Source organism: Streptomyces cupreus, from assembly GCF_014257025.1.
Taxonomy (GTDB): domain Bacteria; phylum Actinomycetota; class Actinomycetes; order Streptomycetales; family Streptomycetaceae; genus Streptomyces; species Streptomyces cupreus.
Genome location: NZ_JACMSF010000062.1, coordinates 1 through 47900 on the forward strand (window position 1 = coordinate 1; position 47900 = coordinate 47900).

General features: G+C 71.2%; 42 protein-coding genes and 1 pseudogene. 17 read left to right on the forward strand and 26 right to left on the reverse strand.

Annotated elements, in window-relative coordinates:
* Together H4N64_RS36405 and H4N64_RS36410 are read right to left on the reverse strand one after the other, a co-directional pair.
* The coding region (locus H4N64_RS36405) for a WD40 repeat domain-containing protein (RefSeq protein WP_472910311.1) at positions 1 to 650 on the reverse strand (650 nt) is incomplete at its 3' end.
* Entirely contained in the window at positions 647 to 2689 is a 2043-nt protein-coding gene (locus H4N64_RS36410; RefSeq protein WP_186286877.1) for an AAA family ATPase, read from the reverse strand. The genes H4N64_RS36405 and H4N64_RS36410, both read right to left, overlap by 4 nt.
* Positions 2690 to 2923: 234 nt before the next feature.
* On the opposite strand from H4N64_RS36410, the gene H4N64_RS46245 reads away from it, so the two are divergent.
* Positions 2924 to 4912 carry a dynamin family protein gene (locus H4N64_RS46245; RefSeq protein ID WP_186286878.1) on the forward strand — a complete coding sequence of 663 codons (1989 nt, stop codon included), beginning with the start codon at positions 2924 to 2926 and terminating at the stop codon, positions 4910 to 4912.
* Between the two features lie 213 nt (positions 4913 to 5125).
* Positions 5126 to 6166, forward strand: a complete 1041-nt coding sequence (locus H4N64_RS36420) for a substrate-binding domain-containing protein (RefSeq protein ID WP_186286879.1) — start codon at positions 5126 to 5128, stop codon at positions 6164 to 6166.
* Positions 6167 to 6191: 25 nt separating this feature from the next.
* Here the strand turns inward: H4N64_RS36420 and H4N64_RS36425 are convergent, their stop codons facing one another.
* Complete coding sequence (locus tag H4N64_RS36425; protein WP_186286880.1) at positions 6192 to 6584, reverse strand: MarR family winged helix-turn-helix transcriptional regulator; 393 nt, start codon at positions 6582 to 6584, stop codon at positions 6192 to 6194.
* Between the two features lie 452 nt (positions 6585 to 7036).
* Here H4N64_RS36425 and urtA point away from each other — a divergent pair, with 452 nt between their 5' ends.
* The 7 genes from urtA to H4N64_RS45890 all read left to right on the forward strand — a co-directional run bounded on the left by urtA (position 7037) and on the right by H4N64_RS45890 (position 12708).
* Entirely contained in the window at positions 7037 to 8290 is a 1254-nt protein-coding gene (urtA, locus tag H4N64_RS36430; protein ID WP_186286881.1) for an urea ABC transporter substrate-binding protein, read from the forward strand.
* 93 nt (positions 8291 to 8383) lie between these two features.
* Positions 8384 to 9268 (forward strand): urea ABC transporter permease subunit UrtB, encoded by an 885-nt coding sequence (gene urtB, locus H4N64_RS36435; RefSeq protein ID WP_186286882.1) that lies wholly within the window; start codon positions 8384 to 8386, stop codon positions 9266 to 9268.
* Positions 9265 to 10386 (forward strand): urea ABC transporter permease subunit UrtC, encoded by a 1122-nt coding sequence (gene urtC, locus H4N64_RS36440; protein ID WP_186286883.1) that lies wholly within the window; start codon positions 9265 to 9267, stop codon positions 10384 to 10386. Before urtB ends, urtC begins: the two co-directional genes overlap by 4 nt.
* Positions 10383 to 11159, forward strand: a complete 777-nt coding sequence (gene urtD / locus H4N64_RS36445; RefSeq protein ID WP_186286884.1) for an urea ABC transporter ATP-binding protein UrtD — start codon at positions 10383 to 10385, stop codon at positions 11157 to 11159. Before urtC ends, urtD begins: the two co-directional genes overlap by 4 nt.
* Positions 11160 to 11163: 4 nt before the next feature.
* Positions 11164 to 11856 carry an urea ABC transporter ATP-binding subunit UrtE gene (gene urtE, locus H4N64_RS36450; protein ID WP_186286885.1) on the forward strand — a complete coding sequence of 231 codons (693 nt, stop codon included), beginning with the start codon at positions 11164 to 11166 and terminating at the stop codon, positions 11854 to 11856.
* A 248-nt stretch (positions 11857 to 12104) separates the two neighbouring features.
* On the forward strand, positions 12105 to 12308 hold the full coding sequence (locus H4N64_RS36455) for a hypothetical protein (protein WP_186286886.1): 204 nt from the start codon (positions 12105 to 12107) through the stop codon (positions 12306 to 12308).
* Between the two features lie 109 nt (positions 12309 to 12417).
* Positions 12418 to 12708 carry a hypothetical protein gene (locus tag H4N64_RS45890; protein ID WP_260860191.1) on the forward strand — a complete coding sequence of 97 codons (291 nt, stop codon included), beginning with the start codon at positions 12418 to 12420 and terminating at the stop codon, positions 12706 to 12708.
* Here the strand turns inward: H4N64_RS45890 and H4N64_RS36465 are convergent.
* The 6 genes from H4N64_RS36465 to H4N64_RS36490 all read right to left on the reverse strand — a co-directional run bounded on the left by H4N64_RS36465 (position 12685) and on the right by H4N64_RS36490 (position 21191).
* A complete protein-coding gene (locus H4N64_RS36465; RefSeq protein ID WP_186286887.1) occupies positions 12685 to 14349 on the reverse strand; it encodes a thiamine pyrophosphate-dependent enzyme in 1665 nt (554 codons plus the stop codon). The genes H4N64_RS45890 and H4N64_RS36465 overlap by 24 nt on opposite strands.
* Complete coding sequence (locus H4N64_RS36470) at positions 14340 to 15623, reverse strand: cation:proton antiporter (protein WP_186286888.1); 1284 nt, start codon at positions 15621 to 15623, stop codon at positions 14340 to 14342. The genes H4N64_RS36465 and H4N64_RS36470 overlap by 10 nt, the downstream gene beginning before the upstream one ends.
* A 13-nt stretch (positions 15624 to 15636) precedes the next feature.
* Positions 15637 to 17037 (reverse strand): cytochrome P450, encoded by a 1401-nt coding sequence (locus tag H4N64_RS36475; protein WP_186286889.1) that lies wholly within the window; start codon positions 17035 to 17037, stop codon positions 15637 to 15639.
* Positions 17034 to 18134 (reverse strand): alpha-hydroxy acid oxidase, encoded by a 1101-nt coding sequence (locus H4N64_RS36480; protein WP_222109820.1) that lies wholly within the window; start codon positions 18132 to 18134, stop codon positions 17034 to 17036. Before H4N64_RS36480 ends, H4N64_RS36475 begins: the two co-directional genes overlap by 4 nt.
* Before the next feature lie 8 nt (positions 18135 to 18142).
* Complete coding sequence (locus H4N64_RS36485) at positions 18143 to 19753, reverse strand: NAD(P)-binding domain-containing protein (protein WP_186286890.1); 1611 nt, start codon at positions 19751 to 19753, stop codon at positions 18143 to 18145.
* Positions 19754 to 20036: 283 nt separating this feature from the next.
* A complete protein-coding gene (locus H4N64_RS36490; protein WP_186286912.1) occupies positions 20037 to 21191 on the reverse strand; it encodes an RsbRD N-terminal domain-containing protein in 1155 nt (384 codons plus the stop codon).
* 164 nt (positions 21192 to 21355) lie between these two features.
* Between H4N64_RS36490 and H4N64_RS36495 the strand changes: the two genes are divergently transcribed.
* On the forward strand, positions 21356 to 22843 hold the full coding sequence (locus tag H4N64_RS36495) for a long-chain-fatty-acid--CoA ligase (protein ID WP_186286891.1): 1488 nt from the start codon (positions 21356 to 21358) through the stop codon (positions 22841 to 22843).
* Positions 22844 to 22874: 31 nt separating this feature from the next.
* Here H4N64_RS36495 and H4N64_RS36500 read toward each other — a convergent pair whose 3' ends face one another.
* Positions 22875 to 24575 carry a sigma-70 family RNA polymerase sigma factor gene (locus H4N64_RS36500; RefSeq protein ID WP_186286892.1) on the reverse strand — a complete coding sequence of 567 codons (1701 nt, stop codon included), beginning with the start codon at positions 24573 to 24575 and terminating at the stop codon, positions 22875 to 22877.
* A 139-nt stretch (positions 24576 to 24714) separates the two neighbouring features.
* Here H4N64_RS36500 and H4N64_RS36505 point away from each other — a divergent pair, with 139 nt between their 5' ends.
* Both H4N64_RS36505 and H4N64_RS36510 read left to right on the forward strand, forming a co-directional pair.
* Positions 24715 to 27057 (forward strand): molybdopterin cofactor-binding domain-containing protein, encoded by a 2343-nt coding sequence (locus H4N64_RS36505; RefSeq protein WP_186286893.1) that lies wholly within the window; start codon positions 24715 to 24717, stop codon positions 27055 to 27057.
* Between the two features lie 14 nt (positions 27058 to 27071).
* The gene (locus H4N64_RS36510; RefSeq protein WP_186286894.1) at positions 27072 to 27548 is read left to right on the forward strand and encodes a 2Fe-2S iron-sulfur cluster-binding protein; all 477 of its coding nucleotides are present in this window, start codon (positions 27072 to 27074) and stop codon (positions 27546 to 27548) included.
* Positions 27549 to 27590: 42 nt separating this feature from the next.
* Here the strand turns inward: H4N64_RS36510 and H4N64_RS36515 are convergent, their stop codons facing one another.
* The 8 genes from H4N64_RS36515 to H4N64_RS36550 form a co-directional block, all read right to left on the reverse strand.
* Entirely contained in the window at positions 27591 to 28067 is a 477-nt protein-coding gene (locus H4N64_RS36515) for a hemerythrin domain-containing protein (RefSeq protein WP_186286895.1), read from the reverse strand.
* A gap of 19 nt (positions 28068 to 28086) precedes the next feature.
* On the reverse strand, positions 28087 to 29262 hold the full coding sequence (locus H4N64_RS36520; protein WP_186286913.1) for an MFS transporter: 1176 nt from the start codon (positions 29260 to 29262) through the stop codon (positions 28087 to 28089).
* A 219-nt stretch (positions 29263 to 29481) separates the two neighbouring features.
* A complete protein-coding gene (locus H4N64_RS36525) occupies positions 29482 to 30504 on the reverse strand; it encodes an Acg family FMN-binding oxidoreductase (RefSeq protein ID WP_186286896.1) in 1023 nt (340 codons plus the stop codon).
* Between the two features lie 109 nt (positions 30505 to 30613).
* On the reverse strand, positions 30614 to 30940 hold the full coding sequence (locus tag H4N64_RS36530; RefSeq protein ID WP_418896324.1) for a hypothetical protein: 327 nt from the start codon (positions 30938 to 30940) through the stop codon (positions 30614 to 30616).
* A gap of 96 nt (positions 30941 to 31036) precedes the next feature.
* Positions 31037 to 31804: a respiratory nitrate reductase subunit gamma gene (narI, locus tag H4N64_RS36535; protein WP_186286897.1), complete on the reverse strand. Its 768-nt coding sequence runs from the start codon at positions 31802 to 31804 to the stop codon at positions 31037 to 31039.
* Entirely contained in the window at positions 31801 to 32586 is a 786-nt protein-coding gene (narJ, locus tag H4N64_RS36540) for a nitrate reductase molybdenum cofactor assembly chaperone (RefSeq protein ID WP_186286898.1), read from the reverse strand. Before narJ ends, narI begins: the two co-directional genes overlap by 4 nt.
* The gene (narH, locus tag H4N64_RS36545) at positions 32583 to 34106 is read right to left on the reverse strand and encodes a nitrate reductase subunit beta (protein ID WP_186286899.1); all 1524 of its coding nucleotides are present in this window, start codon (positions 34104 to 34106) and stop codon (positions 32583 to 32585) included. The genes narJ and narH overlap by 4 nt, the downstream gene beginning before the upstream one ends.
* Positions 34106 to 37804, reverse strand: coding sequence for a nitrate reductase subunit alpha (locus H4N64_RS36550; protein WP_186286900.1), 3699 nt, complete (start codon positions 37802 to 37804; stop codon positions 34106 to 34108). Before H4N64_RS36550 ends, narH begins: the two co-directional genes overlap by 1 nt.
* A 252-nt stretch (positions 37805 to 38056) precedes the next feature.
* Here H4N64_RS36550 and H4N64_RS36555 point away from each other — a divergent pair, with 252 nt between their 5' ends.
* The 5 genes from H4N64_RS36555 to H4N64_RS36575 all read left to right on the forward strand — a co-directional run bounded on the left by H4N64_RS36555 (position 38057) and on the right by H4N64_RS36575 (position 41839).
* Positions 38057 to 39259: a globin domain-containing protein gene (locus H4N64_RS36555; RefSeq protein ID WP_186286901.1), complete on the forward strand. Its 1203-nt coding sequence runs from the start codon at positions 38057 to 38059 to the stop codon at positions 39257 to 39259.
* 156 nt (positions 39260 to 39415) lie between these two features.
* On the forward strand, positions 39416 to 40141 hold the full coding sequence (locus H4N64_RS36560; protein ID WP_336246904.1) for a CBS domain-containing protein: 726 nt from the start codon (positions 39416 to 39418) through the stop codon (positions 40139 to 40141).
* A gap of 105 nt (positions 40142 to 40246) precedes the next feature.
* The gene (locus H4N64_RS36565) at positions 40247 to 40849 is read left to right on the forward strand and encodes an Rv1733c family protein (RefSeq protein WP_186286902.1); all 603 of its coding nucleotides are present in this window, start codon (positions 40247 to 40249) and stop codon (positions 40847 to 40849) included.
* Between the two features lie 169 nt (positions 40850 to 41018).
* Positions 41019 to 41516 carry a hypothetical protein gene (locus tag H4N64_RS36570; RefSeq protein WP_336246905.1) on the forward strand — a complete coding sequence of 166 codons (498 nt, stop codon included), beginning with the start codon at positions 41019 to 41021 and terminating at the stop codon, positions 41514 to 41516.
* On the forward strand, positions 41513 to 41839 hold the full coding sequence (locus tag H4N64_RS36575; protein ID WP_186286903.1) for a pyridoxamine 5'-phosphate oxidase family protein: 327 nt from the start codon (positions 41513 to 41515) through the stop codon (positions 41837 to 41839). The genes H4N64_RS36570 and H4N64_RS36575 overlap by 4 nt, the downstream gene beginning before the upstream one ends.
* 108 nt (positions 41840 to 41947) lie before the next feature.
* Here the strand turns inward: H4N64_RS36575 and H4N64_RS36580 are convergent, their stop codons facing one another.
* From H4N64_RS36580 to H4N64_RS36615, 8 genes and pseudogenes are all read right to left on the reverse strand, one after another.
* Entirely contained in the window at positions 41948 to 42304 is a 357-nt protein-coding gene (locus H4N64_RS36580) for a zinc ribbon domain-containing protein YjdM (protein ID WP_186286904.1), read from the reverse strand.
* Positions 42305 to 42362: 58 nt separating this feature from the next.
* A complete protein-coding gene (locus H4N64_RS36585; RefSeq protein WP_186286905.1) occupies positions 42363 to 42758 on the reverse strand; it encodes an STAS domain-containing protein in 396 nt (131 codons plus the stop codon).
* Positions 42755 to 43246: an ATP-binding protein gene (locus H4N64_RS36590; RefSeq protein ID WP_186286906.1), complete on the reverse strand. Its 492-nt coding sequence runs from the start codon at positions 43244 to 43246 to the stop codon at positions 42755 to 42757. The genes H4N64_RS36585 and H4N64_RS36590 overlap by 4 nt, the downstream gene beginning before the upstream one ends.
* Positions 43243 to 43656, reverse strand: a complete 414-nt coding sequence (locus H4N64_RS36595) for a pyridoxamine 5'-phosphate oxidase family protein (RefSeq protein WP_186286907.1) — start codon at positions 43654 to 43656, stop codon at positions 43243 to 43245. Before H4N64_RS36595 ends, H4N64_RS36590 begins: the two co-directional genes overlap by 4 nt.
* Positions 43653 to 45377 carry a SulP family inorganic anion transporter gene (locus H4N64_RS36600; RefSeq protein ID WP_186286908.1) on the reverse strand — a complete coding sequence of 575 codons (1725 nt, stop codon included), beginning with the start codon at positions 45375 to 45377 and terminating at the stop codon, positions 43653 to 43655. The genes H4N64_RS36595 and H4N64_RS36600 overlap by 4 nt, the downstream gene beginning before the upstream one ends.
* The gene (locus tag H4N64_RS36605) at positions 45374 to 45715 is read right to left on the reverse strand and encodes a metalloregulator ArsR/SmtB family transcription factor (RefSeq protein WP_186286909.1); all 342 of its coding nucleotides are present in this window, start codon (positions 45713 to 45715) and stop codon (positions 45374 to 45376) included. The genes H4N64_RS36600 and H4N64_RS36605 overlap by 4 nt, the downstream gene beginning before the upstream one ends.
* Positions 45716 to 46311: 596 nt before the next feature.
* Positions 46312 to 46495, reverse strand: a pseudogene (locus tag H4N64_RS36610) (aa3-type cytochrome oxidase subunit I); the annotation flags it as partial.
* Between the two features lie 91 nt (positions 46496 to 46586).
* Positions 46587 to 47900: sensor histidine kinase (locus tag H4N64_RS36615; protein WP_186286910.1), on the reverse strand; the 1314-nt coding region annotated here is incomplete at its 5' end.

Below are 47900 nucleotides of genomic sequence, written 5' to 3' on the forward strand. Positions count from 1 at the left end.
CTCGTCGTGATCGCCACCGGCGCACCATGAACCTCCGCCGTGACCACCGACGTCACCGTCCCCTCATGCCCTGCCAGGGAGAAGGCGGCCAGACCGGTGACCAGGTCCCACACCCGGAGCACGCCGCCCGCATCGCCGGTGACGGCGACGACCCTGCCGTCGAGGCGGGCCAGGGCGAGGGCGCCCCACCCATGGGCGTAACCGGACAGCACAGCGGTGTTCGACGCGGACACCGCCGAGCCGGTGGCCCAGCGCGGCGACCACAGGGTGCCGAGTGCCAGCTCACGAGCGAGGGGCACGGCTTGGAAACGTGCCGCGTCGATCATGAGGATCTGGCGGCGCAGCTCGGGGCCAAGAGGCTGGTGCACGGCGTAGGAAGCGCGATAGACCGCGCTCGCGAGTCGCGCCCGCTCGGTGCGTGCCTCGCCGAGGACGGGCAGCATCGACTCGGGTGCCGCGTGGACCAGGAACTCGGTGTCCTCCAGCAGGTCGCTCACCCGGCCCGCTCGGGACGCGTGCTGGGCGGCGTGGCGCAGCACGTACGGGTCCGCCACATGCCAGGCCCTGGGGCCCTCGCCCGTCGACGGCACGGAGGCCAGGAGCCGCTCATAGACGAGATCCGCATGGGGCCATACGACAGCCCGGCTCATGATGCACCGTCCGCGGACCCGATCGGCTCGGTGCGCAGCCGCTCCGCCAGGCCCTCGTGGAAGAGGCGGAACAGCGTCGTGCCGTCCACGTCGACGTCACTTCGCAGGTAGAAGCGGGCAGCGTCCAGTGCCTGGCGTACCTGGTCGAGCGGGAGCGGCGAGGCCGGCGTCCCGGGTTCGGCGAAGGCGGTGGCCACATGGGCCAGGACCCGTTCGGGCATTCCCTGGCTCTCGGCATGGGCGAGAGCCCTCAGCACCGACCGCACGTGGTGCCGGTCGGGCAGGCCGGCGAGATCCAGGTCGAGCAGCGCGGGCAGATCGCGCGGGACCGCGAGGCCGATCGTGCGCGCGACCGCCGGGTCCACCTCCACCCGCCCGCCCAGCAGGGCCCGTACGTAGAGACCGGACACCAGGAACTCCCCCCATTCCAAGGGCCCTTGTGCCTTCTCCGCATCAGGGTCGTTGACCCCGGTCAGGCGGGCGGCGATGCCCTCGGCGAGGGCCGCTACCGCTTCGGCGGCCACGAGATCGCGGTAGCCGGTCTCCATGGCCAGCAGGTCGCCGACGTACTGTCGCAGGTCCTCGTACAGCTCCTCCGGTGGCGTGTCGTCGAGGCTGACGAACTGTCCGGCGTCCTTCGCCATGCTGGTCAAGGTCGTGAACTCGGGCCGCTGCCGGGTGCCGACGAGCAGGCGGAGAGGTGTGTCGCCGGAGAGGGCCACCCGGGCGAGCGGCTGGAGGAGCGCCTGCGCCACGTCCGCCGGGCGCTCCGCCTCGTCGACCGCGTCGATCACGAAGGTGCACGGAGGGTTTCCCCTGCGGCCGACCAGCCGACTGAGGCCGTCCGCGTCCCAGCCACTGGGCCGGTCCGGCTCGGCGGCTCCCAACTGCCGGGCCAGGGAACCGGCGATCTGCGTCAGGTCGCGCCGCCGCCCGTGCACGACCGCCAGCCGCGCGTTCCGTGCCGGAGCCGTGTCGAGCCGCCGCCACAGCTGGTCCGTCACGTCGCGCAGGTCCGGGTGGGCTGCGCTCATGAGCACGCCGAGCAGCGCCGACTTGCCCGAGCCAGGCTTGCCGGTCAGCAGGCCGAAACCGGAACCGTGTCCGTTCAACCACCTCGTCAGTGCATGGACCTGGCTCTTGCGGCCCCGGAAATAGCCGCGCTCCAGCCCTCGCCCGAGCAGCTGGGCACCCGCGGCGCGCAACATGAAGTGATCCGGGTCGAAGGCCTCGTCGAGCAGGGAGCTGATCCCGGCCTCCAGACCGGGCAGTGTGCTCCTGCGGGCCCGGTGCCGCGGGTTGGGAAAGAACGGCAGATCCTCGACAAGGTCGGTGAAGGGCACCCGGCTCACGTCGATCTGCTGGGAGAAGCCCTCGGCGATGCTGAGGTCGGTCACCGCGCGGGAGATCTCCCGGGCGATCGTGGGCAGCGGAATGTGGGCGTAGGACGAGCTGACGCGCAACTCACCGTCGAGGTACCGGTTGAGGACGGAGTACGCCGCTTTGCTCAGGCGGTAGTCGAAGGCCTCGTCCTGCGGTCCGCACGCCGCGATCACCCAAGCTCGGCGCCGTGCCGTCGGCATCCTCTGGTGCCAGGGAAGCGTCGCCGCGATACCGGCGTGGCAGAGGTCGAGGAGGAACAGCGTCAGGGGGCGGCTTCGCTCAGGATGGGATTCGATGAGGCTGATCCACGCCGAGACCGGATCGTCCAGGTTCTCGCCGTCCGCGCCGACGACGTGCAGGCCGCGTTCCCCTGCCTCGGCCAGCCTGCCGTGCCCCACCACGTGGACGACGAGGACGGACGTGTCCGCGCTCGTCACCGCCTGGCGGATGTGCCTCCCGGGATCGGTCGCCAAGTCCCTCGGGCTGCGCAGCCGATAGCCGAAATCCTGGAGGACCTTGGCGATCCGCGCGGCGTGCGAAGGCGCCTCCACGAGTGGGTCGAGCGCATCCAGCGGCGCTAAGCCCTCCTCGTCCTTGGTATCGACAGCCAGACCCAGAGTCAGCACTTCTCTCGCACCGACAGTGTGGTTGTTCACGTCGTTCACTTCGTCCCCCACCCCGATGGCCACACACGATAGTGAGACACCACCACGGCAGGGCGCATAAGCGAGAAAACGACCTCAGGTCGTTCGAGGAGGCGTCAGGATGAGTACCGGGGGCGGCAGATCGGCGGACAGCCGTACGACGCCGGACACTGTGGGAGGCTGAGTACACCGGCTGCGCGCGGGCCGGGCAGACGGAGGCAGTCGGGCGTTACGGGGTGGGGAGACATGTCCGAGGAGACGCTGGCCCATCGGCTGCGCACCAGGTCCGAGGAGGCCCGCAGGCGGTTCCTCGAACCCGTCAACGAGCTGGCCGGGCTGGCCACCGCACTCGATCTGCCGCACACCGCGGAGAACCTGGCGCGGACCGCGAGCGACCTTCATGAGGACACCTTCAACCTGGCGGTCGTCGGACGCTTCAACAACGGCAAGTCCACCCTGCTCAACGCCCTGCTCGGCGAGCGGACCCATCCGGTGGGCACGACGGAGGACCAAGGCCCCCTGGTGACGGGCTACTACCCGTCCACCGCGGTCATCACGACCGTCTCGTACAACCCCGAACCGACTGTCGAGGCCATCGACGTCGATGGGCGCCGGGAGCCCTGGGACTGGGAGCGCTACTGGAACGAGTCGACCCTCCTGAACAGAAGGGCGGGCCGGGACGGCGACAGCGCCGGCATCCGGGAGTTCCAGATCGGCTTCCCGGCCACGCTGTGCGAGGCAGGTGTGGTCCTGCTCGACACTCCAGGGCTCGACGAGGACGATCTCCGGACCAGCGTGACGCGCGGCGCAAGCGAGTCCTGCGACGCGGTGATCGCCGTCTACCGCTCGGAAGCCCTGATGGGAGCCGCTGAACTGGCGCAGATCGAGGCGCTGGCCGACAGCGGTCTGCATGTCTTCACGGTGATCAACGACATCGACGGCAGAGCGGGCGAGGAACTGTCCGAGTTCGTGTGGAACCGTTACGTGCACGGACGTCTGGGCGGCCCGCCCTACACCGGTCAGGATCTCGCCGCGCACGACATCTTCATCGTGGACGTGGAACGCGCGCGAAGGGGGCGCCTCTCCGGCGACCAGGCGGAGATCGCGGCTTCAGGACTGGCGGCCCTGGAGGCCCGGCTCGCGGACTTCCTCGTGAACGAGCGGCAGGCCCTTCATCTCGACGCGTACGTCCGCGAAGCACTTCTGAGCATCGGCGGGCTGGAAGAGCAACTGCGCGGGCGGGTGCACGCCATGACGTCAGCCGACGGACGTCCGGCGAAGGGCGGGGCCGACCCGGCATCCGAACTGCGTCAGATCCGCCACCGTGTGACCAGCCTCGAAGACATCTTCCACAGCTACGCACAGCGAACCGTCGCCGCCCTCACCGTCAGTCTTCACGCGGAGATCGAAGGACTCAGGAAGGAACTTCCCGCCCTCATCGGCTCCCTCGACCTCGACCTGGGACGCCTGACCGGCGTGCTTCAGGCCAAGCGCGCGAGCGAAACACTGAACAACGCCATAAGCTCACTCGTCGTACAGCGACTCAACGCGTGGTCCGACGGGATGGCGCAACGCCTCCTCGCGCCCCTGCTCACGGAGCTGTCCCAGCGGCTGAGCGAAGAAGTCAGCACGCTGGGCCACGAATTGACGGCCGTCCGACTGCGCCTCGGCTGGGACGAACTGACGGCCGAACGGATCTCTCCGGTGGAGCACCGGACGCTCGCGGCCGTGGCCGGCTTCTCGCTGGGCGAGCTGGGAGCCGGACTGGCCCATGGTGTCGGTGGCTGGCGTGGCGCGGCCGGAGGAACCGTGGCCTCGTCCCTGCTGGTCGGCGTGCTGGGCGTGGCTCCCCTGGTTCTTCCCGCGGTAGCCGTCGCCGCGGCCGTGGCCGGAGCCGGCGCCGCCGGCAGTCACCGGCTGGCGGATCGGATCAAGCGGTCCACCCTGGACGAGGCGGACGCATGGCTGGCGGCTCTGCCGACCCGGGCGCTACCACGTCTGACCGCCCATGTGCACGCCGAGTTCGACGCGATCCGTGGCGAGTTGCTCGGTTCCGTCAACGCGCTGATCGACGAGGAGGAACAGCTGTTCAGCCGCTCGACAGCCGACAGCGCGCCCGAGCGGGCACAGCGGGAGGCCGCCCTCGCCCACCTGCATGACGCGCTGGCCCGGGTCACCGACGGACGGGCAAGGCTGAAGCAGGTGGCATCCCCGGGGCCGTCGGAGGACACCTGAACGGCGGCGACCAGCCGCTGAGCCGAGCTACGGAGGTGCCCTCGGGCCGCGGGCCACCCGAGCATTGTCAAGCCCTCCGCCCCGGTCTAGGCTCCGTCGACGCGGGAGATCCTCAGCAAGGGCGCCGGGGCCGAACTCCACGTCCGCCGCGGAATCCCCCGGAGGTGCCTTGTGCACGCGACGGCAGCACAGCTGTCCTCGGACCGACGGGACATGCTCCTCGTCGCACTCGTGATCCCCCTGCACGGACCGGCCGGGATCTTCGGCCTGTCCTGTGAGTTGTCGGCGCGGCTGGCCACGGAGGAACTCAACGCGGCGGGCGGCGTCCTGGACCGCGAGGTGCGGCTCGTCGTCGTGGACGGCGGCGGCGAACCCCGGCAGGTCGCGGACGAGGTGGCCGGTCTGGTCGCGCTGGGCGCGGTGGACGCGGTCGTCGGCTGGCACAACTCCGCGGTACGCCAGGCCCTGGCACCGCGGATCGCGCACCGGGTGCCGTACATCTACACCGCTCAGTACGAGGGTGGCGAGGAGACGCCCGGCGTCTTCCTCACCGGAGAGACGGACGTCCAGCAACTCGCCCCGGCGATGCGGTTGTTGGCCGGGGCCACGGGGGCGCGCCGCTGGTGCACCGTGGGCAGTGACTACGTCTGGCCGCGGGTCACCGCGCGCACCGCCCGCCGCTTCGCCGGAGAGTGCCGCGGCCGTGTGGTGGACGAGGTGTTCGTGCCGCTGGACACCGAGGAGTTCGGCCCGGTGCTGCGCCGGGTCGAGGCCAGCGGCGCGGACGCGGTGCTGATGCTGCTGCTCGGGGACGACGCGGTGCGCTTCAACCGGGCGTTCACCGCGGCGGGGCTGCACCAGCGCTGCATACGACTGAGCACCCACATGGACGAGAACCTGCTGCTGGCGACCGGTGCGGAGGCGTCCGAGGGCCTGTGGGCGGCGGCGGGCTACTTCGATTCCCTGATGACCTCGGAGAGCCTGTCCTTCGGTCATCGCTACGCCCGGCGCTTCGGTGCCGAGGCCCCGGTCGCGGGAAGCCTCGGCGAGTCCTGCTTCGAGGGCATCCTGCTGCTCGGCGCGCTCGCCGAGGGCCGCGGGTCGCTCGCTGTGTCGGCGCCGCCGGGGCCGGACGAGACCATCTCCTACGAGGGTCCGCGGGGCGCGCTGCGGCTGCGCGGCAACCATCTCGAACAGCGGCTGTACCTCGCCCGGGCGGACGCCCTGGACTTCGAGATCACCGCTCAGCTCTGAGAGATCACCGTCCAGCTCATGGAGTTCATCGCTCAGCTGTGACCTGCTCCGGGGATCGCTCCAGCACGAACTCCAGCCGCGCCAGCCCCTCCACCAGCTCCCGCACTCCGGGCAGCTCGCCCAGCACCTGCTCCTGCGCCTGCCGGGCCAGCACCGACACGGCACGGTGCCGGGTCCGGCCGCGGGCGGAGAGGTAGACCAGGACGCGCCGGCCGTCCCCGGGGTCCTTGCGGCGGTAGACCAGCGTCGCCGACACCATCCGGTCGACCAGCTTGGTGAGGCTCGGCGCGGGCATCAGGGCGTAGTCGGCGACGTCGGACATGGTGTGTCCGCGGCCGTCCGCGAGCAGCGCCAGCACCCGCCACTCCTCGACGGAGCAGCTCTCGGCCTCCAGCGCGGCGGCCAGCCGACGGGTCATCAACCGCTCCGCGCTGCTAAGCAGTCGGGGGAGATCGCGGGGCGACTCCGACAACACTTCAACCCTCCTCGGCGGGCCCAGGGAGAACCGGCGCACAGCGCCGACCCTACCTCGCCTCGGTGAGTGCTTTCCAGAGAAAGGATCTGGTCCCGGGGCGCCCGCGGTGCTCCTGGCTGGTGTCACCCCAGCGTCTCCGGTAACGGCCTCACCTGCAGCCCGAACGCTGTTACTTCCAACAGAAATTATTCATCAACGGCGCCGAAACGCCGGGGTAACAGCATCGGCGCAGTCTGTGACCGCACTTCAGTCCACCAGCTCGGCCGCTACCGCACCGTACGGCTGGGAATGCGCGCGCCCACGCAGCCGCCCTTCACGCCCTGAGTGCCCGTACATCCCGTCCCCGATTTCTTCCCCCTTCTTCCCAACGCCCCTTCGGGGCAAGGAGGTAGTGCATGTCCGGGCTCAGCATCAGCCGTCGCGGTCTTCTGGCGGGCGTCTCCGCCCTCGGTGCGTCCGCCGCCCTCAGCGCGTGCGGCGCCAAGACCGGCGACGACACGTCTTCCGGCACCGCGGCCAAGGCCGACACCTCCGGCAGCACCGTCAAGGTCGGTCTGCTCAACTCGCTGTCGGGCACCATGGCCATCAGCGAGGTGACCGTCCACAACGCGCTGCTCCTCGCCGTCAAGGAGATCAACGCCGTCGGCGGAGTGCTCGGCAAGCAGCTCAAGCCGATCAGCCAGGACGGCGCCTCCGACTGGCCGACCTTCGCGGAGAAGGCCGAGGGCCTGATCACGGACGACAAGGTCGTCGCCACCTTCGGCTGCTGGACCTCCGCGAGCCGCAAGGCCGTCAAGCCGGTCTTCGAGCGGCACAAGTCGCTGCTGTTCTACCCCGTGCAGTACGAGGGCCTGGAGCAGTCGCCGTACATCTTCTACACCGGCGCGACCACCAACCAGCAGATCGTGCCGGCGCTGGACTACCTGAAGAAGCAGGGTCTGACGCGGCTCTACCTGGTCGGCAGCGACTACGTCTTCCCGCGCACCGCCAACAAGATCATCAAGGCGTACGCCGACGCCAACGGGATGAAGGTGGTCGGGGAGGACTACGCGCCCCTGGGCTCCACGGAGTTCAGCACCATCGTCAACAAGGTCAAGGACTCCGGCGCCGACGCGGTGTTCAACACCCTCAACGGCGACAGCAACGTGGCCTTCTTCAAGGAGTACAAGTCCTCCGGCCTGACCGCGAAGAGCATGCCGGTGCTGTCGGTGTCGATCGCCGAGGAGGAGGTCAAGAGCATCGGCACCCAGTACCTGGAGGGCCAGTTGACCGCCTGGAACTACTACCAGACCACCCCGGGCGCGGCCAACACCGAGTTCGTGAAGGCCTATCAGGCCGCGTACGGCAAGGACAAGCCGACCAGCGACCCGATGGAAGCCGCGTACATCTCGGTCTACCTCTGGAAGGAGATGGTCGAGAAGGCGGGCTCGTTCGACGTCGCCAAGGTCAAGGCGGCCACCGACGGCATCGAGTTCGACGCCCCCGAGGGCAAGGTCACCGTGGACGGCGCCACCCAGCACGTGTACAAGACGGCCCGCATCGGCAAGGTCGGCGCGGACGGTCTCATCGAGGAGGTCTGGAACTCGGGCAAGCCGATCAAGCCGGACCCGTACCTGAAGGGCTACGCCTGGGCCTCCGGACTCTCCTGACCCCCGGCCCCGCCGCGGTGCCCGGCCTCCTCACCGAGGCCGGGCCGCGTCCACGGAAAGCCCGCACGCCCGTCCCCGACCCGGAGCCGCTTCATGACGGTCATCCTCAACCAGAGCTTCACCGGCATCAGCATCGGTGCCGTCCTCCTGCTCATCGCCCTCGGGCTGACCCTGACGTTCGGTCAGATGGGCGTGATCAACATGGCGCACGGCGAGTTCATCATGGCCGGCGCCTACACGACGTACGTCCTGCAGCAGTCCATCAGCGGTGCCGGCGTCTCCCTGCTCGTCGCGCTGCCGCTGGCGTTCCTCGTCGCCGGAAGCCTCGGCGCGCTGCTGGAGTGGCTGCTGATCCGGCGCCTGTACACCCGGCCGCTGGACACCCTGCTGGTGACCTGGGGCGTCTCCCTGATGCTCCAGCAACTCGCACGGGACATCTTCGGCGCGCCCAACGTGCAGACCCGCGCGCCGGATCTGCTCACCGGCAACATCTCGGTGGGCGGCATCACGCTGGCCAACAGCAGACTGTTCATCCTCGGGCTCGCCCTGCTGTGCGTCCTCGGTCTCACGCTCGTGCTGCGGCTGACGCCGCTGGGCCGCCGGATCCGGGCCGTCGTACAGAACCGTGACCTCGCCGAGGTGTCCGGCATCGCCTCCGAACAGGTCGACCGGACGACCTTCTTCATCGGCTCGGGCCTGGCGGGCGTGGCCGGAGTCGCGCTCACCCTGGTCGGCCCGATCGGCCCGACGACGGGCACCAACTACATCGTCGACGCCTTCCTCGTGGTGGTCGTCGGCGGCATCGGGCAGCTGAAGGGCAGTGTGATCACCGCGTTCGTGCTCGGGGTGCTCCAGGCGGTGCTGGAGTACTCGACCACGATCAGCGTCGCGAAGGTCGTCGTGCTCGTGGCGATCGTCGCCTTCCTCCAGTGGCGGCCCCAGGGCCTGTACACACTGCGCACCCGGAGCCTGGCATGACGACAACCGTGACCCCCACCGCCCCCGCCCCCGCGCAGCCCTCGGCTCCCTCGGTGCTGACGCGCCTCCGGGTGCCCGGCGGCTTCCTGCTCGGCGCCGTCCTGCTGCTCGGTGTGGCGCCGCTCGTCCTCCCCGACTTCCGGCTCTCGTTGCTGGCCAAGTACCTGTGCTACGCGATCGTGGCCGTCGGCGTCAGCCTGGCGTGGGGCCGCGGCGGGCTGATGGTGCTCGGGCAGGGCGTCTTCTTCGGCCTCGGCGGCTACGCCATGGCCATGCACCTCAAACTCGCGGACGCCGCGGCGACCGGCCAGACGCTCCCCGACTTCATGCAGCTGTACGGGACTTCGGACACACTGCCCTGGTGGTGGAAGCCGTTCGGGAACCCGCTGTTCGCCATCGCCATGACGGTGCTGCTGCCGATGGCGGTCGCCGCGGTGCTCGGCTTCTTCGTCTTCCGCCGCCGGGTCAAGGGCGCCTACTTCGCGATCCTGAGCCAGGCGCTGGCCGCGGCCCTGGCCATCTGGCTGGTCGGCCAGCAGGCCACGACGGGCGGCACCAACGGCCTCACCGACATCCAGGGCTTCTTCGGCTACGACCTCAATGACCCGGTCAACCAGCGGACGGTGTACGTCATCATCGCCGCGGCCCTGCTGCTGGTGATGGCCCTGGCCCGGCAGCTGTTCGTCAGCCGCTTCGGCGAACTCCTCGTCGCCGTACGGGATTCCGAGGAGCGGGTGCGCTTCCTCGGCTACAACCCGGCCAACGTCAAGCTGGTGGCGTACGTCGTGGCCGCCGGCATGGCGGGCCTCGCCGGGGCCCTCTTCGTCCCGGCCGTGGGGATCATCTCCCCCGCGCTGATCGGCATCGTCCCGTCCATCGGCTTCGTCATCGGCGCGGCGGTCGGCGGCCGGGCCTCGCTGGTGGGCGCGGTGCTCGGCGCGATCGCCGTGGCCTGGGCGCAGAGCACGCTCTCCGACGCCTTCCCCGCCGCGTGGACGTATCTCCAGGGCCTGTTGTTCGTGCTGGCGGTCGGCTTCCTTCCGGGCGGCCTCGCCTCCCTGGCGACCGTCGTGCGCAACCGCCGTACCCGCCCGACCGGATCAGGAGAGACAGCATGAATGGCGAGGGACTGACCGTCCGCGATCTGCGGGTGACGTTCGACGGCTTCACCGCCGTCGACGGCGTCGACCTGGACATCCACCCCGGCGACCTGCGCTTCCTCATCGGCCCGAACGGCGCCGGGAAGACCACGCTGGTCGACGCCGTCACCGGTCTGGTGAAGGCCACCGGCTCGGCCCGCTTCGCCGGCCAGGAGCTGCTGGGCAGGCCGGTGCAGAAAATCGCCCGCACGGGCATCGGCCGTACGTTCCAGACGGCCACGGTCTTCGAGGAGTTGACGGTCCTTCAGAACCTGGACATCGCGGCCGGCGCGGGCCGTGGCGTGTGGACGATGCTGCGGCGCCGCAAGGACGTGCCGGAGCCGGTGGAGAAGGCGCTGGAGACGATCGGCCTGTCCGCGCTGCGCGACCGCCCGGCCGGGGTCCTCGCGCACGGTCAGAAGCAGTGGCTGGAGATCGGCATGCTGCTCGTGCAGGACGTACGGCTGCTGCTGCTCGACGAGCCGGTGGCCGGGATGAGCCATGACGAACGCCAGGCGACCGGTGAGCTGTTGCAGCGCATCAGCGAGGAGCGGACCGTCGTGGTCATCGAGCACGACATGGACTTCATGCGGTCCTTCGCCCGCAGCGTCAGCGTCCTGCACTCCGGGCGGATGCTCAGCGAGGGCACGGTCGCCGAGGTCCAGGCCGACGCCAGGGTCCAGGAGGTCTACCTCGGGCGCGCCACCGAACCGGCGCCCTCGGCACCCGTAGCGTCGACTCAGGAGGCCTGACGCCATGTTGGAGATCAAGAACGTGCGGGCCGGATACGACCGCAGCCCCGTCCTGCACGACACCACCGTCACCGTCCCGAACAACGGGGTCGCCGCCGTCCTGGGTCACAACGGCGCCGGCAAGAGCACCCTGTTGCGGGTGGCGATGGGCCTGCTGAAGCCGCAGCGCGGCAGCGTACTGCTGGACGGCGAGGACATCACCCGCCTCGCCCCGCACCAGCGGGTCGCCCGCGGTATGGCGTACGTCCCGCAGGGCCAGCAGTCCTTCCCGCACCTGACCACCGCCGAGAACCTCCAACTGGTGGCCGACGGCCGCAGCGGCGGCAAGGCGGCCATCGCCGAGGTTCTGGACCTCTTCCCGGTCCTGCGGGAACTGTCCGCCCGCCGCGCGGGCCTGCTCTCCGGCGGCCAGCGCCAGCAACTGGCCATCGCCCGGGCTCTGATCACATCCCCGAGGCTGCTCCTGCTCGACGAGCCGACGGAGGGCATCCAGCCCTCCGTCGTCGCCGAGATCGAGGAGACCGTCCTCACCCTGACCCGCCGCGGCGGCCTCTCCGTCCTCCTCGTCGAACAACACGTCGGCTTCGCCATGCGCGCCGCCCAGCGCTACTACATCCTGGAGGCGGGCCGGGTCACTTCCTACGGCGAGGGGGGCGCGGACGCCGAAGGGGCGGTACGGGAGGCGCTGAGCGTGTGACCTTCCCGTGGCGTCACCGCGCCGCCTCCGCCCACGCCACCCCATCCTCCGAAGCCACAAGACCCCCGGGCCGCACCGGCGTCTCCGCCTCCAACGGGCCGCCGAACAGCCCCCGTTCCTGAAGGACGGCGGGCTTCCCCGGTCCCGGCCGCCGCGCGCGAAGGTGCGGGTTCTGGAGCGCGGCAGCGTCATGGTGCCGGCCCCCACTGCACACCGACCGGCGGGCCATGGACGGTGACGGTGGAGCCGTGCGGTTCAGCCGGCCCGAGCACGTCGGCTTCCGCCTCGTGCGCGGGCCTGTCCCGTATGTCGTCGAGTCGTTCGTCCTGACCGAACTGCCGGCGGGTGCCGGCCTGGCGTACGAAGGGACCATGAGCACCGATCTGTGGCGTGTCGGGGCCTGGTGGGGTAAGCAGGTGGCCGCCCAGACGTGCTCGGCTACGGCCTGCTGATCGCGCAGAAGCAGCGCGAGAGGTAGACCTCCGCGCGGTCCGGTGCCATTGACGGGCCTACTCGTCGGTACGTAAGCGCCCTCACATACCCGGCCGTTCACCGCTCCTGGTGTCGGAGCCGAGAGCCGCCCACTACGGCTGGTACGAGATCCGCGTCCAGCACGACCCGGCGACCCGGGACCCGGTCATCGACGCGGCCGGAACGATCCAGCGCACCCTCGCCGACACCCTGGACGCCATCGGCCCCGGCCCCATCGCCGCCCTGCTCACCGCGCTGCTGATCGGGGGCGTGACCCTGCGCCGCCGACGTCCGGGCACCCGGACGTCACGCTCAACGCCCAGCCACTGCACCTCCCCACCGGCGCGGTGTCCGGGCTCAGTCCCGGACCGAGCCGGGTGAGCCGCCGAGCAGCAGCGGCCACACGCTGGGCATCTCGGTGACCGGTACCTCGATCAGGGAGGGTCCCGGTTCGGCGAGGGACTCCTTCAGGGCTCCGGCGAGCCGTGCCGGGGTCTCCGCCCGCCCGGCGGGGACCCCGAAGGACTCGGCAAGGCGCACGAAGTCGGGGCTGGTCAGGTCGCTGCCGATGAAGCGGCCCTCGAACTCGTCCGCCTGGATGCGCCGTACGTTTCCGTAGGCGTTGTCGTTGAAGACGACCGCCGTGACCGCGATGCCGTACCTCCGGGCCGTCGCCAGCTCCTGCATGTTCCAGCAGAACCCGCCGTCGCCGTTGACGGAGACGACCGCCCGGTCCGGGTTGCCCACCTTCACCCCCAGGGCGGAGGGATAGCCGTAGCCCAGCGTGCCCTGGTAGCCGGGGGTGAGGAAGGTGCCCGGGTGGCGGACGGGGTAGCCGACGGCGGCCAGATAGCCGACCTGGGTCAGCTCGTTGACCAGGAAACCGTCGTCCGGAATGGCCTCGCGGAGCGCGCGGACGTACGACCACTGCGGTTCGACGCTCTCGATCCGCCGCGCGCACCAGGCGCGCGCGGCGGTCAGCTCGTCGGCGGACCACTCGGGCTCCGGCCCCGCGCGGCCCGCGGTCAGTACGGCCCGCAGCTCCTCCAGTGCCCTGCGGGCGTCGGCGCAGAGGGTGAGGTCGGCGCGGCGGGGCGGCCCCAGGTCGGCCGAGTCCGCGTTGACCAGGACGACTTTCGCTCCGGGGGCGGTCGGTACGGCCGCGCCGCGTGGGGTGACGAAGCGGCTGCCCACGACCAGCACCGCGTCCGCCGAGGGCAGCAGCCGTTGGGCTGCGAGGCTGGGGAAGGCGAGCCGGTGGTGGGCCGGGACGGCGCCGCCCGAGTTACGGCTCATGACGACCGGGGCGGACAGCTCCTCGGCCAGGGCGGTCAGGGCGGCGCCAGCCCGCGCGGTAAGCACGCCCCCGCCGGCGTAGAGCAGGGGTCGGCGCGCGGCGCGCAGCACGGCGGCGATCTCGTCCAGTACAGCGGGGGTCAACTCGGCCGGTCCGAGGTCGGCGGGTGTCCGCTCGGCCGGTTCGAGGGCCGTCTCCGCCCGTGCCGTCAGGATGTCCGCCGGGATCGTCAGCGCCACCGGCCTCGGGCGGCCGGACCGGGACCGCCGTACCGCCTGGTGCACCAGGCCGGGTATCCCCGCCGGGTCCGCGGCCCGGGCCGACCACTTGGTGACGGAGGTCAGGACGCCGTCCTGGTCGGGGAGTTCGTGCAGCATGCCCAGGCCCCGGCCGGCCAGCGGCGAGGGGATGTCGGCCGCCACGCACAGCATCGGTGACGAGCAGGCGTATCCGGTGGCCACGGCGGGCAGGGCGTTGAGCACACCGGGGCCCGGGACCACCAGGCAGACGCCGGGCCGCCCGCTGGTCCGTGCGTACGCCTCCGCCATATGGGCCGCGCCCTGCTCGTGGCGGGCGGCGATGTACTCGATGGGTCCTCCGGAGGCCCGGGCGCGGGCCAGGGCGTCCAGGACGTGGTCGAGTTGCACACCGGGCACCCCGAAGACGTGGCGGACGCCCTCCCGTTCCAACTGTCCGACCAGCGCCTGTGCTCCGCTCAGCTCCATGTGACCACCTTCTTCTCGTCCTCACTCGGGCGCGCTTCCTCGGCCGGGCGATCCCTGGCGTCCCGGCGGTCCAGCCAGCTCAGCACCGGCACTGTCATGACCGTGGTGACCAGGGCGACGAGGACCAGAGCCGCGAACAGCTCGTCGCTGACGATGCCTGCCGCGAGACCGATGTTGAGCGCGATCAGCTGCATCAGCCCGCGCGCGTTCATCAAAGCGCCGACCCGGACAGCGACCGGACCGGGTTCCCCGCGCAGCCGGGCGGCGGCCCAGCAGCCGCCGAACTTGCCGAGCACCGCCAGCACGACGGCCGCCGCCCCGAACGCCATCACGGACGGGTCGGAGAACACGTCGAAGCGGGTGTTCAGGCCGGAGTAGGTGAAGAACATCGGCACGAACACCACCTGGGTCACGGACTGGGTGGTGCGCACCAGCCGGTCCGACGTCTCGCCGCGCGGCATCGCCATCCCGACGCAGAACGCCCCGAAGACGGCGTACAGGTCGATGATGTCCGTGAACCAGGCGGCGCAGAACAGCACGGTGACGGTGAGCAGGAGCCGGGTGTCGTCGCCGAAGCCGGGCCGGTTCACGATCCACGCCAGCAGACGGCGCCCCGCCCAGAACAGGACGGCGAGGAACAGCAGGGAGCCGCCGACCGCCGTCAGGATGGGCTCCACCTCGCCGGAGGCCACGCTCAGCACCCCGGCGAGCAGGATCCAGGCGACGGCGTCGTCGGTGGCTCCGGAGGCGAGGGAGAGCGAGCCGAACCGGCTGCCGGCCAGGCCCCGTTCGGTGATGATTCGGGCCAGCATCGGGAACGCGGTGATCGCCAGGGCGACGCCGACGAACGCCGCTGTCACCCAGACCGAGACCCCGTCGACGAAGATGCCGACGTGACCGTGGGCCACAAAGGTCAGGCCCACGCCCAGCATCAGAGGGATCGCCACTCCGGCGGAGGAGACCGCGACGGCGGTGCTGGCCAGCCCGCGGCCGGCGTGCGCCCGGAACTCGTATCCGGCGGCGAACATCAGGGTCACCAGGCCGATCTGCCCGGCCACATACAGCACCGGCTTCAGCTCCGACGGGAAGACCTCGGCGGAGAGGCCCGGGGCGACCAGCCCGAATAGCGAGGGGCCGAGCAGCACGCCGGCGATCATCTCGCCGACAACCGGTGGCTGGCCGAAGCGGCCCGCCACCAGGGCGACCAGACGGCACGTCAGCAGGATCACGACGGCGGCCAGGAAGAAGGCGGGAGCGAGTTCCACGGGAGTCATGGTGTCGTTCCTGTCAACGGCCGGCGGGGACGGAGGTGGCGGAGCCGCCGGGCGAGGCGGCGAAGTAGTTCCGGCACAGTCCCAGGCGCCGGGCGTCCCACACCATGTAGCTGCCCAAGGCGAGTTGGACGAGGCTGCGCGGGATCGCCGCCCAGCGGTCGGCCAGCCGCATCACCGCGAGCCGCGACCGGCGGCGGACAGGACCCCATGCCGCTCCGGCGCGCGGGACGAGCAGACAAGGTCCGCGGCTGGGCAGCGAACGGGTGTGCTCCGCCGAGGACTCCAGCCGGAACCGCCGGAGCGTCTCCTCGGCCGCGACCCGCATGGTGAGTACGGCGAAACCGCGGGCCGGGCAGGGGCGGTTGGCGGTGACGCCGAACGGGATGGAGGCGGTGGGACGGGTGTCCGGGGACAGCCACCGGTCGGGGTCGAAGGGACCGGCGTCGGACCCTTGGTACTCGGGGTAGTTGAACAGCAGGACCGAGCCGGCGGGAATGGGGTCCCTGCCCTGCCTGGGGATGTCGCCGGACGTGATCCGGTGGGCCACGCCGAAGAGCGGGAAGTGCTGCAACGTCTCGTTGATCACCCGGTCCAGGAAGTCCGGGTCCTCGGCACCGGCCGACAGGCGGTCCTGCACCGGCCGGTGCGTGGCGAGGACGAGCAGCAGGTGCGCCATCGCCTCCGACATCTGCACCACGGCGGTGTTGAAGAACGTGCCCTGCAGGTAGTACGCCTGCTCCCGCTCGGTCAGCGTGGACGGCAGCGGCACGGGCGGCGGGTTGTGGGCGAGCCGGTCGCGCAGATGGGCGGTGAGCCGGTCCCGCCGGTCCATGTGCCGCAGCCGGGTGCACTTCAGGGCGCTGACGACGTCGTCCGCGTTGCCGACGATCAGATCACGGACGTGGCGCGGGCACCGCTCGCGGAAGACGACCTCGTAGTAGACCTCGGCCCACACCGGCATCATCAGGTCGCGCAGCCGCACGCGGTGGGCCCCGCCACGTGCGCTAACCGCGTCGAGTTCGTCGAGGACCTGCCGGGTGCAGCGGCCCACCAGCTCGGTCCACTGGTCGCGGGAGAGCCCGGCCAGGATCTGCCGGGTGGTCCGGGCGACGTCGTCGTAGCGCGGCCCGGGCTCCAGGTGCTCCTGGTGCACCTCGGGGCCTGGGGACAGCCAGTACCAGAACAGGTCGGACAGCGCGGCGCCCCGGCTGCGGCCGTTGGCCGCGGGGTGCCCGTACACCTCCTTGAACTCCTCGGCGGGCACCTCACGCCCCGGTGCTTTGATGCCCTCCTCGCCACCGACCCGGGCGAAGATGCGGACCCGCAGGGCGACGACCGTACGGGGCAGCCAGTACGGCAGGCTCACGGCCAGCGCCGCGGTGAGTACGAGGGCCGCCAGTCCGAGGCCGCTCATGACACCGCTCCACCGAACAACCGGCCCGACCACGCGGGGCGGACCAGGTCGGGGGTGAGGTCGTTCAGGCCGGACGCCCCGCACAGGGCGAGTGTGTCGTCGAGTTCCTCGCGCAGCAGCTCCAGCAGCCGCCGTACGCCCTTCTCGCCGCCCTCGGCCAGGGCCCACATCACGGGACGGCCGATCCCGACGGCGGCGGCGCCGAGCGCCAGCGCCTTGACGACATCGGTGCCGCGTCGGACACCGCCGTCCAGCAGGACGGGGATCCGCCCGGCGACGGCGGCCGTGATCTCGGGGAGCAGTTCGAGGGTGGCCGGTACGGTGTCCAGTTGCCGTCCGCCGTGGTTGGACAGCAGCAGTCCGTCGACGCCGTGGCGTACGGCGAGGCGGGCGTCCTCGGGATGCAGCACGCCTTTGAGGAGGATCGGCAGTGAGGTGATCTCGCGGAGCCAGTCGATGTGGCCCCAGTTCAGCTCCGGGGACATGACGATCTGCCGTACGTGACCGCTCTCGCCGTCCCGCAGATCGCGCAGGTTCTCGCAGCGCAGGCCGGCCGGCAGGTCGTGGAAGCCGTTGCGCCGGTTGCGTTCGTTGGCGCCGAGCACCGGGGAGTCCACGGTGACGACCAGCGCCGTGCATCCGGCGTCGGTGGCCCGCCTCACCAGTGTCTCGGTGATCTCCAGGTCGGGCTGGATGTACAGCTGGAACCAGAGCTGCGCGGTGGGGCCCCCGGCGGCGCGGGCGGCGTCGGCGATCTCGCCCACCGCCACTGTCGACGCCATGGACACGATCATGATGGTGCCGGTGGCGGCGGCGGCCCGTGCGGTTGCCGACTCCCCTTCGGGATCGACCAGTTTGTGGAAGGCGGTCGGCGACAGCAGGATCGGCATGCTCGCCCGGCTGCCGAGCAGCGTCGTCCCCAGTTCCCGCGCCGCGCTGCCGCGCAGCGCCCTGGGCAGCAGGCGCAGCGCGCCGAACGCCGTCTCATTGGCCCGTACGGTGATCTCGTCGCGTGCCCCGCCGGCGATGAAGTCGGCGAAGACGGGATCGAGTTTGGCGCGGGCGGCGGTCTCGAAGTCGTGAACGGTCAGCATCATGGCGTCCGTCACCGGCCCGCCGGCACCGCGGTGGTGGTCCGTCGGCCGAGCTCGCGGGCGAAGAACGCGGCGAGCGGAGCGTGGTGGACCGCCGGGTCGTCCCACTCGTTCTCCAGGTTCTCGGCCATGTGATGGGTGCCGAGGAGTTCGCCGCCGCGGTGGTGGCGGATCACCGGGTGGAGGTACGCGGCGTCGAAGGCGTCGTCGACCGAGTTCTGCGCGGTGCGGCGCACGGTGATGTCGAAGGGGTCGACCTTGTCGTGGTCGGGCCCGTACTCCAGGGTGATGGTGAAGTAGTCGGCTTCTCCCGCGAGTCGGGCCTCATGTGCGTACGCCACGGGGACTTCCTCGTGGTAGCGGGGCGGTTCGCCGGGCGCCGCGACGATCAGGTCGCCGATCACCGCGAACTGCTGCCACAGCGCCGAGCTGCGGTTGACACGCGCCAGCACGGCGTCCGCCAGGGCGGTGGGCGCCGCGTCGAGGGGCCGGTGCGGCCAGCGGCGGTCGTGGTGGCGCTCGTCGAGGATGCGGGCGAGGGCCCGTACGGCGTAGCGGAAGCCGTGGATGAAGCCGCCGGTGGACTTCTTGAAGTCGCGTTGCTGCATGAGGGTGCCGGCGAAGTACAGTCCGGGCACGTTCACCGACTCGTACGCCGGGGAGAGTGCGGCGAAGCGGTCGTCGATGACCAGTTCGGGGCGGCAGCCAGGGTCGAACGCCGAGGCGTCGAAGCGGAAGCCGGTGCAGACGATGACCCGGTCGTAGCGCAGCTCCTTCACGACCTCGTCGGCGCGGGAGAAGCTGAAGCGGACCCGGTAACCCCCCGCGGAGCCCTCGTCCTTCTTGACGATGGACAGGACCTCTCCGTCCAGCAGGGCGTTCTGCGACTTGAGTTGGTAGGTGTCGAGGAAGTTGTTGTTGACCGCGCGCAGATGTCCGACGTAGTGGCTGTTCCAGGCCATCCGTATGGAGTGCGGGCCGGCGACATGGATCACCGCGGCGGTCTCGATGAGGTTGTCCGCGGTCTCCAGGGCGGAGTTGCCCTTGCCGAGGATGAGGACGCGCTGGTCGGTGAAGTCCTCTGGGTCCACGGAGACGACGGAGTAGTCCTCTGCCGTCTCGATGCCGGGGATGTCGGGGGTGTTGGGCAGCGTCAGTCCGGTGGCCATCACCAGGCGGCGGGCGCGGTGCTCGTGGCCGTGCTGGTCCGTGACGACGAAACCGCCGTCGATGTCGCGCCCGATGCGTACCGCCCGCGTGTCGTGGGCGATGTCCAGCTTGAACGCCTCGGCGAAGTCGGCCAGATAGCGGACCAGGTCGTCGGCGTGCGGGAAGTAGCGCTTGCTGTAGCGGCCGAACAGCAGCTCGGGGTCCGGGGACAGCAGGGAGTTCCAGTCCATCCGGAGGTTCAGCTCGGGGTCGTCGGTGCCGTTGTGCACCTTGTTGATGGAGATCAGCCTGCGGTGGCGGGGGAAGGTCCGGAAGAAGGTTCCCGGTGCTCGGCCGCTCTCCAGGATCCGGTATCCGTGGCCTGCCGCCTGGAGTAACTGCCCGAGCTGGAGCCCGGCGGGTCCGCCGCCGATCACGAGGTAGTCGAGAGGCTCACTGTGCATGGGGTGCATGGATCTCTCCTTGCGCTCCGGGCGAAGGCATGCCCGAAGACCGTTGGGGGGTGAGCAGAGGGGGAAGCGCGCGTACGTGATGACGTGCAGAGGCCTGTCGCCGTCCGGCACGGGCGGGGTTCGCAGGGTGCGATGAGCGTCGGCTGCTTGGCAGGGGCATGACAGTCGTCCGACCCCATCGGATTTCCCTTTGAAATCTCAATGAGCACGGTAGTCACCGTCGCCAGACACAGGCAACAGGGCCCCGGCGATGACAGGCATTCGACAGGCTCCCGTCAGGAGGCTAACGGGTCGCGCCCGCCCGGCGGACCGCCAGGAGTGCCGCGCCGATGTCCGCCGCCGCTCGTGGATCGGACAGGGAGCGGGCTGTCAGCTCCTCGACGCGGCGCAGCCGGTAGCGGACGGTGTTGGGGTGGACGAAGAGGCTCCGCGCCGCGTCCGTGGCGGAGCCGGCGGCGGCGTACCAGTGCTCCAGGGTCTGAAGGAGACGCGCACGCTCCGCGGCCGGGAGATCGAGCACGGGCCGGAGGACCACCTCCACGAGGTGCGCCGCCTCGGCCGGGGCGGCGGCGACGACCATGGCCAGCGGGTTGTCGTCGAACCGTGCGACGCCGGGGCCCGTGCCCTGGAGCCCGGCCAGAGCCAGCCGGGCGAAGCGCAGGGCCTGAGGGGTGTCCCGCAGCGAGTGAAAGCACGGGCTGACGCCCACGCGGGCGCCCGCGCCGCGCAGGATGCGCAGGCAGGCGCTCTCCGCCGTCGCCGTGGGCAGGGCGGCCAGACCGATCTGCTGGTCGGGCAGCAGCCGCCAGGCGAAGGGGATCTGGGCCTGACGCAGTGCCGCGTCCGTCCCCGCCAGCGGCTCCTCGCCGGGAGCGTCGGCGGACGCCGCGGCCACCACGTAAGGTCCGCGGTCGGGCAGCCCCAGCTCGCGGGCGGCCTCCCACAGCGTGCGGTCGGCGATGACGCCGGTGAACAGCGCCTCCACCAGTGCCGAGCGGCGCGCCTGACGCCGCGAGGTCAGCTCGGCGGTCGTCTCCCGGTAGGCCGCCGCCACCGCCTCCGCGTAGTGGCCGAACAGGGCCCAGATCTCCGCGGACCGGGACACCAGCTGGGCGTCGGTGACCTCGGGATGGGTGCGGGCCTCGGCGAGGACCTCCGTCCACAGTTGCTCGAAGCCGATCCGGTACGCGTGCAGAGTGTCCGCCAGCGGCACGCCCTGCTCGGCGCGCAGGCGGCCGGTCTCCCGGGCCGGGCTCGGAGCCTGCGCGTCCGCGCGACCGAACTGGTTCAGGAGCAGGTCCGCGTTGGCGGTGCAGGAGCGGCGCAGCGAGTCGAAGGGGATCAGTGACTCGTCCTGGTAGGCATCGACCTCCGAGCGAATGCGCTGCGCCATCCGCTCGCCCAATTCCGGCAGCCGCGCATGAAGCGCCGAGACCACTCCTGAGAAGTTCATTGCCGCAGCGTAACGCCCCTGTTTTGTTCTCGGGAACAATCCGGCAGGGCAGACGCTGTCAGACCGCACATAGGTCGTCGCCACGGACATCTGCACGATGTCGTCAGCGTGAACAGCGGATTTCGACGGTGACGTTCGTGGAGGCGGTCATGGCCAATCTGGCGCAGTTCCTGGTGGAGACGGCACGACGGCAGCCGGAACGCCCCGCGCTGCGGTTGGGAGAGCAGGTCACCAGCTATGCGGAGCTGGACGAGCGCAGCGCCCGCGCCGCCGCGCTGCTGCGGGCCGAGGGCGTACGACCCGGCGACCGGGTCGCGCTGATGCTGCCCAACGTCCCCGAGTTCGTCGTCCTCTACTACGGCGTACTGCGCGCCGGAGCGGTCGTCGTACCGATGAACCCGCTGCTGAAGACCCGGGAGACCGAGTACCACCTGCGCGACTCGGGCGCCCAGATCCTCTTCGAGTGGCACCAGGCGCCGGGCGAGGGCGCGCAGGGCGCGGCCGAAGCCGGAATTCGGCACATGGCCGTCGAACCGGCCGCCTTCGCGGGCCTGCTCGCCGGTCACGAGCCGCTGGTGGAGGTGAGCGAGCCGGACGGCGAGGACGTGGCCGTACTGCTGTACACCTCCGGCACCACCGGCCGCCCCAAGGGCGCCACCCTCACCCACACCGGGCTGCGGCACAACACCGAGGTCAACAAGGTCCATGTGCAGCAGATGACCGAGGAGGACGTGGTCGTGGGCTGCCTGCCGCTGTTCCACATCTTCGGCCAGATCTGCACGATGAGCGTGACCGTCCGCGCCGGTGCCACGCTCATCCTGGTCCCCCGCTTCGACCCGCAGACCGTGCTGGACGCCATCGCCCGCGACCGGGCGACGATCTTCGAGGGCGTGCCGACCATGTACGCGGCGCTGCTCCAGCACCCGTCCGATGCCGATGTGTCCACGCTGCGGATGTGCGTCTCCGGCGGAGCCTCGCTGCCGGTGGAGATCCTGCACGGCTTCGAGCGTCGCTTCGGCTGCGTGGTGCTGGAGGGCTTCGGCATGTCCGAGACCAGCCCGGTGGTCACCTTCAACCACCCCGACCGGCCGCGCAAGGCCGGGTCCATCGGCACCCCGATCAAGGACGTGGAGGTCCGGCTCCTCGACGACAAGGGCCAGGACGTGGCCCCCGGCGAGATCGGCGAACTGGCCGTCCGCGGGCCGAACGTGATGAAGGGGTACTGGAACCGCCCGGAGGAGACCGTGGCCACCATCCCGGACGGCTGGCTGCGCAGCGGCGATCTCGCCCGCCGGGACGAGGACGGCTACCTGTACATCGTCGACCGCAAGAAGGACATGATCATCCGCGGCGGTTACAACGTCTACCCGCGCGAGATCGAGGAGGTCCTCCACGAGCACCCGGCCGTCGCGCTGGCCGCGGTGGTGGGCGTGGCCGACGCGCACCTGGGCGAGGAGATCGCCGCCGCGGTCGTCCTGCGCCCGACGGCACAGGCCACGCCCGACGAGCTCCGGCAGTTCGTGAAGGAGCGGGTGGCGGCGTACAAGTACCCGCGCGAGGTCTGGCTCGTCGACACCCTCCCGACCGGCCCCAGCGGCAAGATCCTCAAGCGGGAGATCAGCGCGCCGGCGGGGTGAGATCGACCCCGGCTCCGAGCGAGCGCGGCTTTCAGTAGCCGAAGACCTGGGTCCAGGTCCAGTCGTCATCGACAAGGCCTATGCCCATGCTGGTCAGAGAACAGTTGAGGATGTTCTCGCGATGGCCTTGAGAGTTCATCCAGGACTCCATCACGGCCTCCGGGGTGCTCTGTCCCTGGGCGATGTTCTCCGCTCCGGGCGACGGATGCCCCTGGGCGGTGGCCCGGTCGACGAAGGTGCGGCCGTCCAGGCTGGTGTGGTCGAAGTACTGGTTGGCCGACATGTCCTCGCTGTGCAGTTGAGCGGCGCGCGCGAGGCGGTCATCGAGCTTCACCGGCTGGCAACCGGCCTTCTCCCGCTCCGTGTTGACGAGGGCCAGGACCTGCGCGGCCGGGGTGTCGGCAGGAGCGGCGGCGGGGGTGGACGGGCGAGGCTCGGGCGTCGCAGGCTTCTGCTCCGGCTTCGTGCGCGACGGTGTCGGCGTGGGCTTCGGGGACTTGGCGCTGGGCTTGGATGAGGGGGACTTGCTGGGTGACGGGGACGCAGATGCCGAGGGGGTAGAAGCGGAGGAGGATGCCAGGGGCGTATCGGACTGTGTGTCGGCAGCGGACCGGACCTTGTCGCCCTCCCCGTCCGGCTGCACACTCAAGGTCGCGACGGTGCCTCCCGTGATCAGTACGGCAACCGCGGCGGCGACGCCGGTGATGCGGCGTCGCTGCGGTATTCGCCCCCGTCGACGGTGACCGTGCCGACCCCGAGCGTGTGCGGCGCGCACCGGCGCGAGTACGGCCGTGGGGTCCCCCGTTCCGGATGTCGTGCCGGATTCCGGGTGGGCGCGTGCGTAGTCGTCCTCTGCCGTGGCCGTGGGGTGATCGTGGTCCGGGTGCGCCGGCGCCCCGAAGGCTGCCGCCTCGGCCGCGATTTCGGCACCGCCGAAGGCGGTCAGCCCGGCGAGACCGGTCAGCGCGGCAGCCACGGGCACCAGCCCCAGACCCACCAGCAACCCCTCGGCCGGGAACAGGTCGGCCTGGTGCCCCGCGCACTGAACACAGTCCCGTGCATGCCGGGCGATGCGCTTGCGCCACAACGGCGACGGGCGGCCGTTCCAGTTCCCGATCAGCTGGTCGAGGCGAGCGCACAACGGCGTCGCGGACAGCGCGCGTACCACCAGGCGGGCGGTCTCCAACTGTGCCTTCATCCGCTGCACCCGTACGGCCGTGTGCTGCTGCGACACCTCCAGCGCCGCGGACACCTCCGCCCGGCTCAGCTCGCCGACGGCCTCCAGCCACCACAGCGACAGCAGCACCCGGTCATCGCCGTCGAGCCAGCGTGTGGCCTCGGCCACCTCGCGCCGCTGGCCCTCCAGACCGAGCCGCACGATCGTCAGGTCCACGAAGTCCGCACCAGGGTCGGCCACGTCATAGGCGTCCTGGAGTTCCGAGCCCGCCGGTGCCACCTGCTGCCGGTACTGGTACGTGCGGATCTGGTTCATCGTGATGGCCACCAGCCAGGACCGGAAGCTGCCCGGGTGATGCAGCGAACCGAGGCCGCGCAGCGCACGGAGCATGGTCTCCTGTACGACATCGTCGACGTCGGCGTGCCCGTTCAGCGCCCGTCCCACGATGTTGTACACCAGCGGCAGATACGCGCCGACCAGCTCGTCCTGTGCCCACAGAGCACCACGCTGCGCCGCCTCGACCACGGCGTACTCGTGCTCTCCCCTTGCTGCCATGCCTGATTCACATCCCTCTCCGGTTCACGCATTCTTTCGCCCGGTACAAGGGGAGACCCCCGACCGGGTGCGCCATAACAGAAACCGGCCCGGCCACGAAGCACGATTCGCGGTCTGGACGCCGAAGCCACAACTCCCTATGTTCGTCCTGATCTTCCCGGGCGCGAACGACGGAAGTCCGGGACCGGACCTCCCGAGTTGGGACGTGGGATCAGTGCACTCTGTCGGGCGCAGGCGGTTTCTCGGGTACGTCCTCGCCGGGCCGACGCTCGTGGCCGCGGCCGAGTTGGGCGCGGCGCCGGAGGCCGAGGCGGCCGTACCCTCACCGGACGTCACCGAGTTGGTCGACCTCAACGACGTACTGACCGCGGCGGCGCTGCCGACCGCCGACCTCATCACGGTCGAGGTGCATCCGGACGGCACCGTGTCGTTCGCGTTGCCGCGGGCCGAGGTCGGGCAGGGCATCACCACGTCGACGGCCATGCTGATCGCCGAGGAGTTGGACGTACCGCTGGAACGGGTGCGGGTGACGCTGGCCGACGCACGGCCCGAGTTGCTGTTCAACCAGCTCACCGGCGCGTCGAACACGACCGTCTCGACCTACGTCCCGATCCGGGTCGCCGCCGCGGTCGCCCGGGGCCGCCTGCTTCGGGCCGCGGCGATCGAGCTGGGCGCGGCGGTGACCGATCTGACCCTGAAGGCCGGGGTCGTCACGGATCTCGCGGGCCGGAGCATCGGCATCGGCGCGCTCGCCGAGAAGGCCGCGGGCCTGCGGACGGAGCGGGTGTCCGTGGAGCTGAAGCCGCGTGAGGACTTCTCCGTCATCGGCACCCCGCGCGGCCGGATCGACGCTCTCGCCGCGGTCACCGGGCGCAAGAAGTTCACGATGGACCTCGACATACCGGACGCCCGGCCGACCATGGTGTGCCGTCCCCCGACCATCAACGGCACGATCGGGTCGGTGTCCAACCTCGACGAGGTCCGTGCCATGCCGGGCGTCACGGACGCCGTCGTGATCTCCACCGGGGTGGCCGTCCGTGCGGAGACGTTCGGGCAGTGCATCGACGCCGTGCGCGCGCTGCGTGTTGCGTGGCGGGCCGGTACCGCGGAGGGGCAGTCCGACGAGTCCGTGCTGGAGGATCTGCGAGCCGCTGAACTCCCCCTGGGTCTGCCGCCGTTGACGCCGAGCGTGGAAGGGAAGTTCACTTTTCACTTCCGGGGCAACAGCGCACTGGAGCCCAACTGCGCGACAGCCGACGTACGTTCCGACCGCGCGGAGATCTGGGCGTCCCTGAAGTCACCGATCGTCGCCCAGCAGACGATCGCCGCCAAGCTCGGTCTTCCCGCCCACGCGGTCACGGTGCATGTCACCGAGGGCGGCGGCTCCTTCGGACGCAAGCTCTTCTTCGACGCCGCGCTGGAGGCCGCGGAGGTCTCCCAGAAGATCCGCAAACCGGTCAAGCTCATGTGGCACCGCGCCGACGACTGCCGTCAGGGGCGCACCCATCCCATGGCGACCTCGCGGGTCCGCGTCTCCTACCTCGGCGACACCGTACTCGGTTACCAGCAGCGGCACACCAGCGTCGCCACCGACTTCGGCCACGGCCTCGGCGAGGTCTTCAGCGCTCTCGCGGCGAGGCTGCCGGTGGGCGACATCGGCTTCTCCGAGACGTTCTTCCAGCTCTCCCAGTCGATGCCCTACGACTTCGGCGCCGGCATCCGGCTGCTCAGTGAGACGAACAAGGGCTTCAACACCGGGAGCATGCGCAACGTCTACTCGCCCGACGCCGCCTGCGCCCGTGAGCTCGTCGTCGATCAGGTCGCGGCGCGGATGGGCAAGGACCCCTTCCGGTTCCGGCGTGACTTCCTGCGCGACGAGCGTGCCCGGGCGGTGCTGGAGAAGGTGGCCGAGGCCGGGGAGTGGGGCCGGACCATGCCGGAGGGCACGGCGCAGGGCATCGCCTTCCACTCCGAGTACCACTCCGTCAGTGCCGCGCTGGTGGAGCTCGACTGCCGGCCGGAGACCGTCGACCGCCCCATTCGCGACGGGGTGGCCGGACCGCGCGTCACCAAGGCCGTGTTCGCCGTGGACGTCGGTCTCGCCGTCAACCCGCGTGGTCTGGAAGCGCAGATGATGGGCTGCGTCATGGACGGCATCGCGCTGGCGCTGACCTCCAGCCTGCACCTGCGCGACGGCCACTTCCTGGAAGCCAGCTGGGACAACTACTTCTACACCCGGCAGTGGAACACTCCGCCCGAACTCCGGATCATCGTCATGCCGACCACCACCGGGGAGCCTGGCGGGGCGGGCGAGTTGGGCGTCGCCGCGTCGATGGCCGCGGTCGCCTGCGCCTACGGCCGTGCCACCGGCACGATGCCCACCCGGTTCCCGATCAACCACGGCACGCTGTCCTTCACTCCCAAACCGACCGTGCCGCCCGTCCCGCCCTCCCCCACCGACGGCCTGGACCACGCCCACTGACCCGAGGAGCCTTCGTGCCCGAGCACACTTTCCGCCTCAACGGTGAGCAGGTCACCGTGGAAGTCGCGGACGACGTACGGCTGTTGTGGGTGCTGCGCGACATCCTGGGCGTCACCGGCCCCAAGTACGGCTGTGGCATCAACGTGTGCAAGGCGTGCACCAGCCACCTCAACGGCAGGGCCGTCAACCCCTGCGCGATCCCGGTCAAGGACCTGGAACCCACCGACGAGGTCACCACGATCGAGGGCCTGCCCGCCACGGTCGGCGCGGAACTCCACCCGATGCAGCAGGCGTGGCTCGACCAGGACGTGGCCCAGTGCGGCTACTGCCAGCCGGGCCAGATCATGGCGGCGGTCGCGCTCGTCCGCCGAGTCGCCGAGGAGGACCGCGAGATCACCGAGGCCGACCTCGACGGTATCCGCAACGTGTGCCGGTGCGGGACGTACTTCCGCATCCGTGAGGCGATCAGGGCGGGCGCCGAGAAGATGTGAGGTCGGAACGCCCGTTCGCCTCCCGGGCGGATCCTTCGCACGTCACTCTGCGGCGCGGCTCGGCAGCAGGGTGCCCAAGCGGGAGCGGACCGCCTCCACGGCTTCCCATTCCTCGATGCTGAGGTTGGCCAGAGCGGCCGGGAAGACGCCGTCCTGCTCCTTGAGGATGTGCTCGCGCAGCAGGTCCAGGGTCTCGATCAGCCGCTGCGGCCACGTGGGATCGGCCAGGAACGGCCCGTCCGCCTCCGCCAGCACCGCCTCGATGTGCCGGTGCTCGGCCTCCAACGCGCCGATCTGCTCGGGGAATTCGGCGGCCAGCGCCGGGAACAGGCCGTGCTCCTCGACCTCGGTGTGCGGGCCCAGCACGGCGCTGATCTCCCGGGCCAGCTGCGCCATGCGCGTGACCTCGCCGTCGCGGCGGGCGTCGCGTACGAAGCTGATGAGCCGCACGACTCTCTCGTGCTCCATGGTCAACTCGTCGATGGTTTCCAGCGCTTGGCAGCCGCAGTACTCGCACATGGTGGGGTGCTCTCCGGCTTCAGGCCGTCGCCGCGGCGGGGGCACGGCGGGTGAGGGCGCGGCGCACGCCGGTGCCGGTGAAGGCCAGCGCGGCGCCGGCCACCACGGCCAGCAGCACCAGGCCGATCGCGTACGAGCCGTACGCGCCGTACAGGGCGCCCATCACCAACGGCGGCAGGAAGCCGCCCAGTCCGCCCGCGGCACCCACGACGCCGGTGACCGAGCCGACCTTGCCGGCCGGGGAGAGCAGCGCGACCAAGGCGAAGACCGCGCCGCTGCCGACGCCGAGCGCGGCGGCCATGGCCAGGAAGGCGAGGGTGCCGGTGGGCGCGAGGGCGGGGGTGAACGACTGGACCAACGCTCCGGCGAGCACCACGGTCAGGGCGGCACCCAGGACGCGGACCGGGCCGACACGGTCCGACAGCCAGCCGCCCACCGGGCGCATGGCCACCGCCAGCAGTACAAATCCGGCCATGCGGTTCGCCGCGTCGGCCTGGGTGAGGCCGTAGCCGGTCTTCAGGTAGGTGGGCAGGTAGACCGAGAAGGCGACGTAGCCGCCGAACGCCACCGCGTACAGGGCGGACGCATGCCAGGTGATCCCCAGCTTGAAGGTGTCGGTCAGACGGCGGGCCAGAGTCTCGGCGGGCACCGCGCGGCCGGGGGCGTCGCGCAGCACCAGCGCCGCCGTCACCGCGTACGCGGCCAGCACGGCGGCGATGATCCAGAACGGGGTGGCCATGCCGCCCGCGTCCACCAGCTTGACCGTGGTCAGGGCGCTGATCGCGGTGCCGCCCATGCCGGCGCCGAAGATCCCGATCGCCAGGCCGCGCCGCTCCGGCAGGAACCAGGCGCTGACGAAGGGCACGCCGACCGCGAACGCGGTTCCGCCGATCCCGAGGAAGAACCCGCCCGCCAGCAGCGCCGCCAGCGAGGAGTGCCCGGCGAGCCCGAGGTACAGCACCGGCACGATGGTGACCGCCGAGACCAGCGGGAACATCACCCGCCCGCCGAACCGGTCCGTCAGCCCGCCGACCGGGATCCGGCCCAGCGAACCGACCACCACCGGCACCGCCACCAGCAGCGACTGCTCGAACGACGACAGGTCGAGGCTGTCCTTGAACCGCGGACCGAGCGGGCTCAGCAGCGCCCACGCCCAGAAGTTCACGGCGAAGCCGACCGTGGCCAGCGCCAGCATCAACCAGGCTCGGCCCGGCACCGGCGCCTCCCTCGGCGTCGCATCGTTTCTCCCAGACGGCTGGAGCACCATCTCGTCCCTCCCGGTCGTGGTGACGTTTCCGGCCGCGCGGCGGCCTGTGCTCCAGGCTTCGCCATCGCGTACGGCCGGGCACAGGGCCCAAGGTTCCTCGTGCCGGACCGACTGGTCCCTGACGCGGGCCGGTCTTTCGGCGGGGAGTCAGGGCCGATGGTCCCTACTCGGATCGGTCACGTGGTGCGCGGACGCGCGAGGTGTACGGCGGCCTTCGGGGCCGTAACCGAAGCGGATGAGCACCTGCGGGTGGCAGCGCCTTTGCGGCAGGCGCATCTCGTCGCGCAGGGTGGGCCACTCCATCGCCTGGTGGAGGATCGACGTGCGCACTCCGTGGGCGGTGGCGGTCAACAGGACGCACTGCAGCGCCTGTCCGGCGCGCAGCCAGTCCTCGCGACCGTCCTGCGGGGTCCACAACAGCGCGATCTGGACGTGGCGTTCGAAGGGCAGGGCGGGCAGCAGACGTGCGGCGGGCAGCGGGCCGATGAAGTTCCGCATCGGCATCCGACCGGTCGCGTCCAGGGGGCCCAGGGCGGTCAGCGGAATCCCGTAGGGGCTGTGGGATCCCGGCGCGTTGATCCAGGCGCGGGACTCGGCGGCGCGGGCCCGGCCGGCGTTGTTGCGCGCCTCGGCCTCGGCGGTCAGGCGCAGCAGCCGACGCCTGGCACGCAGGTCCGGTACCCACAGTCGTGCGCCCTCGGCGTACGCGCCGTCCGCCATCCGCGCCACGACCGGCTCGGGCACCGGGCGGCCGGTGAACGGTCTGCGACTGGTGTGCCGGCGCTCGATGGCCTCGTACAGGTCGAGGTCCTGTGGCCCATGGCCGTACGGGTCCGGGCGGCCGGTCAGCCGTACGACGGCCACCAGGTCGGGGTCGCCGGGGTCCGGGAGCAGCCGTACCTCCGGTCGCCAGCCCAGGTGCCGGGCGGCCACTCGTAGGTTGAACACCGCGGCGCCGACGGAGAGATGCCGGGCGCGTCCCTTCGGGTCGGCCCGTGGCAGGGCCCGCTCCGCCGCCACCCGGACGTGCAGGGCTCGGCGTGCGCGGTCCACGCCGAAGCGCCACGGCTGTGTGTTGTGGATCGACGGGGCCGCGGTGGCGGCCGTCAGCAGCATCTCCACCGCCGGGGCGTCGAGTGCGGGTGTTTCGGAGGTTTCAGGTGCGCGCATCGTTTCTCCCGGTCTTGTGCAGGGGTGTTTCTGGGGGTCCATGCGGCATCGCGTGGCGGTCAGGTCGCGAGCAGGGCGGTGGCCAGCAGTACGACGCCCAGTGAGCCGATCAAGGACACGACCGCCAGGGCTCTCGCCAGTTCGGCGCGGCCCTTGGCGTGGACGGCTCGGGCAGCAGCCGGGTCTCCGGGGTCAGGCCCGCGTGCGCGGCGGTGACGCGCAGGTTGAACAGTGCCGCTCCGCAGCCGATGTGCAACGCCCGGTCGCCGGGATCGGAGTGGGGCATGGCCCGCTCAAGGTCGGCGAACAGCAGGACAAGGTGCTCGTCGGCGACGAAGCGGAAACGCCAGGGCTGCGCATTGTGCATGGAGGGAGCGGCTGTGGCCTCGGCGATCAGCGTGGTCACCGCCTGCTCATCGAGCTGCCGCAGGTCCATCGCGTCATCGTCGCGCGGTGTGTGCGCGGCCGGAAGAGCGAACCGGCCACGCACACAGGGGGCGGCTCAGCGAACCGTCGCGCACCTGCCCATCGATCAGGCACGCCGTTCGGCTGCCGAGGTGCCCAGTCGCGCGGTCGGTCGCGCAGTCGTCGCGCGCCGCCGGTACACCAGGTACGGCCGGACGAGATAGCCGATGGGGGCGCTCCACACATGTACCAGGCGGGTGAAGGGCCAGGCCGCGAAGAGCAGACAGGCGGTGAGGGCGTGCAGCTGGAACAGCAGGGGTGCGCCGGTGATCGCCTCGGGTTCGGGCCGGAGGGTGAAGACGCCGCGGAACCAGACGGAGACGGTGGGGCGGTAGTCGTAGCCGCCGCCGAACACGTTGTGGGCGGCCGTCGCGGTGATGCCGAGCAGGACGGTGGCGGAAAGCAGCGGGAAGAGGAGTTTGTCGCTGCGGTCGGTGCCCAGCCGGATGCTGCGGGTCAGCAGCCGCCGGGCGCACAGCATGCCGAGCCCGGCGACCATGGTCACGCCGGCCACCGAACCCGCCCATACGGCGGTGGTGTGGTAGGTGTGCTCGCTGATGCCGACGGCCTCGGTCCAGGAGGCGGGGACCGCCAGGCCCACCACATGCCCGGCGATGACCATGAAGGCGCCGAGGTGGAAGAGCGGGCTGCCCCAGCGCAGCCAGCGGTGTTCGAGGAGCTGGCTGGTGTGGGTGGTCCAGCCGAACTGGTCCTGCCGGTAGCGCCAGACGTGGCCGACGACGAACACGGCGAGGCAGACGTAGGGGACGGCGACCCACAGCAGGAGATCGGTGCCGCCGGTCGCGGCCGCGAGGGTGGGAGGGGCGGTGGTCATCGGGGGCCTTCCGGGGTCGACAGGGGCGGCACGAGCGTGGGCGGGGCCGGCTCGGGCGGTACGAAGGTGCCGGGTTGGGCGAACTCGCCCTCGCCGTACGTCCCGTAGGAGTCGAGGCCCACTTCTTCGGTGGGCGGTCCCTGCGCCGCGAGTTCCGTGACGGCTTCGAGGTCCCCGGCGGTGGGCGGCGGAAGGAGGGTGAGCAGCGCGGCCAGGACATGCCGGTACGGGGAGTCGGCGTCGGTCAGGGCGCGATGGATCAGCTGGAGTCCGCGCCGGTGCTGGCGCAGCGGGGCCTCGCCCGTGCGCGCTCCGGTGAGCGCGGCGAATTCCAGGACGACCGGCAGGTGGTCGGGGAGTTCGCCGCCGTCGGTGTCCCAGCCTGCGGCCCGGTAGCGCTGGGCGAGGGTGAGCAGGGCCATGCCTCGGCGGCGGGTGTCGCCGTGCAGGTAGTAGGTGAGGTAGAGGCTGCTCTTGCGGCGCAGGTCGAACATCTCGACGTAGTGCCGTTCGAGCGCGTCGGGCTCCTGGCCGCTGAACCAGGCGGTGAAGTCGGCCAGGTGCTCGGCGGCGGGCGAGGGGGGCAGCGCGGCGACGGTGGCGGAGAGGACGGGCCGCGCGGAGGCCAGACCGGCGTCCGGGTACTGCAGCAGCAGCGACAGCAGCCTCAGCAGCAGGGCCCGGTCCTCGGCCTCCTGCGGCGAGACGCGTGCCGGACGGCGCACCGCCGCGCGGATGCGGGTGCGGACCATCGCGGGGACCGTGGCAGGCTGCGGGCTCATCCGTGGTCTCCCGTGGTGCGACGGCGCAGGGTGGGGATGCCGAGCATGACCTTGCGGGGTTCAGCGGGGACGGAGGACTCGACCGGGCAGCGGTTCTCCATCGCGGTCAGCGCGGCCGCGTCCTCCTTGTGGGCGGCCGGGACGACGTACCGGTCCTGGTACTTGGCGACGGCGAGCAGCCGGTGCAGATCCTCCGCCTGGCGCGCCGTCAGGCCGACGGCCTTGAGCGCGGTCTCGTCGCCCGGCTCCCCCAGGGTGCGCTCACGCATGTACGAGCGGAGCGCGGTGAGCTTCATCAGCACCCCGGCGACCACGTCCGTGTCGCCGGCGGTGAACAGTTCCGCCAGGTATTCCAGCGGGATCCGCAGCCGGGTGACGGCGGCGAAGACATGGTCGGGGTCGTCCCGGTTTCCGCCCGCCACGTCCACGGCGTCGAGGACGGGGGACAGCGGGGGCACGTACCAGACCATGGGCTGGGTGCGGTACTCCGGGTGGAGGGTCAGCGCCACCTTGTACCTCATGACGAGGTCGTACACCGGGGAGCGCCGGGCCGCGTCCAGCCAGTCCTCCGGGATCCCCGACTCCCGTGCCGCCGTGATGACTTCGGGGTCGTGCGGGTCGAGGAAGACACCGCGCTGGGCGTCGAGGAGGTCGTGCTCGTCGGGGGTGGCGGCGGCCTCGCCGACGCGATCGGCGTCGTACAACAGCAAGCCCAAGTAGCGAAGGCGGCCGACGCACGTCTCGGAGCACACCGTCGGCTGGCCGGCCTCGATGCGCGGGAAGCAGAAGGTGCACTTCTCGGCCTTGCCGGTGGCGTGGTTGACGTAGACCTTCTTGTACGGGCATGCCGTCACGCACATCCGCCAGCCGCGGCAGCGGTCCTGGTCGACGAGGACGATGCCGTCCTCGACGCGCTTGTACATCGCGCCGGACGGACAGGCCGACACACAGGCGGGGTTGAGGCAGTGCTCGCACAGGCGGGGCAGATGGAAGAGGAAGGTCTGCTCGAACTCGAACTTCACCTTCTGCGCCCAGGCCCCGGTGAGGTTGGGGTCGCCGCCGGCGTGCTCGGGGGCTCCGCCCAGGCCGTCCTCCCAGTTGGCGCCCCAGGTGATGGCGGTGGGCTTGCCGGTGAGGACGGAGCGGGGTCGGGCGACCGGGATGTCCTTGCCGGCCGGGGCGCTGACCAGGTTGTCGTAGTCGTAGGTGACCGGCTCGTAGTAGTCCTCGATGGACGGCAGGTCGGGGTTGGAGAACAGCGACAGCAGCCGCTTCAGCCTGCCCCCGGAGCGCAGCACCAGCCGGCCGCGCTTGTCGAGCATCCAGCCGCCCTTCCAGTGCTCCTGGTCCTCGTAGCGGCGGGGGTAGCCGACGCCGGGCTTGGTCTCGACGTTGTTGAACCAGGCGTACTCGACGCCGGTGCGGTTGGTCCAGGTCTGCTTGCAGGTGACCGAGCAGGTGTGGCAGCCGATGCACTTGTCGAGGCTCATCACCATCGCGATCTGTGCCATGACGCGCATCAGTAATCGACCTCCTGAGACCGCCTGCGAATCACAGTGACCTCGTCGCGCTGGTTGCCGGTCGGGCCGTAGTAGTTGAAGGCGTAGGTGAACTGCGCGTAGCCGCCCGCGAGATGGGTGGGCTTGAGCAGCAGCCGGGTGAGCGAGTTGTGGATGCCGCCTCGCCTGCCGCTGACCTCGGTCTTCGGCACGTTCACGGTGCGGTCCTGGGCGTGGTACATGTACACCGTGCCCTCGGGCATGCGGTGGGTGACCACGGCCCGGGCGGCGACGACGCCGTTGCGGTTGTACGCCTCGATCCAGTCGTTGTCTTTCACCCCGACCTTCTCGGCGTCCCGCAAGGACATCCAGATGGTGGGTCCGCCGCGGGACAGGTCGAGCATGTACTTGTTGTCCTGGTAGTTCGAGTGGATGGACCACTTGGAGTGCGGGGTGAGATAGCGGACGGTGACCTCCGCCCGGTCGCCCTCGTGCAGATGCTCGTCGCCGTAGTGCCGAGGTGTGTTCAACGGGGGCCGGTAGACGGGGAGTTGCTCGCCGAGCTCGGCGATCCAGTCGTGCTGGACGAAGAAGTGCTGGCGGCCGGTGAGGGTGTGCCAGGGCTTCTTGTGCTCGGTGTTGATGACGAACGGCGAGTAGCGGCGGCCACCGGTCTCCGAGCCCGACCACTCGTACGACGTCATGACCGCGCGCGGCTGGGTGCGGGTGTCGGCGAAGGTGATCCGCTCCGCCTCACGCTCGGATGCCAGCTCGACCAGTCCCTCGCTGCCGGTCTGCCGCTCCAACTCCCGGAATCCCTCGGTGGCGAGGCGTCCGTTGGTGGTGCCGGACAGGGCGAGGATCGCCTCGCACATGTCGGTGGCGGTGGCCAGGGAGGGCCGCCCGGCGGCGATCCCGTCCCGTGCGGTGCCGCAGCGGCGCCGCAGCTCGTCCAGCTCCTGGTCCGGGTGGACGGTGATGCCCTTGGTGGTGGTGCCGAGGGTGTCGAGGAGCGGGCCGACGGCGCGCATCTTCTGCGCGGTCGCGCCGTAGTCCCGCTCGATGGTGACCAGCTTGGGCATGGTCCTGCCGGGGATCGGCTCGCACTCCCCCGTCCTCCAGTCCCGTACGGCCCCGCCGGGCTGGGCGAGTTCGTCGGGGGTGTCGTGCAGCAGTGGCACGGCGAGGACGTCGGTGCGCCTGCCCAGGTGCTCGGCGGCCAGTTCGCTGAACCGGTCCGCGATGGTGAGGAAGGTGTCGTAGTCGGTGCGGGCCTGCCAGGGCGGGGCGATGGCCGGGGTGAAGGCGTGCACGAAGGGGTGCATGTCCGTGCTGGACAGGTCGTCCTTCTCGTACCAGGTGGCGGCCGGGAGGACCACATCGGCGAGCAGCCCGGTGGAGGTCATCCGGAAGTCCATGGTGACCAGTAGGTCGAGCTTGCCCTCGGGGGCCTCGTCCCGCCACACCACGTCCTTCGGCCGGTGCTCGGGCGGGGTCTCCTCGGAGCGGACCGCCGCGTCCGTGCCCAGCAGGTGGCGCAGGAAGTACTCGTTGCCCTTGCCGGAGGAGCCGAGCAGGTTGGCCCGCCACACGGTCAGCACACGCGGGAAGTTGGCCGGGTCGTCCGGGTCCTCCGCGGCGAAGCGCAGCCGCCCGGACCTCAGCTCGTCGACGATGTGCTCGGCGACCGGGCGGCCCGCGGAGGCCGCCTCGTCGGTGAGGTCGAGCGGGTTGCGGTTGAAGCCGGGGTGACCGGGCGTCCAGCCAAGCCGCACGGCCTGCGCCAGGCAGTCGGCGAACCCCTTGCCCGCGAACCGGCCCTCGCCCAGCGGGGAGGCCAGCTCCTCGGGCCCGAACGCCTCGTACCGCCACTGGTCGGAGTTCAGGTACCAGTAGGAGGTGCCCGCCATGTGCCGGGTGGGGCGCTGCCAGTCGAAGGCGAAGGCCAGATGCTGCAGGCCGGTGATCGGGCGGATCTTCTCCTGGCCGACGTAGTGCGCCCAGCCGCCGCCGTTGACGCCCTGGCAGCCGGTCATGGTCACCAGCGCCAGGAACGCCCGGTAGATGGTGTCGGAGTGGAACCAGTGGTTCGTCCCCGCACCCAACGCGATCATCGAACGGCCCTCGGTCCGCTCGGCGTTACGGGCGAACTCGCGGGCGATACGGGCCGCCTGCTCGGCAGGCACCGAGGTGACCGTCTCCTGCCAGGCCGGGGTGTACGGCTGGGTCGCGTCCTCGTACGACGACGGCCAACTGCCCGGCAGACCCGGCCGGTGAACGCCGTACTGAGCCAGCATCAGATCGAAGACCGTCGTGACGAGCCGTCCGCCGATCCGGCGGACCGGCACACCCCGGACCATCGTCGAACCGCCCTCGGTAGCCCCCTCGTCGAAGCGGGGCAGCGCGATCTCGACGGTGTCCTCGGCGCGGTCGATCAGGCTCAACTCCGGGACCGTGTCGCCCAGATCGAGGTTCCAGCGGCCTCGCTCGGCCTGCCCCCACCGGAAGCCGAGCGAGCCGCCGGGGATCACCGGTTCGCCGGTGGCCCGGTCCAGGAGGACGGTCTTGTGGTCGGCGTGTTCCTCGTCGCTGCCGAGGTCGGCGGCGGTCAGAAAGCCGTCGGGGACAAGACCGTGGTCGTTCTCGCGCAGGGTCACCAGGAACGGCGCGTCCGTGAACGTACGCAAGTACCGCTGGAAGTACGGCACTTGACGGTCGACGAGGAACTCGCGCAGGATCACGTGCCCCATCGCCATCGCCAGCGCCCCGTCCGTGCCGGGGTGCGGGGCGAGCCACTCGTCGGCGTGCTTGACGTTGTCGGCGTAGTCGGGGCTGACGGCGACGACCTTGGTGCCGTTGTAGCGGGTCTCGGTGAGGAAGTGCGCGTCGGGCGTGCGCGTGACGGGGATGTTGGAACCCCACATCACCAGATAGCCCGCGTTCCACCAGTCCGCGGCCTCCGGTACGTCCGTCTGGTCGCCGAAGACCTGCGGTGAGGCGATCGGCAGGTCGGCGTACCAGTCGTAGAAGGAGAGCAGCGTGCCGCCGATCAGCGACATGAAGCGGGCGCCGGCCGCGAAGGAGGCCATCGACATCGCCGGGATCGGGGAGAAACCGGCGACGCGGTCGGGGCCGTACGTCTTGATCGTGTGCACATGGGCGGCGGCGACCAACTCGCTCACCTCGTCCCAGTCGGCGCGCACCAGGCCGCCCTTGCCCCGGGCCCGCTTGTAGGCGCGGGCCTTCGCCGGATCCCCGGTGATCTCGGCCCAGGCCGCCACCGGGTCACCGAGCCGGCGCCGGGCCTCGCGCCACAGCTTCAGCAACTCGCCCCGCACGTACGGGTATCGGACCCGGCTCGGCGAGTACGTGTACCAGGAGAAGGACGCCCCGCGCGGGCAGCCTCGGGGCTCGTACTCGGGGCAGTCCGCGCCGATCGACGGGTAGTCGGTGGCCTGGTGCTCCCAGGTGATGATGCCGTCCTTGACGTACACCATCCACGAGCACGAACCGGTGCAGTTCACGCCGTGCGTGGAGCGCACCACCTTGTCGTGCGCCCAGCGGTCCCGGTAGAAGCCCTCCCACTTCGGGTCCCCCTCGCCGAACACGGCACGTCCGTCGGCCGACACCTCACGACGGGTGAGCAGCCTCCGGGCGGCCAGTGGCCAGCCTTCCGCTCCGCGTCCGTGCGGGGGACGCGCGGTCTTGTCGTTCTCCATGGTCAGGAACGGTAGGAGGGCCCCGGCGCGTCCGCCGTGGGCCGAACGGCCCTGTCCGAGCCCCGGTCGGTCCCGGTCCCGCGCGGGGCGCCGGGACCATGGTCCTTCTCCATGGGGCCGATGGTCCCTCCTGTTCCACAGGACCTTCCTAACGCCCGAAATGCCCGAATCCCCATTGCTATACAGAATGGGCCGCCGCTCGGCGAGCGGCCTTCGCTCCCCCTCTCTTTCCACCCCTCCCCGGGAGGCTTCATGCTGTCCGCAGAGTCCGCCGCCCTCGTCCGGGCCACCCTGCCCGCCGTGGCCGGAGCCCTCGACGAGATCACCACGCGTTTCTACGGCGCGATGTTCCGCGACCGCCCCGAGCTGCTGGACGGGATGTTCAACCGCGGCAACCAGGCCAGCGGGGCCCAGCGCCGGGCCCTGGCCGGGTCCATAGCGGGCTTCGCGACCGCGCTGCTGGCCGACCCCGACGCCCGCCCGGACGCCCTGCTGGCGCGGATCGCCCACAAGCACACCGCGGTCGGGGTGACCGACGACCAGTACACGATCGTGCACAAGTACCTGTTCGGCGCGATCGCCGAGGTGCTCGGCAACGCGGTCACCCCGGAGGTGGCCGCCGCCTGGGACGAGGTGTACTGGCTGATGGCCGGCGCCCTCATCGCCCAGGAGGCCCGGATCTACCAGGAGGCGGGCGTCGAGCCGGGCGACATCTGGCGGCCGTGGACGGTCGTCGAGCGCCGTGAGGAGACCGCGGACGTGGCCTCCTTCCTGCTGCGTCCGGCCGACGGCCGGCCGACCCCCGCGGCGAAGGCCGGGCAGTACGTCAGCGTCCGGGTGCTCCTGCCGGACGGCGTGGCCCAGCTGCGCCAGTACAGCCTGTCCTCCGACCCGGGCAGCGACCTGCGCCGCATCACCGTCAAGCGGGTAGCGGGCGGCGACGGCGCCCCGGACGGTGAGGTGTCCACGCTGCTGCACCGCACGGTGCGCACCGGGGACGAACTCGCGCTGTCCGCGCCCTTCGGAGATGTCGTCCTGGACGAGGCCGACACCCCGCTGGTCCTCGCCTCGGCGGGCATCGGCTGCACGCCCATGATCGGCATGCTCGCCCACCTCACCGCGACCGGCTCCACCCGCCGTGTCCTGGTCCTGCACGCGGACGCCTCCCCCGAGGAACACGCGCTGCGCGCCGAGACCCGCGAGCTGACCGGCCGACTGCCGCGGGCGGACGCCGTGTTCTGGTACGAGCGCTCCGGTGCCGCCGAATCCGACGCCCGCACCGGCCTGATGAACCTCGACGCCGTCGATGTCCCCTCCGACGCCACCGTCTACCTCTGCGGTCCCGTGCCGTTCATGCGCGCCGTCCGCACCCAACTGCTGGAGCGCGGCATTCCGGCCCGCCGGATCCGCTACGAGGTGTTCGGCCCGGACCTGTGGCTGCCGGACACGGTCTGACGGTCACAGCCCTGCGAGGCCGACCGGGAAAGGGGCAGGTCGGCCCCTGGTCACAGGACGGTCGGTCCCTCCCCCGCCAGGCGTGCGGGCGAGAGCCTGGAGAGGAATCGGGGGCCGACGGGCCCGTGAGACCCGGCCCCGGAGGAGGCGGTCGCCGTGCAGACCCGAACAGTCGGCGAAGTGATGACCAGCGAAGTCGTCGAGGCACGCCGGGAGATGTCGTACAAGGAGGTGGCACGGCTGCTGCACGGTCACCGGATCAGCGGGGTGCCGGTCGTCGACCACGACGACAAGGTCCTGGGCGTCATCTCGGAGACCGACCTGATCCGCCGGCAGGCGGCTCACGCCGGCCGGGGCGCGGGACGGCGGTTCCGGCTGCCCGCGCTGCGTCGCTCCGCCCGTGTCGAGGCCGCCAAGGCGCGCGCCACGACCGCGGAGGAGCTGATGTCGACACCGGCGATCACCATGCACCCGGAACAGCGGGTGGCGGACGCGGCCCGTGTGATGGAGCGGCACCGCGTCGAGCGGCTTCCGGTGGTGGACGAGGAGGACCGCCTGATCGGCATCGCCACCCGCCGCGACCTCCTGCGGGTCTTCCTGCGGACGGACGAGGAGATCCGGCAGGAGGTGCTCGACGAGGTCCTCACCCGCACCATGTCTCTGGCGCCCCACACGGTGATCGTCTCGGTCGACGACGGAATGGTCACGCTGGAAGGCCGGCTGGAGCACCGCAGCCACATCCCGTCGGCGATCCAGCTGACCTGGCGGGTGGACGGAGTCGTCGGTGTGGTGAACAGCCTGACCTACCGCATCGACGACACCCGCCCGCCCGAGAAGCACCCGTCCCGCAGGATCGAGCACTACTGGCTCCCGGAGCGGTGACCCGCCGCACTGGCGGCAGAGGCGTCACAGCAGCCTGGCCGGCCGGGGTTCCAGGGTGCGACCTTCGGACTGTCACGACATGTCACGAGGAGGAGGTGCGGTCCGATGCGGACGGTTGGGCGTACCAGACGCTTGCTGTGGCGGTGGCGGTGGCGGTGGCGGTGGCGGAACAACCCGCTGCGCCGACGCGACGACATCGTCGAGGCATGGATCGTGCTGGCCGTATGGACCGTCGTCGCGCTGGGCGGCACGCTCGTCGGCACGGTCACGGCCCGGGCCGCGGACGAGTCCTTCGCCGAGCTGCGCGCGGAGCGGCACCCCGTGCGGGCCGTACTCGTCGAGAGCACCCAAAGGGCCGTGGCGACGACGGAAGGCGTACGGGACAACCGCGTCCGCGCGACGGTCCGCTGGACGGCGTCGGACGGTTCCCGGCACACCGGCCGGGCCCTGGTGGACTCCGGAGGCAAGGCCGGATCGACGGTGACGATCTGGTTCGATGACGGGGGACGGCTCGTCGCACCGCCGCCGACCGCCGCCCATTCGTCCGCCGAGGCGGGCCTGCTGGGGCTGTCGGCCGCACTCGCCCTCAGTGGCCTGGTGTACGGCGCCGGCCGCGTCGCGCGGTGGCGGCTCGACCGTCGGCGCGTCGATGAGTGGGGCAGCGAGTGGGACCGGGTCGAACCGCAGTGGCGACGCAGGACCATGTGAACCACGATGGCCTGCCGGAGTTGCGCAAGGGCCCACCGGCCCCGAACTCGCCCCTGGTCGGCCCTGACGCTCCGTACTCCTGCCCGGAGACGATCAAGCATGCCCGTGGGCGGCCCCCACTCCCCCGGCCACACCCACTATGTGAGGGGGAGAGAGAGGACAACCAGGAGTGATCGCTCTAGTGGGGCATCCCGATCTCACCGCGTCGACGCTCGCGTCACTGGAGGAGGAGCTGCGCGAGCGGCTGGCCGCCTTCGCCAAGGCGGGCAAGGCCGGACTGGTCCGTGCGGGCCGGGGGCTCCCCCTGGCGTTCGGTCGCGCCGCCCGCGAGGCCGGGCTGGCCCTGGTGACCGTACTGCCGGCACACAACCGCGTGCCCGCCCGACTGGCCGAGCCCGACCGCAAGGCGGCCGGCGAACTGCTGCTGTTGTCGGAGCAGGTTCGGCTGCTGGAGTACGACCCGGAAAGCCACGGCTCGTGCGTGACCGCCGACGAGAGTCTGCTGCGGTCCTGCGCCCGCGTACTGGCCATCTGGGACGGATCGCCGTCGAACGGCCGGGACTGGACGGCGCACCTGGTGGCCTTCGCGCGCAGTCACGGACTCGATGTCGAGGTGCTCTGGCCACACGAGGCCCAGCACAAGCCCGCCCGCGAGGCTCCGTCATGACCGCTGGCCCCGCTGCCCGCATGGTCGACCTGGAGCGGGAGGAGTCGCTCAAGCTGCTGGCCGGTGCGCCCATGGGACGTGTGGGCTTCACCCACCAGGCACTGCCGGTGATCCGCCCGGTCAACCACCTCGTGAACGACGACGGCGACATCGTCATCCGCACCCACGCCGGAGCCGCGCTGCTGGCCACCGCCTCGGCGTCGGAGGTGGTGGTGTACGAGGCCGAACTCACGCCGTGGATCGGCGCGGAGATGGAGAACGTGGTCCTGATCCGCGCCGAGCTGGTGACCGGCTACCGGCTGGTGCGCCGGGGCGGCGGCTGACTACAGGTCGTTGCCCGCGTACGAGAGGTTGAAGCTCTTGTTGGTCAGCGGGAAGTCCGGGACGATCGTGTTCGACGCGGGTGGCGATGGTGCCGCGCCAGCCCTGGGTCAGACCTTCTTGACCACGCTGGACTTGAGCTGCATGGCGCCGAACCCGTCGACCTTGCAGTCGATGTCGTGGCCGTCCACGCCGTCGACGAGGCGGATGTTGCGCACCTTGGTACCCGCCTTGATGCCGGTCGGGCTGCCCTTGACCTTCAGCGTCTTGACCACCGTCACGGTGTCACCGTCGGCGAGGACGTTGCCGACCGAGTCCCGGATCACCTTGTCCCCGGTGTCGCCCGCGGACTCCTCGGACGTGGACGGAGACCACTCGTGCCCGCACTCGGGGCAGACCAGGAGCGCACCCATCTCGTAGGTGTACGCGCCGGAGCATTCGGGGCAGGGGGGAAGGGTGTCACTCATGGCACATGTGTCTTTCGGTCGGTGAGCCGATACGTGGGTCGGATGAGGTCGGGTGGGGTCAGGTGGGCCAGCCGTCGGTGCGCCACGTCTGCCGGCCCTCCTCGGGAGCCAGCGGGAACCGGGCGTGGGCGGACAGTGCCGCGGCCAGGTCGCAGTGGACGGGGATGTCCGGGCAGTCGCCGGGCGGGACCAGCGAGCCGTCGGCGGGGATGGCGGCCAGTTCCAGATCACGGCCCGCCCCGGCGAGGCGGCGCGCGGCCTCGGTGATGGCCAGCTGGCCCTCGGCGGACCAGCTGCGCAGCTCGGTCAGGTCGAGGATGACCGGCCCGGCGCCGCGGGCGACGACCCAGCCGACCGCTCCGGCGAAGCGCCGGACCGCGTCCGGGCCCAGGTATCCGGCGACGGAGAGGATGCCGAGATCCTGCTCGATGGTGTAGCGCCACTCGATGGTCATGGGGGTGAACTTCCTTGTGCGGGTTGTCCGTTGGCGGTCTTGCGTCCGGATCCCAGGGGCAGGGTGATCCATATGCTCTTGCCCTGCCCGTCGGCGTCGGCGCGGACGACCGCGGTGCCGCCCAGGCCGTGGGTGAGCTCCATGACGGTGGCCAGGCCGCCCGTACCGGCGCCGGTGCCGGAGCCGGTGCCGGAGCCGTACAGCGCGGGCTGGTGGGGGTGGCGGTCGTGGACGGCGAAGGCCAGGCAGTCGGCGCCCGCCGCATAGATCACGGTGAGCTGCGGGGAGAGCACGGCCGCGTGCCGGACGCTGTTGGTGACCAGCTCGCCCAGGATCAGTAAGGCCGGGTCGACGGCCGGGTGGCGCAGTCCGATCCCCCACTCGACCAGGGCCTTTTCGGCGGTCTCGCGGGCGAGGCGGACGGCCGACGGCAGGGTGGGCAGGGTGAGCACGTGCCGGTGGGTCAGGGTCTCCAGCTGGCTGGTCACCGGGTCTCCTCCGCCCGGGCCAGGCGGAAGCCGGTCACGTTCTTGGGGTGGATCCGCAGGAGCGTGTCGTGCGGGCCGTGGCTCCAGCCGGTCAGGTTGCGGTGGTAGTGGGCGGCCTCGTCACGGTCGGTGATCACCTCGGCGGGGCCGGAGGCGGTGACGGTCCAACCGGTGCCGGCCACCGCGCGGATCTCCTCCACGTGGTACGTCGCCGTCGCGGGGACCGCCGCTGCCGGGGCGGGCGTACGCACGATCAGACGGCCGTACTCCCACACATGCCGGGCGGGCCGTACGACGGTCAGTTCCCGCTGCACGTACACCAACCGCCCGAGGCTGCTGCCCTCCAGGAGCCACAGGGCCTCCGCGCCGGAGACCTCGACCATGCGCAGGGCGCTGGGGGACGTGCTCATCGCAGGGCTTCCTCACTGGACGTCGCGGTCTGCTGGATGGGCAGGGCGGGCAGGATCCCCGCGCACTCCAGGTGCTCCCTGGCGCCCCGGATCGCCTCGGGTGTGGTGGCGTACTCCCGGCCGTCGTGCCGCAGTGGATCGAGTGCGCCGACGGAGTCGAGGACCTGGCGCTGGCCGGGGCGTATGCCGGAGGCCAGGACGAGGATGCCGCGCCGCTTCAGCTTCTCCACCGCGTCCTTGAGGACGAGGGCGCCGGTGGCGTCCATCGTCGACACCCGGGACATGCGCAGGATCACGACCCGCACGTCGGCGACCTCGGTCAGCTCCAGCAGGAAGCGATGGGCGGCGGCGAAGGACAGCGGCCCGTCGATGCGATAGGCGACGATGTGCTCGGCGAGCAGGGCGTGCTCCTCGGCGGAGTGATCGCCTCGGTCGAGGGGCACCTGGTCGAGGCGGGCCTGCTTGGCCACGGCGCGCAGGGCGAGGGCGCCGGCCACGACCAGGCCGATGATCACGGCGTACACGAGGTCGAGCGCGAGGGTCGCGACGGCGGTGAGGACGAGGATCACGGCGTCGGAGCGGGTGGCCTTGGCCATCGCCTTGAGCGAGCCGACCTCGACCATGCGGATCGCGGTGGCCAGCAGCACGCCCGCCAGCGCGGCGAGCGGGATCTTGGAGACGAGGGGCGCGGCCGCGAAGACGATCGCGGCGAGGATCGCGGCGTGCGTGAGGGCGGCGAGCCGGGAGCCGGCTCCTGTGCGGACGTTGACCGCTGTGCGGGCGATCGCTCCGGTCGCGGGTACGCCGCCGAACAGCGGGGCGGCGATGTTGGCGAGCCCCTGGCCGAACAACTCCCGGTCGGGGTCGTGCTTCTGACCCACCGTCATGCCGTCGGCGACCGAGGCGGACAGCAGCGACTCCAGCGCGGCCAGGGCGGCGACGGCCACGGCCGGGGCCATCAGGGAGCCGAGCGCGCCCGGGTCGAGGAAGGACAGCGACGGCGCGGGCAGCCCGGACGGCAGATTGCCGATCGGTTTCGCCGCGTCGAGACCGGCGGCCTGTGCGACGACCGTGGCGGCGATCACGGCCAGGATGGAGAACGGGACGGTGGGGCGCCACCGGGCGCCGACCAGCATGACCGCGGCCACCGCGACCGCGAAGCCGACGGCGGTCCAGTTGGGCGCCTTGGCGAACTCCTCGATCGCCCGCCAGGTGACGACCAGCACGCGGTCGCCCTCCGGCTTGGGCACGCCCAGGGCGTTCGGGATCTGCTGGAGGCCGATCACACAGGCGATGCCGAGACTGAAGCCCTCCACCACGGGCGCGGGCACGTACTGCATGTACTTCCCGGCGCGCAGCGCGGCCAGCGCCACCAGCATCAGGCCCGCCATCAGCCCGACGGTCAGCACCCCGGTCGGGCCGTACTGGCCGACGATCGGCACCAGTACGACGGTCATCGCTCCGGTCGGTCCGGACACCTGGAGGTTGGAGCCGCCGAACAGCGCGGCGAGCGCGCCCGCCACGACGGCCGTGGCCAGACCCGCCTCGGCGCCCAGCCCCGAGGAGACCCCGAAGCCGAGCGCGAGTGGCAGGGCCACGATCGCCACGGTCAGTCCGGCGAGCAGATCACGGCGCGGGTCACGCCTCATCTCCGCCAGATCGGTACGGGTCGGCAGCAGCGAGCTGATCCGGGCCCAGGCCCGGCCGATTCCCGAGGTCATCGCGCGGAGACCTCGGCTTCCCGCAGCTCGGCCAGCAGTTCGTTGCGCCCCGCGAGCATCTCCGTCAGGATCCGGCGCGCGGCGCGCATCAGGTCGGCCACGTCCCCGCCGGCCAGCTCATAGACGACGGTGGAGCCCTCACGGGTGGCGGTGACGATCCCGGAGCGCCGCAACACCGCGAGCTGCTGCGACAGGCTGGACGGCTCCACCTCGATCCGCGCGAGCAGTTCCCGCACCGGCATCGGCCCGTCCTGGAGCAGCTCCAGCACGCGTATCCGTACGGGATGCCCCAGCATGCGGAAGAACTCGGCCTTGGCCTGGTACAGCGGAACGGACACGACCCCTCGGCTTCCCCTGCCGGCCCCGCCTTCGGGGCGCGCATGAAGCTGCGCCCGCGGCTACCTGCCGGCACAGCGAACACAGCATCTAACCAATTGCGAAACTTTGCAATTCGGATATCCGTTTTGTGATGGTCAGCACTGCATGCGGCGATGAGGAACACACCGACGACCGCGGCGGGAGCGGCGACGGCCACCGGCCAGGGCGGCGACCAGTCCGGAAGCGACGAGGGCCGCGAAGACGGTCCGCGAGCGTGCGTCGCCCCGGCCGTGCCCGGGCGGGCCGGCGTCCAGCGCCGCCCAGTGACGAGCGATCTCGCGCACCTCCCGGCGATGTTGCGCGGCGGCACGGATCCGCAGAGCGGCCGCTACAGCCGCACCCGCCACCACCATGGCGCATGCCACCTGCCACGCCGCGCCCAGCAGGAGCAGTACGGCGACCGTCGCGACCGCGGCCCAGCCGCTGAGGCAGGCAGCCGCGGCGGTACGGCGCGACAGCGGCCGGTCGGCTCCCGCCCTCAGGTCGGCCAGGGCGGGCAGGTACCAGACGCAGCCGGCGGCGGTCACCACCGCGACACCGAGCGCCGGTACGACGTGGGACACCGGGGGTGGACACGACGTGGCCCACTCCAGGGAGCGGCTGTGACCCCACGGATCGTCGACCCCGATCTTCTCGCCGTACTTGGCGGTCTTCCAGACGTTGTAGAAGAACGGCAGGATCGACAGGCCCAGCAGGAACGCGCCGATCGTGGACAGCGAGTTGAGGGCGGTGAAGCCGTCGAACACATCCTCCGGCACCGCGGTTCAGGAACGTCGCCGCGGCCGGCGCCGCGATACCGCTGCCCACCAGACTGTAGGCCCTGAGCCGCCCCTACTCGTCCTCCACCGGTACCCGCCACACCAGCGTGGTGCCACCGCCGGGCGGGCTGGTCAGGTCCAGGTGTCCGCCCAGCTGGTGAGCTCGTTCCGTCATGTTGCGCAGGCCGCTGCGGCGTCCCTCGGGGGGAATGCCCACGCCGTTGTCGGAGACGGTCACCCGTACCTCGCGCCCGTCGGTCTCCAGCACCACCTCGGCACGGCCGGCCTTCGCGTGCCGGGCGATGTTCGTCAGGGCCTCGGAAAGGACCGCCACCACGTGGTCGGCGGTCTCCTTCGGGACGTGAGTGTCCAGCAGGCCCTCCATACGCACGCTGGGCGCGAACCCCAGCACCGGCGCCGCCTCACCGACCACGCGCACGACGCGCGCCCGCAGACCTGGCCCGGTGCCGTTCTCGTGAGCCCGCAGGCCGAAGATCGTGGACCTGATGATCTTGATCGTCTCGTCCAGGTCGTCCACCGCCCGCAGCACTCGCTCCGAGGCCTGCGTGTGCTCGATGAAGCGGCCCGCGCTCTGCAGCGTCATGCCCGTGGCGAACAGCCGCTGGATCGCCAGGTCGTGGAGGTCCCGGGCGATGCGGTCACGATCCTGGAGGACCGCGATCTCCTCGGCGTCCCGGCGGTGTTCCGCCAGTTCCATGGCGACGGCTGCCTGCGCGGCGAATCCCTGAAGCGGCTCGGTCTCCGTCTCGGAGAACACGGGCTTGCCCGTCTCGCGGACCAGCAGCACCACTCCTCGTACGCCGTCGTCGGCGACGCCGACGCCGATCGGCACGGCCACGGCCGGGCCCAGTCCGGTGAAGCGCGTGGCACCGGTCTCCCCGCGCTCCCCGATGTCGTCGCGCGAGACGTCCGGGCTCGACACCGGGGTGACGTTGGAGAAGGCCCGGCCGATCAGGCTGTCGTCGACGGGCAGGACCAGCCCGCGATGGGCCTGCGCCTCCTGTCCGATGGCCAGCTCCACCGTGAGCGCGTCCGTGCCCTCCATGGGCACCGCGACCACGGCGAGGGCGGCGCCTGTGATGTCCCTGGCCCGTTCGGCGATCAGCCCGAGGACCTCACCCCGGTCGCTGCCGGACATCAGACGGTGCGTGATCTCCGCGCTCGCCCGCAGCCAGCGCTCGCGCAGCCGGGACTCCTCGTACAGCCGGGCGTTGTCGATGGCCACACCGGCAGCCACGGCCAGGGTGGACAGGACCGACTCGTCCTCGTCGGTGAACTGGGCCCCTCCGCGCTTCTCGGTCAGGTACAGGTTGCCGAAGACCTGGTCGCGGACCCGGATCGGGACGCCGAGGAAGGTGTTCATCGG

What these genes read in the sequence shown, in the direction of transcription:
- urtD (WP_186286884.1), top strand. Translation starts at nt 10,383, where the DNA reads ATGAATGGCGAGGGACTGACCGTCCGCGATCTGCGGGTGACGTTCGAC.
- narH (WP_186286899.1), bottom strand. Translation starts at nt 34,106, where the DNA reads ATGCGCGTCATGGCACAGATCGCGATGGTGATGAGCCTCGACAAGTGC.
- urtE (WP_186286885.1), top strand. Translation starts at nt 11,164, where the DNA reads ATGTTGGAGATCAAGAACGTGCGGGCCGGATACGACCGCAGCCCCGTC.
- H4N64_RS36600 (WP_186286908.1), bottom strand. Translation starts at nt 45,377, where the DNA reads ATGACCTCGGGAATCGGCCGGGCCTGGGCCCGGATCAGCTCGCTGCTG.
- narI (WP_186286897.1), bottom strand. Translation starts at nt 31,804, where the DNA reads ATGACCACCGCCCCTCCCACCCTCGCGGCCGCGACCGGCGGCACCGAT.
- H4N64_RS36595 (WP_186286907.1), bottom strand. Translation starts at nt 43,656, where the DNA reads ATGAGCACGTCCCCCAGCGCCCTGCGCATGGTCGAGGTCTCCGGCGCG.
- H4N64_RS46245 (WP_186286878.1), top strand. Translation starts at nt 2,924, where the DNA reads ATGTCCGAGGAGACGCTGGCCCATCGGCTGCGCACCAGGTCCGAGGAG.
- H4N64_RS36550 (WP_186286900.1), bottom strand. Translation starts at nt 37,804, where the DNA reads ATGGAGAACGACAAGACCGCGCGTCCCCCGCACGGACGCGGAGCGGAA.
- H4N64_RS36480 (WP_222109820.1), bottom strand. Translation starts at nt 18,134, where the DNA reads ATGATGCTGACCGTTCACGACTTCGAGACCGCCGCCCGCGCCAAACTC.
- H4N64_RS36505 (WP_186286893.1), top strand. Translation starts at nt 24,715, where the DNA reads ATGTTCGTCCTGATCTTCCCGGGCGCGAACGACGGAAGTCCGGGACCG.
- urtB (WP_186286882.1), top strand. Translation starts at nt 8,384, where the DNA reads ATGACGGTCATCCTCAACCAGAGCTTCACCGGCATCAGCATCGGTGCC.
- H4N64_RS36520 (WP_186286913.1), bottom strand. Translation starts at nt 29,262, where the DNA reads ATGCTGGCGCTGGCCACGGTCGGCTTCGCCGTGAACTTCTGGGCGTGG.
- H4N64_RS36420 (WP_186286879.1), top strand. Translation starts at nt 5,126, where the DNA reads ATGCTCCTCGTCGCACTCGTGATCCCCCTGCACGGACCGGCCGGGATC.
- H4N64_RS36575 (WP_186286903.1), top strand. Translation starts at nt 41,513, where the DNA reads ATGACCGCTGGCCCCGCTGCCCGCATGGTCGACCTGGAGCGGGAGGAG.
- H4N64_RS36580 (WP_186286904.1), bottom strand. Translation starts at nt 42,304, where the DNA reads ATGAGTGACACCCTTCCCCCCTGCCCCGAATGCTCCGGCGCGTACACC.
- H4N64_RS36465 (WP_186286887.1), bottom strand. Translation starts at nt 14,349, where the DNA reads ATGGAGCTGAGCGGAGCACAGGCGCTGGTCGGACAGTTGGAACGGGAG.
- H4N64_RS36555 (WP_186286901.1), top strand. Translation starts at nt 38,057, where the DNA reads ATGCTGTCCGCAGAGTCCGCCGCCCTCGTCCGGGCCACCCTGCCCGCC.
- H4N64_RS36515 (WP_186286895.1), bottom strand. Translation starts at nt 28,067, where the DNA reads ATGTGCGAGTACTGCGGCTGCCAAGCGCTGGAAACCATCGACGAGTTG.
- narJ (WP_186286898.1), bottom strand. Translation starts at nt 32,586, where the DNA reads ATGAGCCCGCAGCCTGCCACGGTCCCCGCGATGGTCCGCACCCGCATC.
- urtA (WP_186286881.1), top strand. Translation starts at nt 7,037, where the DNA reads ATGTCCGGGCTCAGCATCAGCCGTCGCGGTCTTCTGGCGGGCGTCTCC.
- H4N64_RS36485 (WP_186286890.1), bottom strand. Translation starts at nt 19,753, where the DNA reads ATGCACCCCATGCACAGTGAGCCTCTCGACTACCTCGTGATCGGCGGC.
- H4N64_RS36530 (WP_418896324.1), bottom strand. Translation starts at nt 30,940, where the DNA reads ATGGACCTGCGGCAGCTCGATGAGCAGGCGGTGACCACGCTGATCGCC.
- H4N64_RS36565 (WP_186286902.1), top strand. Translation starts at nt 40,247, where the DNA reads ATGCGGACGGTTGGGCGTACCAGACGCTTGCTGTGGCGGTGGCGGTGG.
- H4N64_RS36585 (WP_186286905.1), bottom strand. Translation starts at nt 42,758, where the DNA reads ATGACCATCGAGTGGCGCTACACCATCGAGCAGGATCTCGGCATCCTC.
- H4N64_RS36495 (WP_186286891.1), top strand. Translation starts at nt 21,356, where the DNA reads ATGGCCAATCTGGCGCAGTTCCTGGTGGAGACGGCACGACGGCAGCCG.
- H4N64_RS36425 (WP_186286880.1), bottom strand. Translation starts at nt 6,584, where the DNA reads ATGACCCGTCGGCTGGCCGCCGCGCTGGAGGCCGAGAGCTGCTCCGTC.
- urtC (WP_186286883.1), top strand. Translation starts at nt 9,265, where the DNA reads ATGACGACAACCGTGACCCCCACCGCCCCCGCCCCCGCGCAGCCCTCG.
- H4N64_RS36525 (WP_186286896.1), bottom strand. Translation starts at nt 30,504, where the DNA reads ATGCGCGCACCTGAAACCTCCGAAACACCCGCACTCGACGCCCCGGCG.
- H4N64_RS36500 (WP_186286892.1), bottom strand. Translation starts at nt 24,575, where the DNA reads ATGGCAGCAAGGGGAGAGCACGAGTACGCCGTGGTCGAGGCGGCGCAG.
- H4N64_RS36475 (WP_186286889.1), bottom strand. Translation starts at nt 17,037, where the DNA reads ATGAGCGGCCTCGGACTGGCGGCCCTCGTACTCACCGCGGCGCTGGCC.
- H4N64_RS36470 (WP_186286888.1), bottom strand. Translation starts at nt 15,623, where the DNA reads ATGACTCCCGTGGAACTCGCTCCCGCCTTCTTCCTGGCCGCCGTCGTG.